The organism is Stenotrophomonas sp. ZAC14D1_NAIMI4_1 (assembly GCF_003086775.1).
GTDB lineage: Bacteria > Pseudomonadota > Gammaproteobacteria > Xanthomonadales > Xanthomonadaceae > Stenotrophomonas.
This window is the reverse complement of record NZ_CP026001.1, coordinates 4,523,699-4,579,124: the sequence shown is the minus strand read 5'-3', so window position 1 is coordinate 4,579,124 and position 55,426 is coordinate 4,523,699. Positions and strand designations below refer to the sequence as shown.

Annotated in this window: 55 protein-coding genes (2 of these 55 cut by a window edge); 42 read left to right on the top strand and 13 right to left on the bottom strand. The window is 68.6% G+C overall.

Features of this window, described 5'->3' with window-relative positions; genetic code table 11:
* Positions 1 to 241: the 5' end (the start) of a hypothetical protein gene (locus tag C1927_RS20770; protein WP_152027148.1), read on the bottom strand. The gene continues 608 nt to the left of window position 1, outside the view; the window shows 241 of its 849 coding nt (coding positions 1-241); it begins with the start codon at positions 239 to 241; its stop codon lies beyond the left edge, outside the window.
* A gap of 166 nt (positions 242 to 407) precedes the next feature.
* Entirely contained in the window at positions 408 to 1,646 is a 1,239-nt protein-coding gene (locus tag C1927_RS20765; RefSeq protein ID WP_079224292.1) for a glycosyltransferase, read from the bottom strand.
* A gap of 115 nt (positions 1,647 to 1,761) precedes the next feature.
* Here C1927_RS20765 and C1927_RS20760 point away from each other — a divergent pair, with 115 nt between their 5' ends.
* Both C1927_RS20760 and C1927_RS20755 read left to right on the top strand, forming a co-directional pair.
* Complete coding sequence (locus C1927_RS20760; protein ID WP_108747691.1) at positions 1,762 to 2,481, top strand: helix-turn-helix domain-containing protein; 720 nt, start codon at positions 1,762 to 1,764, stop codon at positions 2,479 to 2,481.
* 107 nt (positions 2,482 to 2,588) lie between these two features.
* Positions 2,589 to 3,878 carry an MFS transporter gene (locus C1927_RS20755; RefSeq protein ID WP_108747898.1) on the top strand — a complete coding sequence of 430 codons (1,290 nt, stop codon included), beginning with the start codon at positions 2,589 to 2,591 and terminating at the stop codon, positions 3,876 to 3,878.
* A 54-nt stretch (positions 3,879 to 3,932) separates the two neighbouring features.
* On the opposite strand, the gene C1927_RS20750 is transcribed toward C1927_RS20755, so the two are convergent.
* Positions 3,933 to 5,102, bottom strand: coding sequence for a mandelate racemase/muconate lactonizing enzyme family protein (locus C1927_RS20750; RefSeq protein WP_079224286.1), 1,170 nt, complete (start codon positions 5,100 to 5,102; stop codon positions 3,933 to 3,935).
* Positions 5,099 to 6,031, bottom strand: coding sequence for a dihydrodipicolinate synthase family protein (locus tag C1927_RS20745; RefSeq protein ID WP_079224284.1), 933 nt, complete (start codon positions 6,029 to 6,031; stop codon positions 5,099 to 5,101). Before C1927_RS20745 ends, C1927_RS20750 begins: the two co-directional genes overlap by 4 nt.
* 295 nt (positions 6,032 to 6,326) lie before the next feature.
* Between C1927_RS20745 and C1927_RS20740 the strand changes: the two genes are divergently transcribed.
* The 12 genes from C1927_RS20740 to C1927_RS20685 all read left to right on the top strand — a co-directional run bounded on the left by C1927_RS20740 (position 6,327) and on the right by C1927_RS20685 (position 19,677).
* On the top strand, positions 6,327 to 8,999 hold the full coding sequence (locus tag C1927_RS20740) for a TonB-dependent receptor (RefSeq protein WP_108747690.1): 2,673 nt from the start codon (positions 6,327 to 6,329) through the stop codon (positions 8,997 to 8,999).
* A 2-nt stretch (positions 9,000 to 9,001) separates the two neighbouring features.
* Positions 9,002 to 9,748, top strand: a complete 747-nt coding sequence (locus C1927_RS20735) for an SDR family oxidoreductase (protein ID WP_108747689.1) — start codon at positions 9,002 to 9,004, stop codon at positions 9,746 to 9,748.
* Positions 9,745 to 10,674 (top strand): 2-dehydro-3-deoxygalactonokinase, encoded by a 930-nt coding sequence (locus C1927_RS20730; RefSeq protein ID WP_079224278.1) that lies wholly within the window; start codon positions 9,745 to 9,747, stop codon positions 10,672 to 10,674. Before C1927_RS20735 ends, C1927_RS20730 begins: the two co-directional genes overlap by 4 nt.
* Positions 10,671 to 12,122, top strand: a complete 1,452-nt coding sequence (locus tag C1927_RS20725; protein WP_079224276.1) for a 2-dehydro-3-deoxy-6-phosphogalactonate aldolase — start codon at positions 10,671 to 10,673, stop codon at positions 12,120 to 12,122. The genes C1927_RS20730 and C1927_RS20725 overlap by 4 nt, the downstream gene beginning before the upstream one ends.
* Before the next feature lie 214 nt (positions 12,123 to 12,336).
* Positions 12,337 to 12,573, top strand: coding sequence for a 50S ribosomal protein L28 (gene rpmB / locus C1927_RS20720; RefSeq protein ID WP_005411638.1), 237 nt, complete (start codon positions 12,337 to 12,339; stop codon positions 12,571 to 12,573).
* 10 nt (positions 12,574 to 12,583) lie between these two features.
* The gene (gene rpmG, locus C1927_RS20715) at positions 12,584 to 12,751 is read left to right on the top strand and encodes a 50S ribosomal protein L33 (protein WP_170272460.1); all 168 of its coding nucleotides are present in this window, start codon (positions 12,584 to 12,586) and stop codon (positions 12,749 to 12,751) included.
* 200 nt (positions 12,752 to 12,951) lie between these two features.
* Positions 12,952 to 14,370 (top strand): cardiolipin synthase, encoded by a 1,419-nt coding sequence (cls, locus tag C1927_RS20710; protein WP_079224274.1) that lies wholly within the window; start codon positions 12,952 to 12,954, stop codon positions 14,368 to 14,370.
* Between the two features lie 45 nt (positions 14,371 to 14,415).
* Positions 14,416 to 15,837 carry an FAD/NAD(P)-binding protein gene (locus C1927_RS20705; RefSeq protein WP_108747688.1) on the top strand — a complete coding sequence of 474 codons (1,422 nt, stop codon included), beginning with the start codon at positions 14,416 to 14,418 and terminating at the stop codon, positions 15,835 to 15,837.
* A gap of 9 nt (positions 15,838 to 15,846) precedes the next feature.
* Positions 15,847 to 18,039 carry a DNA helicase II gene (uvrD, locus tag C1927_RS20700; protein WP_079224270.1) on the top strand — a complete coding sequence of 731 codons (2,193 nt, stop codon included), beginning with the start codon at positions 15,847 to 15,849 and terminating at the stop codon, positions 18,037 to 18,039.
* Positions 18,040 to 18,125: 86 nt separating this feature from the next.
* The gene (locus tag C1927_RS20695) at positions 18,126 to 18,452 is read left to right on the top strand and encodes a low molecular weight protein tyrosine phosphatase family protein (RefSeq protein ID WP_108747687.1); all 327 of its coding nucleotides are present in this window, start codon (positions 18,126 to 18,128) and stop codon (positions 18,450 to 18,452) included.
* Positions 18,453 to 18,564: 112 nt separating this feature from the next.
* Positions 18,565 to 19,119 carry a hypothetical protein gene (locus C1927_RS20690; RefSeq protein ID WP_079224267.1) on the top strand — a complete coding sequence of 185 codons (555 nt, stop codon included), beginning with the start codon at positions 18,565 to 18,567 and terminating at the stop codon, positions 19,117 to 19,119.
* A 12-nt stretch (positions 19,120 to 19,131) separates the two neighbouring features.
* Positions 19,132 to 19,677, top strand: coding sequence for an SUKH-4 family immunity protein (locus tag C1927_RS20685; RefSeq protein WP_108747686.1), 546 nt, complete (start codon positions 19,132 to 19,134; stop codon positions 19,675 to 19,677).
* A 60-nt stretch (positions 19,678 to 19,737) separates the two neighbouring features.
* Here C1927_RS20685 and C1927_RS21560 read toward each other — a convergent pair whose 3' ends face one another.
* Positions 19,738 to 19,884 (bottom strand): hypothetical protein, encoded by a 147-nt coding sequence (locus C1927_RS21560; RefSeq protein ID WP_174208708.1) that lies wholly within the window; start codon positions 19,882 to 19,884, stop codon positions 19,738 to 19,740.
* A gap of 75 nt (positions 19,885 to 19,959) precedes the next feature.
* Entirely contained in the window at positions 19,960 to 21,555 is a 1,596-nt protein-coding gene (rtcR, locus tag C1927_RS20680) for an RNA repair transcriptional activator RtcR (protein ID WP_108747897.1), read from the bottom strand.
* A 187-nt stretch (positions 21,556 to 21,742) separates the two neighbouring features.
* Between rtcR and C1927_RS20675 the strand changes: the two genes are divergently transcribed.
* From C1927_RS20675 to C1927_RS20660, 4 genes are all read left to right on the top strand, one after another.
* Entirely contained in the window at positions 21,743 to 23,290 is a 1,548-nt protein-coding gene (locus tag C1927_RS20675) for a VWA domain-containing protein (RefSeq protein WP_108747685.1), read from the top strand.
* A 488-nt stretch (positions 23,291 to 23,778) separates the two neighbouring features.
* Complete coding sequence (locus tag C1927_RS20670; protein ID WP_108747684.1) at positions 23,779 to 25,005, top strand: RtcB family protein; 1,227 nt, start codon at positions 23,779 to 23,781, stop codon at positions 25,003 to 25,005.
* A gap of 83 nt (positions 25,006 to 25,088) precedes the next feature.
* Positions 25,089 to 26,105 carry an RNA 3'-terminal phosphate cyclase gene (gene rtcA, locus C1927_RS20665; protein WP_108747683.1) on the top strand — a complete coding sequence of 339 codons (1,017 nt, stop codon included), beginning with the start codon at positions 25,089 to 25,091 and terminating at the stop codon, positions 26,103 to 26,105.
* Between the two features lie 143 nt (positions 26,106 to 26,248).
* On the top strand, positions 26,249 to 26,695 hold the full coding sequence (locus tag C1927_RS20660; protein ID WP_079224261.1) for a universal stress protein: 447 nt from the start codon (positions 26,249 to 26,251) through the stop codon (positions 26,693 to 26,695).
* A gap of 102 nt (positions 26,696 to 26,797) precedes the next feature.
* Here C1927_RS20660 and C1927_RS20655 read toward each other — a convergent pair whose 3' ends face one another.
* Together C1927_RS20655 and C1927_RS20650 are read right to left on the bottom strand one after the other, a co-directional pair.
* Positions 26,798 to 27,241, bottom strand: a complete 444-nt coding sequence (locus C1927_RS20655) for an AraC family transcriptional regulator (protein ID WP_079224260.1) — start codon at positions 27,239 to 27,241, stop codon at positions 26,798 to 26,800.
* Positions 27,242 to 27,350: 109 nt separating this feature from the next.
* Positions 27,351 to 27,635, bottom strand: a complete 285-nt coding sequence (locus C1927_RS20650) for a DUF2782 domain-containing protein (protein ID WP_108747682.1) — start codon at positions 27,633 to 27,635, stop codon at positions 27,351 to 27,353.
* A 97-nt stretch (positions 27,636 to 27,732) separates the two neighbouring features.
* Here C1927_RS20650 and polA point away from each other — a divergent pair, with 97 nt between their 5' ends.
* Together polA and C1927_RS20640 are read left to right on the top strand one after the other, a co-directional pair.
* Positions 27,733 to 30,507 carry a DNA polymerase I gene (gene polA / locus C1927_RS20645; protein ID WP_108747681.1) on the top strand — a complete coding sequence of 925 codons (2,775 nt, stop codon included), beginning with the start codon at positions 27,733 to 27,735 and terminating at the stop codon, positions 30,505 to 30,507.
* 314 nt (positions 30,508 to 30,821) lie between these two features.
* Entirely contained in the window at positions 30,822 to 31,295 is a 474-nt protein-coding gene (locus C1927_RS20640; protein ID WP_079224257.1) for a YetF domain-containing protein, read from the top strand.
* Here C1927_RS20640 and C1927_RS20635 read toward each other — a convergent pair.
* Genes C1927_RS20635 through C1927_RS20615 form a run of 5 tightly spaced genes read right to left on the bottom strand, consistent with a single transcriptional unit; the run spans position 31,279 to position 36,569 of the window.
* Positions 31,279 to 32,151, bottom strand: a complete 873-nt coding sequence (locus C1927_RS20635; RefSeq protein ID WP_108747680.1) for a hypothetical protein — start codon at positions 32,149 to 32,151, stop codon at positions 31,279 to 31,281. The genes C1927_RS20640 and C1927_RS20635 overlap by 17 nt on opposite strands.
* Before the next feature lie 53 nt (positions 32,152 to 32,204).
* Positions 32,205 to 33,119, bottom strand: coding sequence for an oxygen-dependent coproporphyrinogen oxidase (hemF, locus tag C1927_RS20630; protein ID WP_108747679.1), 915 nt, complete (start codon positions 33,117 to 33,119; stop codon positions 32,205 to 32,207).
* 59 nt (positions 33,120 to 33,178) lie between these two features.
* Positions 33,179 to 33,742 carry a hypothetical protein gene (locus C1927_RS20625; RefSeq protein WP_108747678.1) on the bottom strand — a complete coding sequence of 188 codons (564 nt, stop codon included), beginning with the start codon at positions 33,740 to 33,742 and terminating at the stop codon, positions 33,179 to 33,181.
* 30 nt (positions 33,743 to 33,772) lie between these two features.
* Positions 33,773 to 34,192: an NUDIX domain-containing protein gene (locus C1927_RS20620; RefSeq protein WP_079224252.1), complete on the bottom strand. Its 420-nt coding sequence runs from the start codon at positions 34,190 to 34,192 to the stop codon at positions 33,773 to 33,775.
* A 10-nt stretch (positions 34,193 to 34,202) separates the two neighbouring features.
* Positions 34,203 to 36,569 carry a S9 family peptidase gene (locus C1927_RS20615; protein ID WP_079224250.1) on the bottom strand — a complete coding sequence of 789 codons (2,367 nt, stop codon included), beginning with the start codon at positions 36,567 to 36,569 and terminating at the stop codon, positions 34,203 to 34,205.
* A 150-nt stretch (positions 36,570 to 36,719) separates the two neighbouring features.
* Between C1927_RS20615 and C1927_RS20610 the strand changes: the two genes are divergently transcribed.
* The 22 genes from C1927_RS20610 to C1927_RS20505 form a co-directional block, all read left to right on the top strand.
* Positions 36,720 to 37,160 (top strand): hypothetical protein, encoded by a 441-nt coding sequence (locus C1927_RS20610; protein ID WP_108747677.1) that lies wholly within the window; start codon positions 36,720 to 36,722, stop codon positions 37,158 to 37,160.
* Positions 37,161 to 37,239: 79 nt separating this feature from the next.
* Positions 37,240 to 37,569 (top strand): hypothetical protein, encoded by a 330-nt coding sequence (locus C1927_RS20605; RefSeq protein ID WP_108747676.1) that lies wholly within the window; start codon positions 37,240 to 37,242, stop codon positions 37,567 to 37,569.
* A gap of 36 nt (positions 37,570 to 37,605) precedes the next feature.
* Positions 37,606 to 38,250 (top strand): sigma-70 family RNA polymerase sigma factor, encoded by a 645-nt coding sequence (locus tag C1927_RS20600; RefSeq protein WP_108747675.1) that lies wholly within the window; start codon positions 37,606 to 37,608, stop codon positions 38,248 to 38,250.
* The gene (locus tag C1927_RS20595) at positions 38,247 to 38,462 is read left to right on the top strand and encodes a hypothetical protein (protein WP_108747674.1); all 216 of its coding nucleotides are present in this window, start codon (positions 38,247 to 38,249) and stop codon (positions 38,460 to 38,462) included. The genes C1927_RS20600 and C1927_RS20595 overlap by 4 nt, the downstream gene beginning before the upstream one ends.
* Before the next feature lie 183 nt (positions 38,463 to 38,645).
* A complete protein-coding gene (locus tag C1927_RS20590; protein WP_108747673.1) occupies positions 38,646 to 40,043 on the top strand; it encodes a cytochrome ubiquinol oxidase subunit I in 1,398 nt (465 codons plus the stop codon).
* A 1-nt stretch (position 40,044) separates the two neighbouring features.
* Complete coding sequence (gene cydB / locus C1927_RS20585; protein ID WP_108747672.1) at positions 40,045 to 41,058, top strand: cytochrome d ubiquinol oxidase subunit II; 1,014 nt, start codon at positions 40,045 to 40,047, stop codon at positions 41,056 to 41,058.
* A gap of 218 nt (positions 41,059 to 41,276) precedes the next feature.
* Positions 41,277 to 42,020, top strand: coding sequence for a beta-ketoacyl synthase chain length factor (locus C1927_RS20580; RefSeq protein ID WP_079224237.1), 744 nt, complete (start codon positions 41,277 to 41,279; stop codon positions 42,018 to 42,020).
* Positions 42,013 to 42,810 carry a lysophospholipid acyltransferase family protein gene (locus C1927_RS20575; protein ID WP_079224235.1) on the top strand — a complete coding sequence of 266 codons (798 nt, stop codon included), beginning with the start codon at positions 42,013 to 42,015 and terminating at the stop codon, positions 42,808 to 42,810. The genes C1927_RS20580 and C1927_RS20575 overlap by 8 nt, the downstream gene beginning before the upstream one ends.
* Positions 42,797 to 43,054: a phosphopantetheine-binding protein gene (locus tag C1927_RS20570; RefSeq protein ID WP_005411610.1), complete on the top strand. Its 258-nt coding sequence runs from the start codon at positions 42,797 to 42,799 to the stop codon at positions 43,052 to 43,054. The genes C1927_RS20575 and C1927_RS20570 overlap by 14 nt, the downstream gene beginning before the upstream one ends.
* A gap of 16 nt (positions 43,055 to 43,070) precedes the next feature.
* A complete protein-coding gene (locus tag C1927_RS20565) occupies positions 43,071 to 43,328 on the top strand; it encodes an acyl carrier protein (RefSeq protein WP_025878014.1) in 258 nt (85 codons plus the stop codon).
* A 22-nt stretch (positions 43,329 to 43,350) separates the two neighbouring features.
* Entirely contained in the window at positions 43,351 to 43,902 is a 552-nt protein-coding gene (locus tag C1927_RS20560; protein ID WP_079224233.1) for a hypothetical protein, read from the top strand.
* On the top strand, positions 43,895 to 45,580 hold the full coding sequence (locus C1927_RS20555) for an AMP-binding protein (RefSeq protein ID WP_108747671.1): 1,686 nt from the start codon (positions 43,895 to 43,897) through the stop codon (positions 45,578 to 45,580). Before C1927_RS20560 ends, C1927_RS20555 begins: the two co-directional genes overlap by 8 nt.
* Positions 45,570 to 46,340, top strand: coding sequence for a glycosyltransferase family 2 protein (locus C1927_RS20550; protein WP_108747670.1), 771 nt, complete (start codon positions 45,570 to 45,572; stop codon positions 46,338 to 46,340). Before C1927_RS20555 ends, C1927_RS20550 begins: the two co-directional genes overlap by 11 nt.
* A 1-nt stretch (position 46,341) precedes the next feature.
* Positions 46,342 to 47,283 (top strand): acyltransferase, encoded by a 942-nt coding sequence (locus C1927_RS20545; RefSeq protein ID WP_108747669.1) that lies wholly within the window; start codon positions 46,342 to 46,344, stop codon positions 47,281 to 47,283.
* A complete protein-coding gene (locus tag C1927_RS20540; protein ID WP_079224225.1) occupies positions 47,273 to 48,823 on the top strand; it encodes an aromatic amino acid ammonia-lyase in 1,551 nt (516 codons plus the stop codon). The genes C1927_RS20545 and C1927_RS20540 overlap by 11 nt, the downstream gene beginning before the upstream one ends.
* The gene (locus tag C1927_RS20535) at positions 48,810 to 49,241 is read left to right on the top strand and encodes an acyl-CoA thioesterase (protein WP_108747668.1); all 432 of its coding nucleotides are present in this window, start codon (positions 48,810 to 48,812) and stop codon (positions 49,239 to 49,241) included. The genes C1927_RS20540 and C1927_RS20535 overlap by 14 nt, the downstream gene beginning before the upstream one ends.
* Positions 49,238 to 49,867, top strand: coding sequence for an outer membrane lipoprotein carrier protein LolA (locus C1927_RS20530; protein ID WP_079224222.1), 630 nt, complete (start codon positions 49,238 to 49,240; stop codon positions 49,865 to 49,867). The genes C1927_RS20535 and C1927_RS20530 overlap by 4 nt, the downstream gene beginning before the upstream one ends.
* Positions 49,860 to 52,223: a hypothetical protein gene (locus C1927_RS20525; protein ID WP_254051514.1), complete on the top strand. Its 2,364-nt coding sequence runs from the start codon at positions 49,860 to 49,862 to the stop codon at positions 52,221 to 52,223. Before C1927_RS20530 ends, C1927_RS20525 begins: the two co-directional genes overlap by 8 nt.
* Before the next feature lie 56 nt (positions 52,224 to 52,279).
* Positions 52,280 to 53,548, top strand: a complete 1,269-nt coding sequence (locus tag C1927_RS20520) for an NAD(P)/FAD-dependent oxidoreductase (RefSeq protein WP_108747666.1) — start codon at positions 52,280 to 52,282, stop codon at positions 53,546 to 53,548.
* Positions 53,536 to 54,093, top strand: a complete 558-nt coding sequence (locus C1927_RS20515) for a DUF3261 domain-containing protein (protein ID WP_108747665.1) — start codon at positions 53,536 to 53,538, stop codon at positions 54,091 to 54,093. Before C1927_RS20520 ends, C1927_RS20515 begins: the two co-directional genes overlap by 13 nt.
* On the top strand, positions 54,090 to 55,280 hold the full coding sequence (locus C1927_RS20510; protein ID WP_108747664.1) for a beta-ketoacyl-[acyl-carrier-protein] synthase family protein: 1,191 nt from the start codon (positions 54,090 to 54,092) through the stop codon (positions 55,278 to 55,280). The genes C1927_RS20515 and C1927_RS20510 overlap by 4 nt, the downstream gene beginning before the upstream one ends.
* Positions 55,277 to 55,426 carry the beginning of a hotdog family protein gene (locus C1927_RS20505; RefSeq protein WP_079224217.1) on the top strand. It continues 309 nt past the right edge of the window, so 150 of the gene's 459 nt are visible here — the first part of the coding sequence; its start codon is at positions 55,277 to 55,279; its stop codon lies beyond the right edge, outside the window. Before C1927_RS20510 ends, C1927_RS20505 begins: the two co-directional genes overlap by 4 nt.

Genomic DNA, 55,426 nt, shown 5'->3' with positions numbered 1-55,426 from the left:
CTTCGGGTGCCGCCCCTTGAGACTGGGCGGCGGTGGCAGATGCCTGCCGGGCGTTCAAGGCCTCGGCCAGCGCGGATCCCAGCGCACCCGCGGGTGCTTGATTGACGGGATTGACCACAACGGCGACGGCGGATGCAGGTGGCAAGCCGTAAGATGCCAACCTGACCGATGACACTGCCGCCACCACCCCGTCAGCGGCCTTCACATCAATGAGCGATGCCCAATAGGGACTCTTGAACATGATGTGATCTTCCCCTAGCATCGCCAGCGCGTACCCCGGCTAACTCCTCTCCTCACATGCTTCTCGTGAGTGATGGGTCCGGGGTTTTTTATTGTTGGCCAAACGTCCGTGTGTTGTGCTCACCCTGGAATTTCATGGGCTGGGCAAGGGGTCTGGCAAAGCCTGTTCAACGTTCTACAGCAACGTCAGTCGGGCGGTAAGGTTGAATTCCGTCAATCGCGGCGACTGCAGTGCCCACTCCATCCTCGCTGGCCATCGCCGCGCCCAGTGCCGCCGCACGTGCACGCGTAGTGCCGTCCTCGGCGAACGCAATCGCCGCCGCAAGCGAGGCCGCATCCAACCGTTTCGGTGACAGCGGCGCCGGCGCCACACCCAGCGTCTGCAGGCGCCGCGCCCAGAAGAACTGATCGGCCGCGAACGGCATCACCAGCGAAGGAATACCGGCGCGGCACGCCGAATGGGTGGTGCCGCTGCCGCCATGGTGGATGGCCAGCGCGCAGCGTGGGAACAGTGCTTCATGCGGCGTCGGGCCGAGCACGAACACGTCCGCTGGCAATGCACTTGAGGGCAGTCCGGCCCAGCCCGGGAACAGCAGCACGCGGCGCCGCGCCAGCGCCTGCAGCAGGGCTGGCAGCACGCGTTCGCGGTCGAAGCCGGTCATGCTGCCGAAGCCGAGATAGACCGGCGCGGGCCCGGCATCGAGGAAGGCCTGCAGGTCGGCGGGCGGCGACCACGGTTGTTCCGGCATCCGCCACTGCCCGCACACCACATGGTCGGCCGGCCAGTCGGCAGGCGGCGGCAGCAGCTGCGGGGAGATGCCGTACAGCATCGGCAGCCCGGACCAGAGCGTGCGGCGGGGCGGTTGCCCCAGGCCGGCGCGCGCGGCGTTGATCGGCCTGCGGAAGGTGCGCCATACCGCCTGGTTGACCAGCCCGTAGCTGGCCCGGCGCAGCACGCCCGGCAGCGGCATCGGTGGCAGGAAGGGGGAGGCGAAGGCGCGCGTCGGGGTGAGCGGGATCATCCCGGTGCCGATGGCCGGCAGGCCGTGCCGCTCGGCCACGCTCAGGCCCACCAGCGCGGCCAGCCCACCGGTCAGCACGGCATCGCAGCCGGCGGCAACCGCATCGGCCTGCGCCATCCAGGCCGGCACGTGGCGGCCGGCCATCCGCGCCAGGCCGCGCGAGGCGGCGGCCAGGTTGTTGCCGCGCGCTACCAGCGCGACCACTTCGTCGTGGATGTCGCCTTCCAGCGCCGCGTGCGGCACGCCCAGTTCGCGCGCGCTGCCCAGCGTGCCCTGCTCGGCCAGCAGCAGCACCTCGTGGCCGGCCTGGCGCAGCCCATGGCACAGCATCACCAGGGGGCGCGTGTCGCCTTCGGTTCCATAGGTCAGGGCCAGCAGTCGCATCGGGGGCTTCGAGGGTGGGGCTGTCAGTATCGCCGCAGGTCGCAGAAGGCCGCGCGAATGCACCCGCGTGTTGCTATTGGTGGCATTGCACGGGCCCGGCCAGTACGCTTCCAGCATGCGAACCAAGCCCAATGCCCAGCCCAACCAGAGCCTGATCGACGGCATCGCCACCCTTCAGGCACTGGCGTCGTCGCCCGAGCCGGTAGGCTGCCGTGAACTGGCCCGCCAGCTCGACGCCAACCCGACGCGGGTCAACCGCCTGCTCAAGACCCTGGCCTATCTGGGCATCGCACGGCAGACCGCCGACCGCAAGTACACCGCCGGCCCGGGCATGCACGTGCTGGCCGCGCAGAGCCTGTTCGCTTCCGGTCTGATCCGTCGCGCGCTGCCGGTGCTGGAAAGCCTGCGCCGCTTCGGCCACACCGTGGCACTGGGCGTGCTGTGGAACGACAGCGTCAGCTACCTGTTCCATGCGCCGCCGGGCATCGAGGCGGCACGGGGCCTGGGCCGCATCGGCCTGCTGCCGGCCACCACCAGCGGCATCGGCATCGTGCTGCTGGCGCAGCTGAGCGATGACGAAGTGCGCGAGATCTACCAGGACAAGCCGATCCCGATGTTTCCCGAGGGCATCGAGCAGCTGCTGGCGACGCTGGCAGTGACCCGTGCGCAGGGCCATGCCCGGGTGCACGTCGCTGACGAACGTGACCACCACATCGTCGCCATCGCCATGGGCGACCCGGTCCACGCCGGCATCGCCACGTCCGGCTGGATTCCCGAATCGGCCACTGCGGAACTGGTGGCGGCCCTGCGCACGGCGGCGGCGGAGATCGGCTGAGGCACCGCGACAGGGCTGCCGCAGTGCGACTTGACCTGTTGCTACAATAGCAATACGTTGCAGCCTTCCGATGGGGAGGTGTCGTCGATGGCCAAGCGGTGGAGCGCGTGAGCGGGTCGGGCAAGACGAGGTGGGTCCTGCTGGGACTGCTGTTCTTTTCCACCGTCATCAACTACCTGGACCGGCAGGCGCTGTCGATCCTGGCCACGACCATCCAGGCCGACCTGGACATGTCCGACATCGAGTACGCACGGGTGGTGCAGGTGTTCCTGTTCGCCTATGCCGCCGCCTACGTCATGGCCGGGCGCATCACCGACTGGCTGGGCGCGCGGGTGGCGCTGCTGCTGTTCGTGGGCTGGTGGTCGCTGGCCAACATCGCTACCGGCTTCGTACGCAGTGCGGTGGAACTGGGCGCGGCGCGATTCGCGCTGGGCCTGGGCGAGCCGGGCAACTACACGGTCGGCACCAAGGTGGTGTCTGAACAGTTCCCGCCGCGCCAGCGCGGCCTTGCCCTGGGCCTGTACACCGCCGGCGCGATGATCGGCGCCACCCTGGCACCGCCGCTGATCGGCGGCATCGCTATCGCCTACGGCTGGCGCGCGGCATTCTGGATCACCGGCCTGGCCGGGCTGGTGTGGATGATCGGTTGGTGGTGGGCCTACCCGCGCGGCGCCGGCAAGCAGTCGACCGCAGTGGCCGCCAGCGCTTCGGATGCGTCTCCATCCGACGAGGCCGTGGCCGCACCGACGCCGCCGAGCATGAAAGGGGTCTGGGGCCGGTTGGCGCGCGACCGCACGGTATGGGCGTTGGTCGCCTCGCGCGCCGTGGCCGACCCGGTCTGGTACTTCTACCTGTTCTGGTTCCCCAAATACCTGGGCGATGCGCGCGGCATGAGCCTGATGGCGGTCGCGTCGCTGGCTTGGATCGTCTACGTGGCCGCCGACATCGGCAGCGTCGGCGGTGGCCTGATTTCCGGCGGCCTGGTGAAGCGTGGCATGGACCCGGTGCAGGCCCGCCTGCGCACGATGATCGGCGCGGCGTGCCTGGCACCGGTCGGCATCTTCGTGGCCCTGCATCCGCCGATCCCCGTGCTGCTGGGGCTGGCCTGCCTGGTCACGTTTGCCCACCTCACCTATCAGATCAACCTGACCACGATGACGGTGGACCTGTTCCCGTCGCGCTACATCGCTTCGGTGGCGGGGCTGGTGGGCTGCGGCAGTGCGCTGGGCGGCATGGTGTCGGCGCAGGTGGTGGGGCACCTGGTGGCCGGTGGCAACTTCGACCGCGCGTTCGTGCTGATGGCGGTGCTGCACCCGATCGCGGTGGTGCTGGCCTGGATCGCACTGCGCCAGGCACGTCGCTCGCCGATGACCCTGGTAGGGCAGCAGGCGGCATAACCACGTGTCTTTGTAGCGTCGAGCATGGCTCGACGCTACAAAGGCCAAGCCGGGTCAGGCCACGGCTTCGGCGTGATGCCAGAACGTCGCGTTGGGCGTAGCGCCGAGGCCTGGGCCGCTGGGCAGCCGATAGCCGTCCTGCGTGTAGGCCATGTCGGTGTCCAGCATCTGCACCGAGCGAGAGAAGATCGAGTGCTGCCACTCGTGCCGCCACAGCCCTTCGACCACCGCCGATGCATGCAGGCTGGCCGCCATGAAGATGCCGCCGCCGATGGTGGCGTGCGGTGCGACCTGCACGCCGTGGGCGGCGGCCAGGCGGGCGATGCGCAGGAACTGGGTGATGCCGGTGTGGCCCATCTCCGGCTGCACGTAGGCCAGGCTTCCACCTTCCACGCGCGGCCTCGCCACGTATTCTGTCGGCCACTCTTCGCCTGCAGCCACCGGAATCGGGCTCTGCTGGCCCAGCGCGACCAGTCCAGGCACGTCTTCCGGCTTCAGTGGCGCCTCGATGAAGGTCAGCCCCACCGGCTGCAGCTGGTGGGCCAGCTGCAGCGCACCCTCAAGGTCGAACTTCCAGTGCAGGTCGACCATCAGCTGGGCGTCCGCGCCCAGTGCCTGGCGAAGCGCCGCCATCTCTTCGGCAATGCCGTCGTGGCTGACCACCGCGTGCACCTTGAAGGCGGTATGGCCCTGCTGCTGGAACGTGCGCGCCATGGCCACCTTTTCCTCCAGCGTGGCCGCGGGCAGGCCGGACACGTAGCCGGCGATGCGCTCGTGGCGCCGCTCTCCCAGCAGCGACCACAGCGGCTGGTCCGCGGCGCGTGCGCGCAGGTCCCACAGCGCGATGTCCAGCGCGGCGATGGCATCGGTGTGGAAGCCGCTGCCGCAGCCGCGCACGCGCATCAGGCCGTACAGGTCGTCCCAGATCGCCTCGACATCTTCCGGGTCGCGGCCCAGCAGCTCCGGTGCCAGCAGGTCATTGATGATTTCGCAGGTCGCGCGCGGTGCGCAGATGCCGTACGTCTCACCCCAGCCAACGGCGCCGTCGGCGGTGGTCACCCGTACCAGCACCGAGCGGTCCACGGTCGGGTACAGCGTGCCGTTGCCCCGGCGCACCAGGTAGCCACGTGTGTTCACCCGCTCGCCCGCGCCCAACGGGCCCAGGTAGGGCGTGCTGCGTGGCACGGTGAGGATGAAGGTCTCGACGCGGGTGACGGCGCTCATGCAGGGGTCCGTTGTGGGCGGCCGGGTACAACGTCCAGCGGCAGCAGGTCGGCGATGCGGGACAACAGGGTATCCAGTTCGCGGCGGTCCCAGGCATCCAGCGCCGGGCCCGGAGCGCGTACATGTTCGCAGTCGATGATGCTCCGGCGCAGCAGCACGGCCTTGGTCAGTCGCCAGCGGAACACCGCCTGCATGCTCAGCAGCGGCAGCGTGCGTTCGAACAGTACGCGCGCGCGCTCGTGGTCACCGGCGGCATGCGCGGCCAGCATCGCCACGTGCACTTCGGTGATCTCGCAGGCCGGCATGGTGCCCACCGCACCGCGAGCCAGCTCGTCCAGCACGTAGCGCGCGCCCGCACCACCGAACACCGCCTGCACGGCATCGCCAGCACGTTCGGACAGCGCGGTGATGCGATGCCCGGACGGCATCGTTTCTTCCTTGACGTAGGCGATCGCCGGCACCTGGGTGGCCAGCGCCAGCAGCGCATCCACGCCCAGCCCCACGCCCATCGGCGGCGGTGCGTTCTGCAGCATGATCGGCACGCCGGATTCGGCGCCCAGGCGCGCGAAGAACGCCGCCATGCCTTCGTTGTCACCGGCCAGCGCGTGCGGGGTCAGCACCATCGCCGCCGCTGCGCCTGCTTCGCCGCCGGCACGGGTCAGGCGCACGGCATCGTCCAGCGTCTTCGCACTGCCACCGACGATGAACGGCACGCGGCCGTTGTTCCAGCGGCCGATGCAGGCGGTCAGGTGCAGGCGTTCCTCCAGGTCCAGCATGTCGTACTCGCTGGCCAGGCCGGGGAACACCACGCCGGCGGCACCAGCGGCCAGCAGGTATTCGAACACCCTCTGGGTCGCGGTCTCGTCCACGGCGCCCTGGGCATCGAAGATCGTGGGAAGAATCGGGAAGACACCTTGCAGAGCGGCCATTGCGCCGGATCCTTGTGGAAAGGGTGTGCCATGTGTAGCAACACCATGAAGGGGAGGTTCCCGCTGGGGCCGCGAAGGAACCGTCATTCTTCGCTGCATTGCAGCGTGCGCGGCCAAAACATATTGCTATATTAGCTACATCACTGCCAAGTCGCAGTGCAGCAGCAACGACCGGAAAAGCGCTGGATCCAGGTGGCAGTTCGGCAAGCGGGGTGGGGCGGGGCAGCGGACGGAGGGTCCGCGCCGGCCCCGGTCGGTGCCGCCTGGGTCCCAACCTTGGGAGAGGGCCCGATCCATGCATCGTTTTCCACGTTCGACCTTGTTCACCGCTCTGGGGGCCTGCCTGCTGATGCCCGTGCTGGCATCGGCGCAGGACACGGCCCCGGCCACCACCACAGGCGACGGCCAGCAGCAGGCGCAGACCCTGGATGCCGTCAGCGTCGTTGGCATCCGCGGCAGTCTGGAAGCCTCGCGTGACCTGAAACGCGACTCGGCGCAGATCGTCGATGCGATCGTCGCCGACGACATCGGCAAGCTGCCCGACACCAACGTCGCCGAGTCGTTGGGCCGCGTGGCCGGCGTGCAGCTCGAGCGCGGCATGGGCGAGGGCAGTGACATCCTGGTGCGCGGCCTGAAGGAAAATGTCCTGCTCTACAACGGGCGGCAGATCGTCGATGCCACCGGCCGCGGCGGCAACGGCCTGGACCAGCTGGCCACCTCCACCTACGGCCTGCTCTCGCTGGTGCCGTCGGAGCTGATCTCGCGGCTGGAGGTGACCAAGCTGGCCGGTGCCGACCAGCTCAGCGGTGGCCTCGGTGGCATCGTCGACATCCATACCCGACAGCCGTTGTCCGGTGATGCCGAGCAGAACGTGGTGAGCGTGGCCGGCACCTATGACGAGATGGCCGATTCCTGGGGCCACAATGCCTTCGGCCTGGTGTCGCGGCGCAGCGATGACCGCCGCTTCGGCGCGCTGGTCTCGGCCACCTACGGCCGCCGCAACGTGGTGCAGCAGGGCCTGGATACGTTCTCCGGCTATGCCCGCTACACCGACCCGGCGAGCCCGGGTACCACCCGCTTCGGCAGCACCGACATGCGCGCGCAGAACATCGACGACGACCGCACCAAGGTGGGCGTCAGCACCGTGCTGCAGTGGCGCCCCAGCGATGGCGTGGAGCTGACCTGGGACACGTTCTATTCGCGGCAGAAGGCCGAGCGTGACCGCTACTGGATTGCCTTCAACCCATCCGCAGGCCTGAGCAACGCGGTCTACTCCGAGCACGACATCCTGCTGGCTGGCCGCTCCACCGGCACCGTGCTGCTCAACTCCGAAGCGGCCGACATCAATTCGGACACGATCTCCAGCGCGCTGCGCGCCAGCTTCCGCGTCGGCGAACGGCTGGATGGTTCGGTGGAACTGGACTGGGGCCGTTCCACTGCCAAGTACGACCAGCGCTACATGCGCCTGGCGCCGATGGCCGGTCTGACCTCGGTGACCGACTTCGACCTCCGCAGCGGCAATTTCGGCAGCTTCAACGTCAGCGGCGTGGACGTGACCGATCCTGCGCAGTGGCGCATGACCATCATGTTCGACAACTACTGGCGGGCCAGGACCGACTCGCGCGCGCTGCGCAGCGACTGGAGCCTGGCCTTTGATGACGGCCCGCTGCGCTCGCTGGATTTCGGCGCCCGCTTCAGCCGCCTGGAGAGCCTGCAGGATCCGCTGCGTGCGGACATCCGCCCGGCCGGTGGCATCCCGGTCACGCTGATGGCGCCGTACATCCGCGTCTACAGCAACAACGATTTCCTGCCCGGTGAATTCAACGGCCTGCCGCGCGACTACCTCGGCGCGTTCCGCAGCACCTTCGGTGGCTGTGAAAGCTTCACCACCGTGCCGCAGATCTCGCAGAACGCGCAGTGCCTGGACCCGCGCAACAACGCACTGGCCTACGCGGCAACCTTCCGCGTGGACGAGGATTTCCTCGAGGCCTACGCCAAGCTCAACTGGGATACCGACGTGGCCGGCATGGCGCTGGGCGGCAATGTCGGCGTGCGCTTCGTCGGTCGTGACATGACCTCGCGCGGCAACCTGATCAGCGGCAACGGCACGCTCACCCCGTCCACCTTCGACCGTGACGACCGCGAAGTCCTGCCCTCGGCGGTGGCCAAGCTGCAGATCACCGACAGCCTGGTGCTGCGTGGTGGCGCGGCCAAGGTGGTAGCGTTCCCCAACACCGAAGACCTCAACAACGGCGTGACGCTCAACAACAACGCCGTGTTCGATGGCAACGGCGTGCAGACCTCGCCGGGCACCGGCACCGGCGGTGCACCGGACCTGGATCCGTTCAAGGCCACCCAGTACGACCTGTCGCTGGAGTGGTACTACGGCGGCCAGGGCCTGCTCTCGGCCGGCCTGTTCTACAAGGATGTGTCGACCTTCATCGTGCAGCGGCAGAGCGCGGAAACCTACAACAACATCAACTACCTGGTGCTGCGCAAGATCAACGGCGACAAGGCCAAGGTGAAGGGCGTCGAGCTGCTGGCGCAGGTACCGTTCAGCGGCATGCTCGATGGCTTCGGCGTGGTCGCCACCTACACCTGGATCGACTCGGAAACCCCGATCACCGACGTCAACGGCAATGCGATGACCTTCCCGGGGCTGTCGAAGAACAATGCCAACCTGATCGGTTATTACGAGAACGGCCCGTTCGGCATCCGCGTGGCCTACAACTGGCGCGATGAATACCTGGTCGGCCTGTCCAGCGCGGCTACCGGCATCTTCAACGACACCTACAAGGATCTGTCGGCGTCGATGAGCTACGATTTCAGCGACCGCCTGTCGCTGAAGGTGGAAGCCAACAACCTGCTGGACAGCGAGCAGCGCACCTTCGACGGCTACGACGAGGGCCTGCGCACCAACGTGGTGTTCGGTCGCTCGTACAAGGCCAGCCTTACCTACCGGTTCTGAGCATGGGCAACGACGCAATGCAGGGTGAGTGGCAGGGCAGGCATGTCTGGGTAAGCGGGGCGGCCAGTGGCATCGGCGCGGCGGTACTGGCGCAGCTGCAGGCGCAGAGCGCCAACGTGCTGGCATTGGATCGCGAGCCGGTGCCGGCAGCGACCACGCAGGTACGGGCCGACCTGGCCGACGCCGACGCGGTCGATGCCGCGCTGGCGCCACATCTGGGCCAGCCGCTGGATGCGCTGATCCACTGCGCGGGCTGGTGCCCGCCTGCCGATACCTGGGCTGACGACGACGCGCTCTGGCAGCAGGTGCATGCGGTGAACGTACTGGGTGCGCGCCGGCTGATGCGCCATGCGTTGGCTGGCCTGCGTGCGAATGGGGGCGGCAGCATCGTGCTGCTGTCCTCCATCAACGCGCGCTACGCCACGCCTGGGCTGGCAGCCTACGCGGCCTCCAAGGCGGCGCTGGAATCGCTGGCACGTACCGCAGCGCTGGAACTGGCCGAAGCGAACATCCGGGTCAACGCGATCGCGCCGGCATCGGTGGATACGCCGATGCTGCAGGGCTCGTTCGCACGCAGCGATGATCCCGCCGCGGCCCGTGCACGCAACGTGCAGCGGCATCCGCTGCAGCGCCTGGGCAGCGCAGCCGATGCGGCGGAACTCGCGTTGTTCCTCGCCTCACCGCGCAGCGGCTGGATGACCGGCGCGGTAGTGCCGCTGGATGGTGGCGCCGGAGTGACGCGCCGATGAGCATGCACGACAACGATGCACCGATCATCGGCATCAACTGGGGCAGCAGCAACTTCCGTGCCTTCCTCATCGCCGATGGGCGGGTGCTGGACAGCGTGGAACAGCCACGCGGCATCGCCGGGCTGGACCGCGCGCAGATGCAGGCCCTGCTGGAACAGACCGTGGCCGCCTGGCCCGGCGCGGCGGCGGTATATGCCTGTGGCATGGTCGGCTCGAACATCGGCTGGAGCGATGCCGGCTACGCTGATTGCCCGGCCACGCCGCAGCGGCTGGCCGCGCAGCTGCACCGCACCCGCATCGGCCAGGTGCCGGTGGCCATCGTGCCCGGGCTGGCTTGCCAGCGTGCGCAGGACGACGCGCCGGACATCATGCGTGGCGAGGAAACCGAGCTGCTCGGCCTGCTGGCCGGGGGCGCACTGCCGCTGGATGGGCTGGTGGCGCTGCCTGGCACGCACAGCAAGTGGGTGCAGCTGCAGGGCGGGGCGGTGGTGTCCTTCCTCACCGCGATGTCGGGTGAAATCTTCGACCGCCTTACCGCTGCCGGGCTGCTGGCGTCGGTGGTGGATGGCCCTGCCGTGGAAGGCGCGGCCTTCTTCGATGGCCTGCAGCACGGCCATGCGGGCGGGCTGGGATTGGGCAGTCTGCTGTTCGGCGCGCGCGCGCGGGTGATCCGTGGCCAGCTGCCGCGTGCAGACGGTGCCTCGTGGCTGCGCGGTGTGCTGATCGGCGCCGAGCTGGCCGACGTGCGCCGGCTGTGGCCCGCCGCGCTGCAGGTGCCGTTGCCGATGGTCGGTGCTGCGCCGGTGTGCGCGCTGTACGCCGCCGCCGTGCATGCTCTGGGCGGCAGTGCACGCACGCTGCTGTCCCACGATGCCGTGACCCGCGGCTTCCTCGCCCTGCACAGGGCCGCACAGGCGACGCCATGAACACCGCACACGCCGCCGCCTTCGATGCGGCCATCGAACACACACCGCTGGTGGCCATCCTGCGCGGACTGACCGGTACCGAGGCGCTGGCCGTCGGCCAGGCCCTGGTGGACGCCGGCGTGCGCCTGGCCGAAGTCCCGCTCAATTCGCCGGACCCGCTGGCCACCATCGCCCTGTTGGCGGCGCATTTCGGCGACCGCCTGTGGGTCGGTGCAGGCACCGTGCTGGAGGTGGCCCAGGTCGAAGCCCTGGCTGCCGCCGGCTGTCGCTTCTGCGTATCGCCCAACACCAACCCGGAGGTGATCGTCGCGACACGCGCGCACGGCATGGAACCGATGCCCGGCTTCAGCACCGCCACCGAGGCGTTTGCCGCGCTGGCCGCAGGCGCGCGCTACCTGAAAGCATTTCCGGCGCACGATTCCGCACCGCGGCTTGCGGCACTGTCGGCGGTGCTGCCGGCGCAGGCGCGGCTGGTAGCCGTGGGCGGGTTCACCACCGATGCGCTGCCTGCGCTGTGGCAGGCAGGCGTGCGTGCGGTGGGCATCGGTACCGACCTGTATCGCCCCGGTCGCGCCGCGGACGAGGTGGGTCGACGCGCGCGGCACTGGTTGCAGGCGCTGCGGGCGGTACCCGCCAGCGGCGTGCGCCTGGCCTGCGATGCCGGAACGCTGGTGGGGGAGTCGCCGGTGGTGCTGGACGATGGCCGCGTGGTCTGGGTCGAGCCGACCGCACCGGCCCTGTTGCATTGGGATGGCCAGGCCTGCTCGCGCACGCCACTGTCCGAGCCGGTCTGGTCGCTGGCAGTGACGCCGCAGGGCCTGGTCGGCAACGGTGAAACGCACTTCGTGCGGATTGCCGATGACGGTGGCCTGCAGCCCGGGCCGACCATCGATGTGGGCGCCGGTTGCCGCCTGAATGACATGACCGTGGATGCGCGCGGCGGCCTGTGGGCCGGGTCGATGCACCGCGGCCTGCTGGGCGGCCGTGGCGCGCTGTTCCATGCAGCAGCGGTGGATGCGCCGGTGCGGCGTGTGGCCGATGGCCTGGGGGTGGCCAACGGCATGGTGTTCAGCCCGGAGGGCGATACCCTGTACGTGATCGATACCCTGGCCCGCACCCTGCTGGCCTACCCGGCCGATGTGGCCGCAGGCACGCTGGGCGAACCCAGGGTGGTCACCGATTTCCTCGGCGAAGCGGGCAAGCCCGACGGGTTGGCGTTGTCGCCGCAGGGCAGCTTGTGGGTGGCGATGTGGGGCGGGGCCTGCGTGCTGGAACTGGCGGCCAACGGCGCGGTACAGCGGCGGCTGGCGGTACCGGCGCCGCACGTGGGCGCACTGTGTTTCGCCCCGGATGGGCGCCTGTTCATCACCACGGCACGGGCGCGGCTGGGCCCCGACGCATTGCAGCGGGCGCCCGGCTCGGGCGGCTTGTTCATCGCCACGCCCTGACCCGCGCCTGTGGGTAACTTGCGCAAGTGCTTGAACCCGTGCATAATGCGCGGCTCGCTGTGTCCGGTTTTCTACCGGGCGGCGCCCCCGGGAGCACGTCCCCGGCCGCCCAACGCCAGCGTAACCCTTTGATTCTCTTGACGTGTGGTGGGCAACCACCGAGGCCGCCGTCTCCCGGGCTACGGGCTGACACAACTTACTATCGAGGTGCGCAATGTCCCGCGTATGCCAGGTTTCCGGCAAGCGAGTGCAGACGGGTAACAACGTCTCGCACGCCAACAACAAGACCCGTCGTCGTTTCCTGCCGAATCTGCACGAGCGCCGCTTCTGGGTTGCCAGCGAGAACCGCTGGGTGAAGCTTCGTGTTTCCGCGCATGCACTGCGCACCATCGACAAGAACGGTATCGATTCCGTTCTGGCTGAGCTGCGTGCGCGCGGCGAAAAGGTCTGAGGAGTAGACGATCATGGCAGGCAAGCGCGATAAGGTCCGTATGATTTCGACCGCTGGTACCGGTCACTTCTACACGACCGACAAGAACAAGAAGAACACCCCGGGGAAGATGGAATTCTCCAAGTACGATCCGGTCGTGCGCAAGCACGTCCCGTACAAGGAAGGCAAGATCAAGTAATCCGCAAGGATTGCTGGTCGCTTCCGAAAGAACCCGCCCTTGTGGCGGGTTTTTTTGTGCCCGGTAGTCCTGTGGCGGGTGCCGGTAGGTGCCGACCGTTGGTCGGCACGCTCTCCCAACCCGGTGGGTGCCAACCGTTGGTTGGCACGTCGCCGGAAGGCTGGGCAGAATGGCCCCCACACCTCCCGACGGGCGACGCGATGCTGTTCGAGTGGCTGCTGGGTTCGTACCTGCTGTTGATCGACTGGCTGATCCGGCTGGTCGCGCTGTGCTGGATTCCCACCCGCACCACGCCAGGGGCCGCGCGCAGCTGGCTGCTGCTGGTCGGCTTCGTGCCGCTGCTTGGCCTGCCGCTGTACCTGCTGTTCGGCCACCCGTGGCTGTCGCGCGAGCGCATCCGCCGGCAGGCCGAGGCGTCGCAGGTCATCCGCGAGGAACAGGCGCTGCAGCGCCGCCTGCGCTGGACGCCGAACGCCGACACCGCCTGCGCCGAGATCGTGCCGCTGGTGCAGCGCCAGGGCGATTTCATGCCGGTGCATGGCAACGCGGTCGATCTGCTCACCGATTACGACGAATCGCTGCACACCCTCATCGCCGACATCGACCAGGCCGAGGACCGCGTCCACCTGCTGTACTACCTGATGTTCGACGACGCCGTGGGCGAGGCCATCGTCGAAGCGCTGCAGCGCGCCGCCGCGCGTGGCGTGCAGTGCCGCGTGCTGCTGGATGCGGTGGGCGCCAAGCGTGGCCTGCGTGCCTATCGCAAGCGCCTGCAGGCGCGTGACATCGAAGTGCGGGCGATGCTGCCCGGCGGCCTGCGCTGGCGCCGCAGCGGGCGCATGGACCTGCGCAACCACCGCAAGATCGCGGTCATCGACAACGAAGTGGCCTACATCGGCTCGCAGAACCTGGCCGGCCCCCGCTTCGTGCCCGGCCACCCCAACCGCGAACTGGTCGCGCGCGTGCGCGGCCCGGCGGTGGCCCACCTGGAGGCGGTGTTTGCCAGCGACTGGTACATGGAAACCGGGCAGCGCCTGGACGTCATCGCCGATGTGCCAGTGTGTGGCGATGACATCGCCACCCAGCTGCTGCCGAGCGGCCCGGCCTACCCGTACAGCAACGCGCGCGATGCGGTGGCGGCGCTGATCCACCTGGCGCGGCGGCGGCTGGTGATGGTCACCCCGTATTTCGTGCCCGACGAAGCGACGCTGAGCGCACTGCGCATCGCCGCGCTGTCCGGCGTGCAGGTGCAGCTGATCCTGTCGGCCAGCAACAACCAGCGGCTGACCTCGTGGGCGCAGGAGGCGTACTACGACGAGCTGTTGCGCTGTGGCGTGCAGATCGCCCTGTACGAGCCGCAGTTCCTGCACGCCAAGCACATGAGCGTGGACGAGGACATCGCCGTGCTCGGCTCGATCAACATGGATATCCGTTCCTTTGCGCTGAATGCCGAGATCGGCCTGATCTGCTACGACCGCGCGCTGGTGCAGCAGCTGTGCGCCATCGAAGACGACTACCTGCGCCAGTCGCGCCTGCTGGACCTGGAGCAGTGGCGCAGGCGCCCGGCCTGGCGCCGCAGCCGTGAGGGCATCGCGCGGCTGGCCGATGCGTTGATGTGATGCCGCTGTAACCGCCCGCTCCGGCAACCCGGGGCGTCACCCGCCATGGCCTACAATCGGCGCATGACTGATTCACCGCGAAATGGCGAACTGGACCTGGCGATCATCGGCGGTGGCGCGGCCGGTGTGCTGGTGGCGATCCAGGTGTTGCGACAGGCCCACGCGCCGCTGGCACTGGCCCTCTTCGAACCCGCTTCGCAGCTGGCCCAGGGCATTGCCTACGCCACGCCGTGGCCGGAGCACCTGCTGAACGTGCCGGCGGCGAAGATGAGTGCGTTCCCTGACCAGCCCGGCGACTTCCTTGATTACCTGCAGGCCGTGGATGCCTACCCGGGCGAGGCGCGCGAGCTGCTGGGCGAACGCTACGCAAGCCGCCACCATTTCGCCGCCTACCTGCAGCAGCGCCTGCAGGACGCGGCCGCCGCCAGCCCTGCGCAGCTGCAGGTGATGGCGCAGCCGGTGCTGGGCCTGCAGCCGGACGACCACGGTTACCGCCTGCAGCTGGGCGATGGCAGCACGCTGCACGCGGCACAGGCGGTCATCGCCACCGGCAACAGCATGCGCCCGCTGCCGGTGGCCGGCGCCGATGCGCTGCCCGCCGACGACGTGGTCGAGGCTTGGGACTATGACGGTGTGCGCACCCTGGCCGGTGCCCAGGCGCTGGCCATCGTCGGTTCCGGCCTGAGCATGGCCGACACCGTGCTGGCGCTGGTGGCTGCCGGCCATACCGGTCCGCTGCACGTGATCTCGCGCCACGGCCTGCTGCCGCTGCCGCATGCGCATGGCGTGCTGCCCGAATTCGACCCGGCCGCGCTGCTGCCGATGACCCTGCGCCAGCGCGTGCACGCCCTGCGCGGCTTCGCCCGGCAGGCGCAGGCCGATGGCCAGCCGTGGCAGGGCGTGATGGATCGCATCCGCCCGCATGGCCAGGCGCTGTGGTGCAGCCTGGACGAGGCCGACCAGCGGCGCTTCCTGCGCCATGTGGTGCGCTATTGGGATGTGCACCGCCACCGCATTGCCGAGGACGTTGATGCGCAGCTGCAGGCACTGCAGGCCAGTGGCCAGCTGCGCCTGCACCGTGCCCGCCTGCAGCGCGTCTGGCGCGAGGGCGACGTGCTGCGCTTGTCCGGTCGCGATTCCGCCGGTGCCGAGCAGCAGTGGACGATCGCCGCGGTGGTCAATGCCACCGGCGTGGAAACCCGGGCGCGTGCGCTGCGCAACCCGCTGCTGCAGCAGTTGCTGGCCGATGGCCTGGCCCGCCCCGGGCCGCATGGGCTGGGCCTGGACAGCAGCGTGCCGGGCGACCGCCTGTGCAGCGCCCGTGGTGCAGCGCAGGCGCGGCTGGGCGTGCTCGGCAGCCTGCGCATCGGCAATCTGTGGGAAAGCCTGGCCGTGCCTGAACTGCGTCAGCAGGCGCAGGCGCTGGCTGCCCAGGTGGTCGCAGGAGCCGCGACGGCGATGCCGTAAAATGGGGGCATGGATGTCTCCCACCTGCTCGATGGCCTGAACCCGGCCCAGCGCGAAGCCGTCTCCGCTCCCCCCGGCCACCACCTGGTGCTGGCCGGTGCCGGTTCCGGCAAGACCCGCGTACTCACCCACCGCATCGCCTGGCTGCATGAAGTCGAAGGCGTGCCGACCCACGGCATTTTTGCGGTGACCTTCACCAACAAGGCCGCTGGCGAGATGCGCCACCGCATCGACGCGCAGCTGCCCAATGGCAGCCGCGGCATGTGGATCGGCACCTTCCACGGCCTGGCCAACCGCCTGCTGCGCCTGCACTGGCAGGACGCCAAGCTGCCCGAAGGCTTCCAGGTCATGGATTCGGACGACCAGCTGCGGCTGGTCAAGCGCGTGGTGCAGGCGCTGGAAATCGACGACAGCAAGCATCCGCCCAAGCAGATCGCCTGGTGGATCAACGAACAGAAGGATGAAGGCCGCCGCCCGCAGCACATCCAGCCCGAGCCGCATGATGCGTGGCTGGAAACCATGCGCCAGGCCTACATCGAGTACCAGGCGCGCTGCGACCGTGCCGGCCTGGTCGACTTCGCCGAGCTGCTGCTGCGCGCGCATGAACTGCTGCGCGACAACCCGGCACTGCTGGCGCACTACCGTGCACGCTTCCGCGAAATCCTGGTGGACGAATTCCAGGATACCAACGCCATCCAGTACGCCTTCGTGCGCGTGCTGGCTGGGCACGAGGGCCATGTGTTCGTGGTCGGTGATGACGACCAGGCCATCTACGGCTGGCGCGGCGCCAAGGTCGAGAACGTGCAGGGCTTCCTGCGTGACTTCCCCGGTGCACAGACCATCCGCCTGGAACAGAACTACCGTTCCACCGCCAACATCCTTGGCGCAGCCAACGCAGTCATCGCGCACAACCCGGACCGCATCGGCAAGGAGCTGTGGACCGACAGCGGCGACGGCGAGCCGATCGACCTGTATGCGGCCTACAACGAGATGGACGAGGCGCGCTACATCGTCGAGCGCGCGCGCCAGTGGGTGCGCGACGGTGGCAGCTACACCGAAGTGGCCGTGCTCTACCGCAGCAACGCACAGTCGCGCGCGCTGGAAGAAGCGCTGCTGAGCGAACAGGTGCCGTACCGCGTGTATGGCGGCATGCGCTTCTTCGAGCGTGCTGAAATCAAGGATGCGCTGGCCTACCTGCGCCTGCTGTCCAACCGCAACGACGATGCCGCCTTCGAGCGCGCGGTGAACACGCCCACCCGCGGCATCGGCGAGCGCACCCTGGACGAGGTGCGCCGCGAAGCGCGCGCGCAGGGCATCTCGCTGTGGGAGGCCACCATGCTGGTCACCCAGGGCACGGCGCTGGCCGCGCGCGCACGCAATGCGCTGGCCGGCTTCCTGGTGCTGGTGAATGAACTGCAGGCGCAGACCCTGCACATGACCCTCGCCGAGCGCGTGGACCATGTGCTGTCGCGCTCGCAGCTGCGCGAGCACTGGAGCAAGGAGAGCCGCAATTCGCTGGATTCGGAATCGCGCACCGACAACCTCGACGAACTGGTCTCGGTGGCCTCGCGCTTCCTGCGCCGCGCCGACGACATCGAGGAAGTGGGTGAGGACATGGACGAGCTGGTCGCGTTCCTGGCCTATGCCGCGCTGGAGGCCGGTGAAGGCCAGGCGCAGGCGGGCGAGGAGGGCGTGCAGCTGATGACCCTGCACTCGGCCAAGGGCCTGGAATTCCCGCTGGTGTTCCTGGCCGGCATGGAAGACGGCCTGTTCCCGAGCGCACGTTCGCTGGAAGAAAGCGGCCGCCTGGAAGAAGAGCGCCGGCTGGCTTACGTGGGCATCACCCGCGCCCGGCAGAAGCTGGTGCTGTGCTACGCCGAATCGCGCCGCATCCATGGCCAGGACAACTACAGCCTGCCGTCGCGCTTCCTGCGCGAGATCCCGCGCGAACTGCTGCACGAAGTGCGCCCGAAGGTGCAGGTCTCGCGGCCGGCATCGCTGGGCAGCAGCCGGGTGATGGGCCACGCCTCGATCGAGGCCCCGCCGCTGAAGCTGGGCGCGCTGGTCACCCATCCCAAGTTCGGCGAAGGCATGGTGACCGACTACGAAGGCAGCGGCGCCCACGCCCGCGTGCAGGTCGAGTTCGCCGATGCCGGCAGCAAGTGGCTGGTGATGGCGTATGCCAATCTGACGGTGATCTGATCACCTGTAGAGCCGAGCCAACGCTCGGCAGCTTGCGCTGGGAAAATCAGCCGAGCATGGGCTCGGCTCTACAAGGACGAGTGGTCATGACCCGCAACGTGCTTTTCCTCTGCAGCCAGAACCGCCTGCGCAGCCCGACAGCCGAGCAGGTCTTCGCCGATTGGCCGGGGATTGAAACCGCCTCGGCCGGGCTGCTGGCCGACGCCGAGGAAGTGCTCAGCCCGGAGCTGCTGCAGTGGGCGGACCTGGTGTTCGTGATGGAGAAGGCGCACCGCAACCGCCTGTCCAGCCGCTACAAGGCGTGGATGAACGGCAAGCGGGTGATCTGCCTGGATATCCCCGATGACTACGACTACATGGACCCGGTGCTGGTCGAGCTGCTGAAGCGCAAGGTGGCGCTGTTCCTGCGTTGATCACCTCGAACCCCCGTAGAGTCGAGCTTGCTCGACTGCCTTGTGCCGCGCTGGAAGCAGTCGAGCAAGCTCGACTCTACAATGGGGCCTGACATCTTCCAGGAACGCCCCCATGACCGAACCCACCCTGCACGTCACCGTGAAGTTGAATGCGAAGCTGCAGCCCGAGCATCGCCACGAGCTGTTCGAGGATCCGCTCGATGCGCTGCTGCAGGCGGCGAACCTGGGCGAACTGACCGGGGGTGGCACCGCAATCTCCGACCTGGGCGAAGTCGAGTACGGCGATATCGAAGTGGCACTGGTCGATGCGGATGGCGTGCCGAAGCTGATCGACCTGCTGGAGCAGCTGGGCGCACCGAAGGGTTCGCAGGTGCAGCGTGTGGGCGAGGATGATCGCGCCTTCGGCGTCACCGAGGGGCTGGGCATCTACCTGGATGGCCTGAACCTGCCGGACGAAGTCTACGAACAGTGCGACTCCAACCACGTGTTCGAGCAGCTGTCCGACAACATCGATGGACTGGGTGAGATCTGCAGCTGGTGGCAGGGGCCGACCGAGACCGCGCTGTACATGTACGGCGAATCGTTCGAGAAGATGCGTGATGCGATCGCGGAGTTCGTGGCCAGCTACCCGCTGTGCCAGAACGCGCGCATCGTGCAGATCGCCTGAGGGCTGGGCCCCATGACCTCCAAGGACGCGCACCCGGCCGGTGATGGTGTACGCGCCGTCTTGACCCATTTCGAGGAGATGTTGACGGCACGGCTGCCGGCGGTGCCGGCAGAGCTGCTGGAGGAAGCGCCGGATCTGTCCGATCTCTTCGCGTTCCAGCGCTACTCGCTGGAGACCTTGCCGGCGTGGCTGGGCCCGCATGCACGGCGGCTGCTCAGCGAGCAGGGCCTGCCGCGCCAGGCGGCACCGTATCTCTCGTTCTTCGATGCCGAGCGTGCGGTCGAGGTCTCCGCCCTGCTGCCGGAGCCCGGCAGGGCGCTCGGCCATGATGGCGGCGGCAACGTGCTGGCCATCGACGCGGCCAGTGGCGAAGTGGTGTTGTGGGACCACGACAACGGTGACGCGCGCATGTTCGTCAACCGGGATCTGCTCCGCTTTGCCGAATGCCTGTGTGAATTTCCCTACGGTGCGCAAAGCAGGCAGGCATTTCTACAGGCGGTTGCGCAGATCGATCCGGGCGCCGTGGCGGAGGGCGCTTTCTGGGCGTCCGAGCATTGAGTCTGCTCAGCGCCTCTGGCGGGTGCGGGTAGCATCGAGAACAGTCGAGCACGCTCGACGCTACCGGCTTGCGGCCTGCTCTGCGTTCTCGCGCAGGGCCAGCTGCTTGCCCACCTGGTAGCCGCCATAGAACATCACCAATGCGGCGGCGACAGCCAGCACGATGGCCCGTGGGGTGACCTTTGATGGCGGCTTGCGGTCCTGCATGCGCGTGCTCCCCGATGGCGGCGGCGTGCCGCGCGGCCATCATGCGCCGCGGCCGGCGGCCGGGCAAGCGCGGCGCTACGGCCCCGCCGGGCGCCGCACCTGCTCCCAGTCCAGGCCGAATTTCGCCAGGTACTTGCGCAGGCGGTCGGCGTCGTTGGTGCTGGCGCGCTGGGTGCGCGACACCGCAAACAGCTCGCGGCCGGCCGCTGACAGCGACTTTGAGTGCGCGCAGACCCGCACCACCTCTTCCAGCTGCACGCGGTCGAAGCGGTCCAGCTCATCCACGGCCGGGCCCAGCAGCGCCTCCAGCGCTGACGGCGCCTGGCCGCCGCGCCATTGCTGGCGCAGGCGCGCGATCTCATCATCGACGCCTTCGATCTGGATGCGCCCGGCGTTGGCCAACGTCGCCAGTCGCATGATCGATGCCCCCAGATCGCGGAAATTGCCGCGCCAGGCCGCCTCGGCACTGGTGGCGAACGCCAGGTAGCGCGTGCGTGCCTCCACGTTGAAGCGCACCTGCGCATGCTGCTGCTGCGACCAGCGCTGCAGCTCGAACTCGATGTTGGGCTCGATGTCCTCCCGGCGCTGGGCCAGGCCGGGCAGGTGGTAGGTCCACAGGTTCAGGCGCGCCAGCAGGTCTTCGCGGAAGCTGCCCTCCAGCACCGAGTGCTGCAGATCGCGGTTGGTGCCCGCAATCAGCTGGAACTCGCTTTCCACCTCGCGGTCGCTGCCCACGGGCAGGAAGCGCTTCTCCTCCAGCGCACGCAGCAGCATGGCCTGTTCGTCCAGGCCCAGCTCGCCGATCTCATCCAGGAACAGCAGGCCCTGGTGGGCAGAGCGCAGCAGCCCGGCGCGGTCGGACGAGGCGCCGGTGTACGCGCCCTTGGTATGTCCGAACAGCGTGCTCATTGCGCCGTCGCCGCGCAGGGTGGCGCAGTTCACCTCGACAAAACGGCCGGGCAGCTGGTGCTTGAGCTTCTTCAGCTCGAACACGCGCTTGGCCAGCTGGCTCTTGCCTGCGCCGGTGGGGCCCATCAGCAGCATCGGCGCGCGCGAGCGCGTGGCCACGGTTTCAATCTGCGCGATCATCGCGTTGAACGCCGCATTGCGCGTGGCGATGCCACTCTTCAGCAGGTCGCGGTCCTGCAGTTGCTGCTGGGCGAATCGCTGCGCGATGTGGTCGTAGCGCGACAGGTCCAGGTCGATGACCGCGTAGCTGCCGGCCGCGCCGTCCTGCTTGCGCGGCGGCGAGGTCTGCAGCAGGCGGCCGGGGAAATGCCGGCTCTCGGTGAGCAGGAACCAGCAGATCTGCGCCACGTGCGTGCCGGTGGTGATGTGGACGTAGTAGTCCTCCTCCTCCGGCTGGAACGGATAGCTGGCCAGGAAGTCGTGCAGGGTCGAGTAGACCCCTTCGAACTCCCAGGGATCTGCCAGGTAGGTGTCGTGACGCCGCACCTCCAGCCCGGGCGCCATCTGCTGCAGGTCCTCGCAGACCACGCGGGCAAGCTTGGCGTAGCGGCGCTCGTCCAGCAGCAGCTCGATGCGGTCGGGCAGGAAGTCCTCATGCATGCCCAGCGACACCGTGGGACGCCATTTCTGCCAACGACCCGGACCCTCGCCCGCGTCGAGCTGGGTGCCGAGCATGCCGAAGACTACCTGTCGACGTGACATATCCATTCCTATAAAAGACGCGCGCTGAATATATACATTCAGTGCGGTCAATGGGTGGGTGTTACGTCAGAGATCGGGCGAAATCCAGAAAAAACAATGAGTTGATGCGTCATGGAAAAAGTTGGCACGGCCATTGCTCAATCCATCCCAAGACACGAAGCGGGCCGTTCCCGCCGAGGACACCACGATGGCCAACCTGACGCTCTTCTCCACCCCGCGTGCCCCGGCACTGCCGCCGGCCACCACCGTCAATGAAGCCGGTGGCCTGGCCTACCGCCGTGACCCGCGCGCTGCCCTGGCCCTGTATGCGGCCACCGGCTGCCTCAACAACACGTTCTACAGCGCTGCCGACACACAGCTGCAGCAGGTGCTGGCGCTGACCGCGCAGGTCGAGCCGCGCTTCATTGCCCGCACGGCGGTCTATGCCCGCCAGGTGGCGCACATGAAGGACATGCCGGCGCTGCTGCTGGCCGTGCTCAGCCTGCGAGACCCGGAGGCTTTCGTCCGGGTGTTCCCGCGGGTGGTCGACAACGGCCGCCAGCTGCGCACCTTCGTGCAGATCATGCGCAGCGGCCAGGTCGGCCGCCGGTCGCTGGGGTCGCTGCCGAAGCGCCTGGTACGCGAGTGGATCCAGCAGGCATCGGCGGAAACCCTGGTGCGTGCGGCCATCGGCCAGCAGCCGTCGCTGGCCGACCTGATCCGCATGGTGCACCCGAAGCCGGCCGATGCCGAGCGCAAGGCGCTGTATGCGTGGATTGTCGGTCGCCCGTACGAAGAGGCGCAGCTGCCGGCGCTGGTGCAGGCCTACGAGGCGTTCAAGCGTGACCCGCGTGGACTGCCGCCGGACCTGCCGTTCCAGTACTTCAGCACGCTGCCGCTGGATGCGGCGCAGTGGTCGGCGCTGGCGCGCAGTGCGTCGTGGCAGTCGATGCGGATGAACCTCAACACGTTCGCCCGCAACGGCGTGTTCGATGACCCGGCGATGGTGTCGGTGATCGCAGCGCGGCTGCGTGATCCGGCCCAGGTGCGCCGCGCCCGGGTGATGCCGTACCAGCTGCTGATGGCCTACCAGGCCAGCGCCCGCCTGCCGCAGCAGATTCCGGAAGCGTTGCAGGACGCGATGGAAACGGCCACGGCGCAGGTGCCGGTGCTGCCAGGCCGGGTGGTGGTGGCGGTGGACGTGTCCGGTTCCATGCAGTGGCCGGTGACCGGCTACCGCAAGGGCGCCAGCTCGGCGGTGCGCTGCGTGGACGTGGCGGCGCTGATCGCGGCCTGCGTGCTGCGCGGCCAGCCGCTGGCCACGGTGCTGCCGTTCGACACCGAGGTGCGCCCGGTGCGGTTGAACCCGCGCGACAGCGTGATGACGTTGGCGGCGCAGCTGGCGATCAATGGCGGTGGTACCTCGGTCAGTGCGCCGCTGGAACACCTCAACCATCGTCGCGAGCAGGTCGACCTGGTGGTGCTGGTGTCGGACAACGAAAGCTGGCGTGACACCCGCAGGGGCGGCGCGACGGCCACGATGCAGGCCTGGGATGCGCTGAAGCAGCGTTGCCCGCAGGCACGGCTGGTGTGCATCGACCTGCAGCCGGTAGCCAGCAGCCAGACCGTGCAGCGCGAGGACGTGCTGCATATCGGCGGCTTCAGCGATGCGGTGTTCGACCTGCTGGCGCAGTTCGCGCAGGCGCCGGGCGATGGCAGCGGCTGGGTCGAGCGCATCGAGGACATGCCGCTGTAAACACGATGTTGGACGGCGGCAAGGATGTCGCCAGGGACCGCCCGGCTGGCAATGGGGCCAGCCGGGCAGGACCGGGAATTCACGTTTTTCGCGGTGAATGCTGGTGGAACTACATGGGTTGTCCCTTCGGGGTCGGGTTCGAATCCCGCGTGTCCTGCCGGTTGTGGGGAGACGATGTTCCACCCCTCTTTGTCACCGCACCTGTTTCAACGCCGGCACTGCGAATGCCGGAGGAACTACAGCCTTCTAAGCTCCGGGTCGCGGGTTCGAGCCCCGCCCGCTGTGGCAACACAGCGGTAGCTCAGTGGTAGAGCAGGATGTTCCTCCACCCCTCGTCGTGCTGCCGGCACCTTCGCTTTCGTTGCGCGGGGAATGCAGGCCGAACTACATCGGTAGCCCTTCAGGGTCGGGTTCAAGTCCCGGAATGTTCGGCCATCTTTGTCACCGCACCTTCTTTGTTTTTGTATTGGATGAAAGGAAACATCACCATGACCACCTTGAACCGTGACGTGATCCAGCAGCCGGGCGCTGCACCCATCAAGCTGTGGACGCGCGGCGTGCCGCTGGAAGACCAGGCACGCGAGCAGCTGCAGAACATCGCCAGGCTGCCGTTCATCCATAAGTGGATCGCGGTGATGCCCGACGTGCACCTGGGCAAGGGGGCAACCGTGGGCTCGGTGGTGCCGACCGTCGGCGCCATCATTCCGGCTGCGGTGGGCGTGGACATCGGCTGCGGCATGATGGCCGTGCGCACCACGCTGGATGCCAGCGACCTGCCGGACAACCTGTCGACGGTGCGCAGCGCGATCGAGCGGGCCGTGCCGCATGGCCGCAGCGTGACCCGTGGCGGCCGTGACAAGGGCAGCTGGGACACGCCGCCGGAGCTGGCCATCGAAGGCTGGAAGCAGCTGGTCGATGACTTCGCGCTGATCTGCGAGCGCCACCCGCGCCTGAAGAACACCAACAACCTCAAGCACCTGGGCACCCTCGGCACCGGCAACCACTTCGTCGAAGTGTGCCTGGACCAGGACCAGCGCGTGTGGTTCATGCTGCACTCCGGTTCGCGTGGCGTGGGCAATGCCATCGGCACCTACTTCATCGAACTGGCCAAGCAGGAAATGCGCCGCTGGATGATCAACCTGCCCGACCAGGACCTGGCGTACCTGCCCGAGGGCAGCCAGCACTACGGTGACTATGTGTTCGCGGTGGAATGGGCGCAGCGCTTCGCACGCATGAACCGCGAGGTGATGATGCGCAACGTGGTGGCGGCCGTGCGTACGGTCATCAGCAAGCCGTTCGAGGCCCAGGCCGAGGCGGTGAACTGCCACCACAACTACGTCAACCGCGAAGTGCACTTCGGCAAGGAAGTGATGCTGACCCGCAAGGGCGCGGTGAGTGCGCGCAAGGGCGAGCTGGGCATCATCCCGGGCAGCATGGGTGCCAAGAGCTTCATCGTGCGCGGGCTGGGCAACGAGGACAGCTTCCACAGCTGCAGCCACGGTGCCGGGCGCGTGATGAGCCGCACCCAGGCGCGCAAGCTGATCACCGTGGATGAGCACGCCAAGGCCACCGCGCACGTGGAATGCCGCAAGGATGCGGAGGTGGTGGATGAATCGCCGGCGGCCTACAAGCCGATCGAGGCGGTGATGGAGGCCCAGCGCGATCTGGTCGAGATCGTGCACACGCTGCGCCAGGTGGTGTGCGTGAAGGGATGAAGCGGGCCGCGCGCGGCGTACACTGCGCCGCGCGCGGCAGGACGGCCTGCAGACGAAACCGCAGGCATGGAGGAACAGAACAGATGGACATGATCGAACTTGATGGCGGGCACGGCGGCGGACAGCTGCTGCGCTCGGCCCTGACCCTGAGCCTGTGCACCGGCATCGGCTTCACCCTGCAGAACATCCGCGCGATCCGCCGCAAGCCCGGGCTGATGCGCCAGCACCTGACCGCGGTGAATGCCGCCGCGCGGGTCGGCAACGCCTGCACGCACGGTGCCACGCTGGGCGCGACCTCGCTGCGCTTCGAGCCGGGCGTGGTGAGCGCTGGCGAGTATCACTTCGCCACCGGCAGTGCCGGCTCGGCCACCCTGGTCCTTCAGACCGTGCTGCCGGCGCTGTGGCGCGCGCAGGGGCCGTCGCGGCTGCGCCTGGAAGGCGGCACCCACAATCCGCTGGCGCCCAGCGCAGATTTCATCGCCGACAGCTACCTGCCGTCACTGGCGCGGATGGGCGTGCAGGCCTCGATGCAGCTGCTGCAGCACGGCTTCCACCCGGCCGGCGGCGGCGTGATCGAGCTGCAGGTGCAGCCGTGCGGGACGTTGCAGGTGCCGTGCATGGAGCAGCGCCCGGCACTGGATTCGATGCAGGCGCAGGTGGTGATGTCCGGCCTGTCCAGCAGCATCGGCCTGCGCGAACTGCAGGTGCTGGCCGATGAGCTCGGCGTCGACGCGCACCCGCGCCACGTGCAGTCGGTGCGGCCGGCACTGGGCCCGGGCAACGTGGCGATGGTGCGCGTGCGCCACGGCGACCACGTGGAAGTGTTCGATGGCCACGGCGAGCGCGGTGTGTCGGCCGAGCAGGTGGGCGCACGCCTGGCTGGCCAGGTACGCACCTACCTCAGCGGTGGCGCATGGGTCGGCGAGTACCTGTCCGACCAGCTGCTGTTGCCGATGGCCCTGGCCGGGGGCGGCAGCTTCACCACCCACGTCATCAGCGACCACCTGGCCAGCAACGCGCGCCTGATCGAGAAATTCCTGCCGGTGGAATTCGACTGGCAGCCGCATGCAGGGGGCTGGCGGGTCACCGTCGAGGCCTGAACACGCCGCCGGGCATGGCCCGGCGCTGCCGATGGGCACGGGCATCAATCCCGCGCCAGGATTGATCCTGCTCAAGGCGCGGCGTGCACATCCGGTGTGCAATGGTGATGTTCCCAACTGGCACCCCGCCAAGGAGGCCCACCATGTACACCCGCATCCTGATCGCCACCGACGGCTCCGAGCTGTCCGACAAGGGCCTGGCCAAGGGCCTGGAACTGGCGAAGGATCTCAACGCCGAGGTCGATATCGTGACGGTCTCCGAGCCGTGGGCGGTGGGCATGTACGACGCCATGGGCTGGAGCGTGGGCTACATGAACAGCCCCGAATACAAGGCCGACCGCGAGGAAGGTGCGCAGAAGGTGCTGCAGCCGGCGCTGGCCAAGGCCGCCGAGCAGGGCATCCGCGCCAACCCCATCCATGTGCTGGACCGCTACGCCGCCGACGGCATCATCGAGACGGCCGGCGAGCGCAACAGCGACCTGATCGTGATGACCTCGCATGGTCGCCGCGGGGTGACCCGCGTGCTGCTGGGCAGCCAGACGGCCGAAGTGCTGGCACGCAGCACCCTGCCGGTACTGGTCATCCGCTGATCAACATCCACTGATCCGCGCGTTCCCGGGGAGGGGACCTGGTGCCGGTACGCAGGATGCGTGCCGGCACCCACTTCCTCCAGGCCGTCCCAGCGGGTCCGCTCAGGACAGCAGCGAGCCCCGTGCGCGCTGCCGGCAGGCCTGCCGCCAGTCGGCCGGCGACATGCCGAACTGCGCCAGGAACGCGCGCTGGAACTGGCGCTCGGACGCGAAGCCGACTTCATAGAGCAGCCAGGTCAGGCGGCAGCCCGGCTCCCGGGCCAGGTGGCGGTGCGCCAGCCAGGCCCGGCATTCACGGATGTAGCGCGCCACCCCGCCGTGGGCCTGGAACAGCCGGTAGACCGTGGAGCGGGACATCGCGAACGCGTCGCAGATCATCTGCTCGCCCAGCTCGCAGTCGCCCAGGTGGGCATCGATGTAATCGACGATGCGCAGCAGGCGCGGGTCGGCCGTGCCGCCGCAGGTGACGCGCTGGCGTGCGCTGCTGCGGCGCAGGTCGGCGGCAAGTGATGCAACCACCGAAGGGGTGGCCTGTTGCAGGTTCATGGCAGCGTGATCCCGGCCCACCTCCGGGGCCTGTCATGGGATCAACCGGCAGATGCGTCGGGAACCTATCAATCGACCGGCTGCGGTGCCGGAGCCGGCCGCGGATGCATCACCAGCTGTACAGCTTCCAGTACACCGGCGAGACGCCGTCCTTGTCGTTGTCCATGCGGCCATCGCCGTTCTTGTCGTACATGTAGAACGGTGCGCCGCGCGACGGGGTGACCTTGACCATGCGCAGCTGGCCGGACACGCGGTACTCCTCGATGACATCGCCGTTGCCCATGGTGCGGCTGGATACATCGGCGCCCTTCACGTCCACCGGGGGAGCGCCTGCACCGCCCATGCTGGCGCAGCCAGCAAGCAGCAGCAGGGAAGCCAGCATCAGGGTCTTCATCGGCAGGGCCTTCGCATCGATCGGACCTTGATTATGCCCCATCGACGCGTCGCGGCCGTGTCGCCGCGGTGCAGGCACGGGCGCGTAGAATCGTCGCATGAGCAGATTAGTCCTGATCGACGGGTCCAGTTACCTGTACCGCGCGTTCCACGCGCTGCCGCCCCTGTCCAATGCACAGGGCGAGCCCACCGGCGCGCTGTTCGGCGTGGTCAACATGCTGCGCTCGACGCTGAAGGAGCGCCCGGCCTACGTCGCCTTCGTGGTCGATGCCCCGGGCAAGACCTTCCGCGACGACCTGTACGACCAGTACAAGGCCAACCGCCCGCCCATGCCCGATGAACTGCGCAGCCAGGTCGAGCCGATGTGCCGCATCGTCGAAGCGCTGGGCATCAGCATCCTGCGCATCCCCGGCGTGGAAGCCGACGATGTGATCGGCACGCTGGCCCTGCAGGGCGTGGCGCAGGACCTGAAGGTGACCATTTCCACCGGTGACAAGGACTTTGCCCAGCTGGTGCGGCCGGGCATCGAACTGGTCAACACCATGACCGGCAGCCGCATGGATTCGGACGCGGCGGTGATGGACAAGTTCGGCGTGCGCGCCGACCAGATCATCGACCTGCTGGCGCTGATGGGCGACACCGTGGACAACGTGCCCGGCGTGGAGAAGTGCGGCCCGAAGACCGCCGCCAAGTGGCTGGCCGAGTACCAGCACCTGGACGGCGTCATCGCTGCCGCGCCGACCATGAAGGGCAAGATCGGCGAGAACCTGCGCGCCGCGCTGGAGCGCCTGCCGCTGAACCGCGAGCTGGTGACCATCCGCACCGACGTCGAGCTGGACGCTTCGCCGGCCACCCTGGCCCTGCGCGAGCAGGACGTTCCGGTGCTGACCGAGCTGTATGCCCGCTATGGCTTCACCCAGGCGCTGAAGGAGCTGGGCGGCCCGCTGCCGGCACCGGCCGCCGCCAGTGAAGCCACCCCGAGCCTGCGCGGCACCGCCGCCGGCTTCGCCCGGGGCAGCGCCGAAGCGCCGCCGGCCGCCGGGATCGACCCGGCGCTGTCCGCGCCCGGTGAGTACGAAACGGTACTGACGGCCGAACAGCTGCAGGCCTGGGTGGAGCGCGTGCAGCAGGCCACGCTGATCAGCTTCGACACCGAAACCGATGCGCTGGATGCCATGCGCGCGCGCCTGGTCGGCATCAGCCTGGCGGTCGAGCCGGGCAAGGCCGCCTACATTCCGGTCGGCCACGACTATCCGGGTGCGCCGGCCCAGCTGCCGTTGCAGCAGGTGCTGGATGCGCTGCGCCCGGTGCTGCAGGACCCGGCGAAGCAGAAGCTGGGCCAGCACGGCAAGTACGACCTGCACGTGCTGCGCCGCCACGGCGTGGACGTGCAGGGCTACCACGACGACACCATGCTCGAGAGCTTCGTGCTCAATTCCACGGCCACCCGCCACGACATGGATTCGCTGGCCCTGCGTTACCTGGGCTACAACACCATCAAGTTCGAGGACGTGGCCGGCAAGGGCGCCAAGCAGATCCCGTTCTCGCAGGTGGGCATCGACGAAGCCAGCCGCTATGCGGCCGAGGACGCCGACATCACCCTGCGCCTGCACCATGCGCTGCAGCCGCAGCTGCTGGCCGAACCGGCGCTGGACAGCGTGTACCGCGACATCGAGATGCCGCTGGTGCCGGTGCTGGCCAGCATCGAAGCCAACGGCGTGCGCATCGATACCGATGAGCTGCGCCGGCAGAGCCACGACCTGTCCTCGCGCATGCTGGCCGCGCAGCAGAAGGCCACCGAGCTGGCCGGGCGCAGCTTCAACCTGGATTCGCCCAAGCAGCTGCAGGCGGTGCTGTTCGACGAGCTGAAGCTGCCGGCGGTGGTGAAGACCCCGAAGGGCCAGCCCAGCACCAACGAGGAAGCGCTGGAGGCGATTGCCGACCAGCACGAGCTGCCGCGGGTGATCCTGGAATACCGCGGCCTGGCCAAGCTGCGCAGTACCTACACCGACAAGCTGCCGGAGATGGTCAACCCGGACACCGGCCGGGTGCACACCAGCTATCACCAGTCCGGCGCCGCCACCGGCCGCCTGTCCTCGTCGGACCCGAACCTGCAGAACATTCCGATCCGCACCGAGGATGGCCGCCGCATCCGCCGTGCCTTCGTCGCGCCGGAGGGCTTCCAGCTGCTGGCAGCCGACTATTCGCAGATCGAGCTGCGGATCATGGCCCACCTGTCCGAGGACCCGGGCCTGGTGCGTGCCTTCGAGCAGGGCGCCGACGTCCACCGTGCCACCGCCGCCGAGGTGTTCGGGCGCACGCTGGAAGAGGTGACACCCAACGAGCGCCGCGCCGCCAAGGCCATCAACTTCGGCCTGATGTACGGCATGAGCGCCTTTGGCCTGGCCCGCAACCTGGGCATCGACCGTGGCCAGGCGCAGGATTATGTGGCGCTGTACTTCAGCCGCTATCCGGGCGTGCGTGACTTCATGGAGCGGATGCGCCAGCAGGCGCGTGACCAGGGGTATGTGGAAACCCTGTTCGGCCGCCGCCTGTACCTGAATGACATTCATGCCCGCAACCAGGGCCTGCGTGCCGGCGCCGAACGCGCGGCGATCAACGCGCCGATGCAGGGCACCGCCGCGGACATCATCAAGCGGGCGATGGTGTCGGTGGACCAGTGGCTGCACGACAGTGGCGCCCCGGCGCGGATGATCCTGCAGGTGCACGATGAACTGGTATTCGAAAGCGAGGCCGGTTTCACCGAGGAACTGCGTAAAAACGTGATCGAGCGCATGTCGCAAGCGGCGCAATTGCGGGTGCCGCTGGTCGTCGATACCGGTGTTGGGGTTAACTGGGACGAGGCGCACTGATTCGCATTCAGGCTAAAAACGCCATGAATGGTTCATTTGTACGATTTATCTGACTCGAAGATGAATGTTTTGGGTAGGGGCCTACAATAAATTGGGCCCCTTCACGAACCGTTAGTGTTCGGGGTGTTTCTATAACTCTCGACAGGCGCAACGCCTGTCGTGGATCTCTCCCATCCCCTGGAGCAGATCTCGGAACGGGGGCTCCTCCCCAAGCGCCCGTTCCCCGGCCCCGTTGACCTCCCCCTGGTCAGCGGGGCTTTTTATTTGTGCGCCGCTGGGCCACGCTGGGCCATCGCTCCGCAGGGGAAGCCGCAATGCCCGATCTGTTCGCACTGGCGATGCCGTGGTGGGAATTCGTCCTGCGCGCGGTGGTGGTCTATGCCGTCGTGCTGGGCATGGTCCGGCTCAGCGGCAAGCGCGCGCTGGGGCAGATCACCCCGTTCGATGTGCTGCTGATCGTGCTGCTGGGCAATGCCGTGCAGAACGCGCTGCTGGGCACCGACACGTCGCTGGGCGGCGGCCTGCTGCTGGCGGCCACGCTGATCCTGCTGAACTATGGCGTGGGTTGGCTGACCACGCGCAACCGGCGCATGGAACGGCTGATCGAAGGCGAGCCGGTGGTGATCGCGCGCGACGGGCGCCTGCTGGAGGCCGTGCTGCGGCGCGAGCTGGTCAGCACGGCCGATTTCGAAGCCGCACTGCGCCAGCAGGGCTGCCTGCGCGTGGAGGATGTCGAGCTGGCGCTGCTGGAAACCACCGGCCACATCACCATCATTCCGAAGAAGTAGCCTTCGCGCAGGCCTGCGGCGCGTTGCCGGATCTGCAGGCCAGCAGCAGCACACGCTGCGCCAGCTCGGCCTGGCCTGCGGTCTGCAGCGCATCGGCCACCGCCATGCAGAAGCGTTCGCTGGGATGGGCCGCGCACATCTCTGCCAGTTCCTGCAGCTGCTCATCCGGCAACGGCAGGTTGTCCGGTATCTGGCTGGCCAGCGAAAATGCCGTGCCCACCGCCGCCACGCGCTCCTGGTCGTCATTGCGCCGGCAGGCTTCGGCGTCGAACGCCGGATCATCCTCCTGGCACACCGCCGCGACGCTGGAAGGTACCGAAGGATCGGCCATGACCCGGTCGATCACCCAGTTGTTGCGGGCATCGGTGCGGTAATCCTCGATCAGGCGGTTGCAGGCCGCTTCGATGCCTTCGCGGCACCACAGGTGCCAGCTGTCCGCGCCTGCCCACACCATCCTGCCCATGCAGCCGGCGATATCCGCGCGACAGCTGTTGGGTGCGAAGGGCGGCACCACCCGGCAGGCGGCCTCGCTGTCACGCACATAGTGGTCATCGCCATCATCCAGCGTGTGGCCGTCCGCGCTGAGCGTCCATGTCGAGGATCCGGTGCTCGCCAGGCTGATGGCGGTGATGTCCGCGCCGGCCTGGTCCAGGTGGAACGGCTCGGGCGCATGCCCGGCGCGCTGGCGCTGCGCATCAACGGCACTGTCGATGCGCAGCACGGTATCGCCGCTGGCGTCCTTGAAGGTGCCGCACTGCATCGACTGCGCGGCAGCGGGCATCGCAGCGGCCGCCAGCAGGAACAGCAGTACCGTGCGCGCGCCCCGCAGGCGGCGCGTTGGGAGGGTCAGGAACATCGGATCATCCTTGAATGGGGAACTGCGCAGCACCGCACGGTGCCGCGCGGAGATCAGCGATCAGGCGCGGGCTGGACCCAGTCGCGCGGCACCAGGTAATCGGCCAGGCGCGCTTCGGCGCTGCCGGCTTCCGGAGTGAAGCCATATTCCCAGCGTACCCGCGGCGGCAGGCTCATCAGGATGCTCTCGCTGCGGCCGCCACTCTGCAGGCCGAACAGCGTGCCGCGGTCGTAGACCAGGTTGAACTCCACGTAGCGGCCACGACGGTACAACTGGAATTCGCGCTCGCGCTCGCCGTGCGCGGTGTCCTTGCGCTGCTGCACGATCGGCAGGTAGGCATCGAGGAAGCCGTCACCGACCGCGCGCAGGTAGGCGAAGTCACGCTCGAAATCGCCGTGCAGGTCATCGAAGAACAGGCCGCCCACGCCACGCGTTTCGTTGCGATGGCGCAGGAAGAAGTACTCGTCGCACCAGCGCTTGTGCGCGGCGTAGCGCTCCTCGCCATACGGCGCGCACAGGTCGTGGGCCACCTGGTGCCAGTGCTGCACGTCCTCATCGAAGGGATAGAACGGGGTCAGGTCGAAGCCACCGCCGAACCAGCTGGCCACCACCTCACCATCGCGCTGGGCCTGGAAAAAGCGCACGTTGGCGTGGGTGGTCGGCACGTAGGGGTTGAGCGGGTGGAACACCAGCGACACGCCGGTGGCGCGCCAGGAGGCGCCCGCCAGTTCCGGCCGGTTGGCCGAGGCCGACGGCGGCAGGCGGCTGCCGGACACATCGGAGAAGCCGATGCCGGCCTGTTCGAACACCGCACCGTCGCGCAGCACGCGGGTACGCCCACCGCCGCCCTCGGCCCGCTGCCACAGGTCTTCCTGGAAGCGGGCCTGGCCATCGGCGGCCTCGATGGCCGCACAGATGCGGTCCTGCAGGTCGGTGAGGTAGGCGCGTACGCGCTCGAAATCGTTCATGGCGCGTACTTTACCGCAGCGCCCGGGCTGTTCCGCAGCAGGCCGCGCCGACCAGCGCTTCAGCGGAAGCGTGCGCGCATGTCCGGCCGCAGCAGGCGCCAGGCCAGCCAGCCCTGCAGGCCGGCAAACAGCACGGAACTTCCCAGCAGGGTCACGGTGAACATCAGGCGCTGCATGTCCAGTTCACGGGCCATCGACGGGTCGTCGGCGATCAGCGCGAATACCTGGCGCAGGACGCGGTCGAACCACCAGGTGATGACGAAGTTGGCCAGCGCGCTCAACAGCAACGCCCAGACATAGGCCCACAGTCCCCAGCGCCGCTCGTGCCACAGCCCCCAGCTGGCCAGGGTGGACGCCAGGCAGACCAGGGCGGCCAGCAGCGATGCGGACACCGGGTGGACCAGCATCCACCACAGGGTGCGGTCCAGGCCGTGTTCCCAGGCCAGGCTGGCCAGGTGCTGCCACAGCGGCAGTGCGGCCAGGGGAATCGCCACCAGTGCCTGCAGCAGGCAGTAGACGGTCAGTACCAGGCACAGCCAGAACGAACCCTGCGCCAACGGCTTCAACCAGTGGGTGCGGGCGGCGGTGGGCGCGGCGGGGATGGGGGGAATGGGCACTGACATCCGTTGTCCTTGCAGGCAGGGCCCGCGTCTTCAGTGGGGCGTCGCCAGGGCGGCGACCGCCGGCAGGATATGGTGTTCGCTCAGGGGTGCCAAGCGCAGGCCGTGCGGCGGCCGCAGCGGAACCCAGGCCAGTTCGGCGATTTCCGCGCGTGCGGCTGGCGTGCCCAGCACCTGCACCCACCAGGCCTGGGCCTGTACGCGGTGGCCGGGCTCGTTCACCGCCCAGTCCTCGAACGTGCCCAGTGCGATGGCGGTCCCGGCGCGCAGCTGCACGCCGAGTTCTTCGTCCAGCTCGCGGGCCAATGCCTGCAGCGGCGCTTCACCCGCTTCGGGCTTGCCGCCAGGCTGGATGAAACGGTCGGCGCCGTGCTTGCGCACCACCAGCGCGCGTCCGCGGTCATCCACGATGACCGCGGCCACGATGTGGATCGTGGCCGCGTCGCGGCTCATGCCAGCCGGCTCACTTCAGGTTCTGCTCGAACAGCTTGAGGATGCGCTTGTACTGGTCCAGCCAGGAATCGGCACGGATGTAGCCGTGGCGTTCCAGCGGGTACGGGGCGATCGACCAGTTGTCCTTGTGCAGTTCGATCAGGCGCTGGGTCAGGTGCACCGAGTCCTGGAAGAACACGTTGTCATCCATCATGCCGTGGGCGATCAGCAGGTTGTCCTGCAGGTTCTGCGCGTACTCGATGGGCGAGGACGTGCGGTACGCCTCCGGGTCGATGTCCGGGGTGTTGAGGATGTTGCTGGTGTAGGCGTGGTTGTAGTTCTGCCAATCCAGCACCGGGCGAAGCGCGGCGCCGGCCTTGAACGTGCCCGGCGAGCGGAACAGCGCCATGAAGGTCATGAAGCCGCCGTAGGAACCGCCGTAGATGCCGGCGTGGTCGCGGTCACCCTGCTGGGTGTCGACCAGCCAGTCCAGGCCGTCCTTGTAGTCTTCCAGTTCCGGGTGGCCCATGTTGCGGTAGATCGCCGTGCGCCAGTCGCGGCCGTAGCCCTCGCTGCCGCGGTAATCCATGTCCAGCACGATGTAGCCCTTCTCCACCAGCAGGTTGTGGAACATCTGCTCGCGGAAGTAGGCCGGGTAGCGCTGGTGCACGTTCTGCAGGTAGCCGGCACCGTGCACGAACATCACGATCGGGTACTTCCTGCCCGGTTCCTTGTGCTCGGGCTCGTAGTACTTGGCCCAGACCACGCCGGCGCCATGCTTGGACGGCACCGCCACCAGCTTCGGCTGGACCCACTCGCGGGCCTTGTACTCGGCGGTGCGGGTGTCGGTCAGCACGCGCGCCTGGCCACCGGCGCTCGGCACCACGGCCAGCTGGGTCGGCAGGTAGGCGGCCGAATAGCGCACCAGCAGCTGCTGGCCATCGGGCGACAGCGAGAAATCTTCCACGCCGTTGAGGCTGGTCAGCTCGCGCACCTGGCGGTTGCCGGTGTCGACCGCGCAGACTTCATAGTCGTGCGGCGCCTGCTGGTTGCACAGGAAGTAGAAGCCCTTGCCGTCGGCCGACAGCACCGGCGCGGAGGTTTCCCACTTGCCGCTGGTCAGCGCCTGCGGCTTGGCCGTGCCGGCCTGGGTGTAGAGGTGCGAGAAGCCCGATTCCTCGGACAGCAGCCACAGGGTGCGGCCATCGGCCATCCAGCCGAAATCGTTGAAGCCCCAGTTGATCCAGGCGTTGTCGGTCAAGCGGTGGCGGTTCTGCACGCGGCCATCGTTGCCGATGCTGACGATCCAGCGGTCCTTGTTGTCGTTGGCGCGCAGCATCACCGCGGCCTGCTGGCCATCGGCGCTCCAGCGCATGCCGCCGCCCATGAAGTCGCTCATCACCTGCACGCTGCGGTCGCCCTTCAGCGGGTCCTTGCCGGCCTTGCGGCGCAGCTCGGCCAGCGGGTCGGTGCCGATGCCCGGCAGGCCCGACAGCGAGAGCTTCTCGGCCTTGCCGGTGCGCACATCGACGTACCACAGGGTGTGCGGCTCGAAGCCGTTGCGGCCGACGCGGGTGCGGGTGTCCTCGGTTTCCTCGTAGCCCGATTCGGTCACGTACAGCGGCATCTTGCTGGTGCGGCCGTCATCGAAATCCTTCGGCTTGGTCACCACGATCAGGTGGCCCAGGTCCGGCGACAGCAGGCTGTCGGCGATCTCCACGTCGGCGCCCAGGTAGATCGGGGCTGCGGCACGGGTCGGGTCGGCCTGGCGCCAGCGCTGGTCCTGGTCCTTCAGCGCTTCACGCTGGTCGCGGTCGCGGCGCAGGGTTTCCAGGGTGCGCAGCTGCTGGTCGCGAAGCAGGTCGTCCTTGGGCTTGCTGGCCGGGTCCTTGTCGGCCTTCAGGCTGGCCACCTGCTGCACGCCAGCGGCGGCGGTCCAGTGGAACCATTCCTGGCCCACGCGCCAGATCACGCCATTGTCGGCGGCGAAGTTGACCCCGGCCGCGCGCTCGTTGCTGCGGGTCAGCTGGGTCAGCGCGCCGCTGCGCAGGTCGCGCACGAACACATCGCCATTGCGGACGAAGGCGCTGCGGCTGCGGCTGCGGTCGTAGACCGGCTCGGCCACGTCCAGGGTGCCGCGCTGGTCATCGGCCACCTGTGCGGCGGCGCCACCGGCCAGCGGCTGGCGGAAGGTGTCGCGCACCGGGCTGCCGTTGCGCTTGAGCTGGTACTCCACCTGCTGGCTGTTCCAGGACCACCAGGCCTTCTCGACCGGCGGACCGATCCAGTCCGGGTCGGCCATGGCCTGTTCGATGGTGATCGGCGTCGGCGCGGCATGCGCGGCCGGTGCGGCCAGCACGGCCGACAGCAGGAGGGACAGGGGCAGCACTCGGGACATGGGCGGACAGCACCAGATGAGGAAACCGGGCAAGGGTAGCAGCCGCCCGGGCCGGGGGAGGGGGCCACAGGTCATGCAGACCGCTTGGGCAAAGGCCCGGCGGGGCCTTGCGTGGCGCATGATGGGCGACTGAGCCGGAAGGAGCCGACCATGTACCCCTACGACTACCGCATTTCCCTGGGGGTGCAGCACCCTGCGGTCTCCAGCGCCGACATCTCCGCCCGGCTGGGGCTGGAACGGAGGTTCTTCCGTGATGCAGGCACCGACCTGCGTGGCGGTGATGGCCGCTTGATCCGGGTACATGGCTTCACCCGGGTGAGCTTTGAACTGGCCGCTGGGAAGGATGGCTGGCTGATGGACGCCTGGCCGCAGGTGGTCGAAATCCTGCAGGCACGGGTGGAGGTGATCCAGGCATTGAACCAGGAGGGCGCCGACGTCGGCCTGCGTATCGCCGTTTTTGGCAAGCGGGCATGGGCGGGTTTTGAACTGGATTCTGCACTGGTGCGGCTGATGGCCGACCTGCGGCTGGGCTTCCATCTGGAAACCTGTTTTCCGGATGCACCGGTCGAGACCGACGACGACGAAGCCTGAAACATCCACTGCAACCGGTCGCCGGGCCTGCGCATCCAATCTCCTGAACCCGCATCATTCACCGGACAGGAGCACGACCATGCAGGAACTCATCCCGATCACCCTCTTCCTCTGCATCGCCTACGCGATCCATGCCATTGCCGATGCGCGGGCGCGCAGCAAGCTGGTCGCCCCGCACGTGCCGGAGGAAGTGATCCGCTCGCTGGCGGTGCTGGAAGAAGAGCGCCGCCGCCAGGGCGCGCTGCGCTGGGGCATCAGCCTGGTCAGCCTGGCCGTGGCCCTGGCCCTGCTGGAAGCCATGGGTGCGCGCGAGCTGACCTTCGGCGCCGCCGCTGCGCTGGCCGGCAGTGCCGGCGTGGGCCAGCTGGTGGCGTGGTTCATCACCCGCCCCGCCGTGCGCAAGGGCTGACCGGCGCATGCCACGGGCACAGCGAGCGGCCAACGCATGAGCCTGCTGGGCGGCGCTTTGGCTGCATTGCGCGGGCGGCGTCGCGACGCCGCCGCCGAGGAACCGGCTGCGTGGGAAGACGACCGCGCGCTGGTGGTCGCCATCATCGACGGTTCGCAGGCAGCGTTCGCGCAGCTGGTGCAGGCCCATCAACGTACCTGTGCACACGTGATCGGGCGCATGGTTGGCGATCGCGACCAGGTGGCTGACCTGCTGCAGGAAACCTTCCTGGCGGTGTTCCGCCAGCTGCACCGGTTCCGTTTTGAATCCTCGCTGCGGACCTGGGTTTCACGGGTGGCCTACACGACGGCGCTGCAGCACCTGCGCCGCCGCCGGCTGGAGATGCAGTGGATGATGGCGGTGGAGGTGCCCGAGGAGCTGGGGATCGGCGACGAGGGCCCTGGCCCGGCGGAGCTGAGCGAGGCGCTGCAGGCCGGCCGGCAGCTGGGCGCGGCGCTGGAGCGGCTGACCCCGCCGCAGCGGCTGATCGTGGGCCTGCATTACCTGGAGGATTTCGACCTGGCCGAGATTGAACAGGTGACCGGGATGGCGCGCGGTACCATCAAGAGCCACCTGTACCGCGCGCGGCAGACCCTGAAGCAGGAGTTGACGCGACGCGCCACCGCCGGAGAACTGCTGTGAGCGAAGCCAACGACCCCCGCGATGCCGATGCGCGCGCGCTGTCGCAGGCGCTGCGCGAGCAGGAACAACGGCACGCCGTGCCCGATGTGAACGAGGCGCTGCAGCAGCGGCTGCAGGCGGAAACGCGCGACAGCGGTGTGCTGTACGTGGCGGTGCAGGTGCTGTTGTTCGGGGCGCTGCTGGCTGCAGCGGCCTGGTATTTCTGGCACTGACAGCCCCCGCCGGGCATGGCCCGGCGCTACCGGTGGAGATCCAGGTAGCGCCGGGCCATGCCCGGCGGCGCTTCACCGCCCCTGCGACATAGTGAAGCAGCGCGTCACCCGGTCGCATCCCGGCTTAACCAAATCCTCCTAAAGTGGTCCGGTATCCCACCCGTACCCGGCAGGAGGCGTCCCTTGGACGCGTTGTTGTTGTCGCGGATCCAGTTCGGATTCGTCATCAGTTTCCACGTGCTGTTCCCCGCCTTCACCATCGGTACGGCCAGCTGGCTGGCCTTCATCGAATGGCGCTGGCTGCGCACGAAATTGCCCGTCTGGCGCGACCTGTATTTCTTCTGGCAGAAGATCTTCGCCGTGTCCTTCGGCATGGGCGTGGTCAGCGGCATCGTCATGGCCTTCCAGTTCGGTACCAACTGGCCGCGGCTGAGCGAAGTGGCCGGCACGGTCATCGGCCCGCTGCTGACCTATGAAGTGCTGACCGCGTTCTTCCTGGAAGCCAGCTTCCTCGGCGTGATGATGTTCGGCTGGGGCCGCGTATCGCCGCGCCTGCATTTCCTGTCCACCTGCATGGTGGCGCTGGGCACGCTGTTCTCCACGTTCTGGATCCTGTCGTCCAACAGCTGGCTGCACACGCCGGCCGGCTACGAAATGATCAACGGCATCGTGCACCCGGTGGACTGGTGGCAGGTGGTGTTCAACCCGTCCTTCCCGTACCGCCTGGCGCACATGGCGCTGGGCTCGTTCATCACCACCTGTTTCGTGATCGGTGGCGTGGGCGCGTGGTACCTGCGCAAGGGCACGCACGTCGAAGCAGGCCGCCGCATGTTGGTCGCGGCGGTGGCGTTTGCTGCGCTGACCGTGCCGGTGCAGATCTTCGTCGGCGACATGCATGGCCTGAACACGCTCAAGCACCAGCCGATGAAGATCGCGGCGATGGAAGCGCACTGGCACGAAAGCAAGGCAGGCGAGGGCGTGCCGCTGGTGGTGTTCGCGCTGCCCAACGAGAAGGAGCAGCGCAACGATTTCGAAGTGGCCATTCCGAAGCTGGGCAGCGTGATCCTGACCCATTCGCTGGACGGGACGTTCGATCCGCTGACCTCGGTGCCGGCCAGCGAACGGCCGCCGGTGACGCCGGTGTTCTTCGCCTTCCGCATCATGGTCGGGCTGGGCACGCTGATGCTGCTGCTGGCCTGGGTCTCGGCGTTCCAGCTGTGGCGGAAGAAGCTGCTCGATTCGCCGTGGCTGCTGCGTGGCTGGAACTGGATGCTGCCCAGCGGGTTCATCGCGCTGGTGTCCGGCTGGTTCGTCACCGAGATGGGGCGCCAGCCGTGGGTGGTCTACGGCGTGCTGCGCACCGCCGATGCGGTGGGCCCGCAGAGTGCGTGGATGACCGCGCTGTCGCTGGCGGTGTACGTGGTCGGCTACGCCTTCGTGTTCGGCTGGGGCATCTGGTACCTGGTGAAGATCCTGCGGCACGGCCCGCAGCCGTATGTGGACGGCCCCTCGCTGGACCACGGCAGCCACACGCCGGCGCGCCCGCTGTCGGCCGCCGACGAACCGCTGGAGGAGCGCTGACATGGACCTGATGACCTGGCTGCCGGTGGCATGGTTCGCGGTGATCGGCTTCGGCGTGCTGATGTACGTGGTGCTGGACGGCTTCGTGCTCGGCATCGGCATCCTCGCCCCGTTCGCCGAGGATGAGGAACAGCTGGACCTGATGATGAACACCGCCGCGCCGATCTGGGACGGCAACGAGACCTGGCTGGTGCTGGGCGGTGCCGGCCTGCTGGCGGCCTTCCCCAAGGCCTACGCGGTGCTGCTGTCGGCGCTGTACCTGCCGGTGCTGCTGCTGGTGGTGGCGCTGGTGTTCCGTGGCGTGGCCTTCGAGTTCCGCTTCAAGGCGCACCGTTCGCGGCGGCTGTGGAGCGTGGCCTTCGGCCTGGGTTCGCTGCTGGCGACCTTCGCCCAGGGCGTGATCCTGGGCACCCTGGTGCAGGGCATTCCGCTGGTGGACGGGGTCTACCAGGGCGGCGCGTTCACCTGGTTCAGCCCGTTCGCGATGCTGACCGGTGCCGCGCTGGTGGCCGGCTACGCGCTGCTGGGCAGCACCTGGCTCATCCTGAAGACCGAGGGCCGCGTACAGGCACTGGCGCGGCAGATGACCCGGCCGCTGGTGGTGGCGGTGATCGCGGCGATGGGCCTGGTCAGCAGCTGGCTGCCGTTCCTCGATTCGCGGTTGATGGATCGCTGGTTCAGTGATGGCAATTTCTGGTGGCTGTCGCCGGTGCCGTTGCTGACCCTGGCGGTGGCCGCCGCGCTGTGGCGCAGCGCCACCCATCCGCGCCGCGACCTGCCGCCGTTCCTGCTCAGCCTGGCCCTGTTCGTGCTCGGTTTCGCCGGGCTGGTGCTGGGCATGTGGCCCTACCTGCTGCCGCCGTCGATGACGCTGTGGCAGGCCGCCGCGCCGGCCTCCTCGCTGGGCTTCACCCTGGTCGGGCTGGTGGTGCTGCTGCCGGTCATCCTGGGCTACACGGCCTGGTCCTACCGGGTGTTCCGCGGCAAGGTACGCGCCGACGCCGGTTACCACTGAAGGATGTGAACGGGGAGCGGCCGGTGACCGCTCCCCGTTTCGGTTTGTGAAACATGTATTCCCTGCGCGGGACGTGCTAGCGTTCGCACCTTTCCGGCCGCCAGGGGGGCTGCCGGCGACGTCCTGGACGGACGCACGGCTGCAGGAATGGGGGGCCGCCGCGCGTCGCCATGCTGTTGGCCCGTGCCTGTCTTCCGCCCATCCAAACATCACCGGTAATGATCGAATTTTCCGTTGTCGACTGGGCCGCCTGGGCGCCTGGACTGACAGAACGTAGCCAATGGATGGGCTGGGCCGACGCGCCGTTCCTGCCGCAGGGCGAGGGCACGCCGTCGTTGGCGGAAGTGCCGGCCATGCAGCGCCGCCGCATCGAGCGCCTGGGCCGCATGGCCATCCAGGCTGCGTGCTGGTGCGAAGACGCGCAGGGCGCCGACAGTGAAGTGCCGCTGGTGTTTGCCAGCCGCCATGGTGACGTGGCCCGTTCGATGGACCTGCTGGGCTCGCTGGCCGCCGCCGAGCCGCTGTCGCCCACCGGCTTCGGCCTGTCGGTGCACAACGCGATCGCCGCCCTGTATTCCATCGCCCGTGGCCACCGGGGCAACTACCTGGCGCTGGCCGCTGGCCAGTCCACCGTGGAAACCGCCTGCCTGGAAGCCGCCGGCCTGCTGGCCGACGGTGCGCGGGAGGTGCGGGTGGTGGTCTATGAATCGTCGTTGCCCGACGTTTACGCCGAATTCGCCGACGAACCCGACCCGTTCTTCGCCTGGTGCTGGCGCCTCGCGCCGTCCGGCACGGCCGGCACCGGCCTGCGCCTGGCCTGGGAACCGGCCGCCGATGCGGCCGATACCGCGCCCGGCCTGCTGCCGCACGCGCTGGACCTGCACCGGTTCCTGCTCTCGGCTGCACCCACCCTCGACCATGTGACCCAGGGCCAGCGCTGGCGCTGGAGCCGCCATGGCTGAAGCCCTTCGCCGTCTCGACCACGCCTGGCGGGTTGTTGGCACCGGCCTGAGCTTCGCCGCGTTCGGCGTGGGCGGGCTGCTGCTGGGCGTGTTCGTGATGCCGCTGCTGCTGTTGATGCGCGACCCGGTCGCGCGCCAGCGGCGGGCGCGGCGGCTGGTGCAGGGGGCGTTTGCCAGCCATGTGTGGCTGATGTGCCGGCTGGGCCTGATGACGCTGCAGGTGGAGGGCCGCGAGCGCCTGCATCGCGATGGCCTGCTGGTGCTGGCCAACCACCCGACCCTGATCGACGTGGTGTGCCTGATCGCGCTGCTGCCCAACGCTGACTGCGTGGTCAAGCGCGCAGTGGCCTGCAACCCGTTCATGCGCGGCCCGGTCCGCGCCGCCGGCTACATCGCCAATGACGATGGCGCCGGCCTGGTCGATGACTGCGTGGCCGCCGTGCATGCCGGCGGCACCCTGGTCATTTTCCCGGAAGGAACCCGCACCGTGCCGGGGCAGCCGCCGCGCCTGCAGCGGGGCGCTGCCAACATCGCCGTGCGCGGGCGGCTGGACATCACGCCGGTGCGTATCAGCTGCACGCCCGCCACGTTGACGAAGGGCCAGAAGTGGTATCGTGTGCCCTCACGTCGTTTTCACGTTCGGCTGCAGATCGGCGAAGATATCGCCATCGCACCCTTCCTGGCCGAAGATGACGCGTCAAGGGGGGATGCCTTGGCGGCCCGTCGCGTCACCGACCACCTCACTCGTTATTTCGACCTGTCTGGAGACCCGACCCGTGCAAGCACTTGAGCACGAGATCAAGGAATTGATCATTTCCTCGCTTTCACTGGAGGACATCACGCCGGAGGACATCGATCCGACCGCGCCGCTGTTCGTGGAAGGCCTTGGCCTCGATTCGATCGACGCCCTGGAGCTGGGCCTTGCCCTGCAGAAGAAGTACGGTGTCAGCCTCTCGGCCGACTCGGAAGAAACCCGTCGCCATTTTTCCAGCGTGCGCGCGCTCGGCGAGTTCGTCGCCGCCCGCCAGTCGTAAGGCGCCAGGAACTGCCATGACCAAGAATGAACTGTTCGAGCGCATCGTCCGCATCCTGACCGACAGCTTCGAGATCGAACCTGCCCGGATCAGCCCGGAATCGCGCCTGTATGACGACCTGGACATCGACAGCATCGATGCGGTCGACCTGATCGTGCAGCTCAAGCCGCTGCTCGGCCGCAACCTGCAGCCGGAAGCCTTCAAGGCCGTGCGCACCGTGCAGGACATCGTTGATGTCGTGCACGGTCTGCTGCCGGGCCAGGCTGCCGCCTGACCGCAGGCCGGGCACCGCGACCATGGCACGGGCACGCATGGTCGTGGTGGCAGCGCTTTCGCTCGCCTATCCGGTGCTGGTCTACGTGGCCATGGGCCGCTTCGAGCCGCGCTGGCTGTCGCTGCTGCTGTTCGGCCTGGCCCTGCTGCGTGCGCTGAGCACCCGGCAGCCGCTGTGGTGGGCCGCCGCGGCCGGTGCCGGCCTGCTGGCCGGCCTGGCCACCGTGCTCAACCAGGCCTTGCCGCTGAAGCTGTACCCGGCGCTGGTGAACGTGGTGATGCTGTCGGTGTTCGCCACCAGCCTGCGCTTCGGCCCGCCGCTGGTGGAGCGCCTGGCGCGCCTGCAGGAGCCGGACCTGCCCGCCTTCGCGGTGGCCTATACCCGTCGCGTCACCCAGGTGTGGTGCGGCTTTTTTGTTCTCAACGGTGGCCTGGCCCTGTTCACCGCGCTGTACGCGTCGGACCGGGTCTGGATGCTCTACAACGGATTGTTGGCGTACGTGATGATGGGAGTGTTGTTCGCAGGCGAGTGGCTGGTGCGGCGTCGGGTGAAGGCGGCCCATGCCCATGGCTGACTGGATCGCCCTGGACCGGTTGCTGGTCACTGCGCGGCCTGGCCGCGACATCGGTATCTGTGAAGGTGTCGCCCTGGACCACAGCGCACTGCGCCTGCGCGCGCTGGCCTGGCGCGATGCGTTCGCCGCTGCCGAAGGCCGCGACTGGGCGCTGTATTTCGACGATGCCATCGCCTTTGCCGCGGCCCTGTTCGGCGCCTGGCATGCCGGCAAGCGCGTGTTCCTGGCCGCCGACAACCTGCCGGCCACGCTGCAGGCGCTGCAGCCGCAGGTCAGTGGCTTCGCTGGCGATGTGTCGGCCGACTATCGCCCGTTGCTGCCCGCCGCCGTGGCGTCCGACCGCGCGCTGCAGGCGCTGGACGAACGTGCCTGCGAACTGTGCGTGTTCACCTCCGGCAGCACCGGCCAGCCCAGCGCGATCAGCAAGCGCATGGACCAGCTGGCACGCGAAGTCGATGCGCTGCAGGCCGCCTTCGGCGCCCAGCTCGACGGCGTGCAGGTGCACGGCACGGTGTCCCACCAGCACATCTATGGCCTGCTGTTCCGCGTGCTGTGGCCGTTGGCCGCGGGCCGCCAGATCCAGCCGCGGCGTTTCTTCCATGAAGACCTGGTCGGCACCCTGGCCGCCGCCGACAGCGTGCTGGTGGCAACCCCGGCGCACCTCAAGCGCCTGCCTGAACAACTGGACTGGGCCAGCCTGCACGGCCGCCTGCGTGCGGTCTTTTCCTCCGGCGGCCCGCTGCCGGAAGAAGCGGCGCGGCAGGTGCGGCAGTGGCTGGGCGTGGCGCCCACCGAGGTGTACGGCAGCAGCGAGACCGGCGGCATCGCCTGGCGCCGCTGGGACACCGACATGCCGCCGTGGCAGCCGCTGCCGGGCGTGCAGTGGCGCATCGAGGAGGGTTGCCTGGCCGTGGCGTCGGCGCACCTGGACAGCGCCGAGTGGTGGCGTACCCAGGACCGCGTGGAAGCGCTGGCCGACGGTCGCTTCCGCCTGCTTGGCCGCGCCGACCGCATCGTCAAGATCGAAGAACGCCGGGTCTCGCTGGATGCGCTGGAACGCGCGCTGCGTGACGACCCGGAAGTAGAGGATGTGCGCGTGCTGGTGCTGTCCGGCCAGCGCGAGCAGCTGGCCGCGGTGGTGGTGCCGGCGGATCCAGCGCTGGTGACAGCCGGCGACGCCGCGCGCCGTGCCTTCGGCCTGCGCCTTGGCGCGCGCCTGGCGCAGGGCCACGACGCGGTCACCCGCCCGCGCCGCTGGCGGCTGGTCGATGCGCTGCCGATCAATGCGCAGGGCAAGGTCACCCAGGCCGCGCTGGCCGCACTGTTCCAGCCGCTGATGCCGGTGCCGCAGTGGGACCACCGCGCGGCCACGTCGGCGACCCTGCGGATGACGCTGGATGCATCGCTGCGCGCCTTCCAGGGTCACTTCCCGCAGGCAGCGATCCTGCCCGGCGTGGCCCAGCTGGACTGGGCGGTGCGTTTCGCACGCCAGGCCTTCGACCTTCCGTGCGGCTTCGTGCGGATGGAGGCAGTGAAGTTCCAGCACGTGGCCCGCCCCGGCGACGAGTTGACCCTGCAGCTGGACTGGGATGCCGGGCGTGGCGTACTGACGTTCCGCTACACCTCCCTGCATGGCACGCACGCCAGCGGCAAGGTGGTCCTGACCGATGCGCACTGACGCTGTGGTGGCCGGTGGCGCCTTCGCGCCGCTGGTGGTCATTCCCGTGTACGACCACGAGCATGCCATCGGCGCCGTGGTCGATGGCGTGCAGGCCGCCGGCCTGCCGTGCCTGCTGGTGGACGATGGCTCACGCGCATCGTGCGCCGAGGTGCTGCAGGCGCTGGCTCAGCAGGACGGCGTCGACCTTCTGCGGCTGGACGTGAACCAGGGCAAGGGTGGGGCGATGCTGGCCGGTTTTGCCGAGGCCGCGCGCCGCGGCTACAGCCACGTGCTGCAGATCGATGCCGACGGCCAGCACGACACCGGCGACCTGCCGCGCTTCATCGCCGCCGCGCAGGCGCGGCCGGACGCGGTCATCTGCGGCATTCCCGCCTACGATGCCAGTGTGCCCAAGGCTCGGCTGTACGGCCGCTACGCCACCCACATCTGGGTGTGGATCAACACGCTGTCGCTGCATCTGCGCGACACGATGTGCGGCTTCCGGGTCTACCCGCTGCCACCGGTGCTGCGCCTGATGGGCGAGGAAACCATCGGCCGGCGCATGGATTTCGATACCGAAGTGATGGTGCGCCTGTACTGGCGGCAGGTACCGGTGGACCACCTGTCCACCCGCGTGACCTATCCGGCCGATGGCGTTTCGCACTTCGACGTATGGCGTGACAACGTGCGCATCAGCCGCATGCACACCCGCCTGTTCTTCGGCATGCTGCCGCGCGCCCCGCGCCTGCTGTGGCGCCGCCTGCAGGGGCAGGGCTGAGATGAGCCGCGCGCACGACGCACCGCACTGGGCCGACATCGGCGAATCCACGTCCGTGGCCGGCGTGCTGTTCCTGTGCTGGGTGCACCGCTGGTTCGGGCGCTGGCCGTTCCGCCTGTGCGTGTGGCCGGTGGTGCTGTGCCACTGGCTGGGCAACCGGGTGGGCCGCCGCGCCTCGCTGCAGTACCTGCAGCGGCTGCAGGCGCACACCGGCGCGCTCGGCCATGCGCCGGGCTGGCGCGACAGCCTGCGCCATTTCTTCAGCTTTGCCGACACGATGCTGGACAAGATCCTCGGGCTCGGCGGCCGCTATCCCCCCGAGCGCATCCACCTGCAGCGCGACCTGGTGCTGGACAAGATCGCGCGCCGCGAAGGCGGGCTGATCCTCACCGCGCACATCGGCTGCCTCGAGCTGTGCCAGGTGCTGGCCGAGCAGGTGCCGGGCTTCCGCATCACCGTGCTGGTGCACACCGCGCATGCGCAGCGCTTCAATCGACTGCTGCAGCGGCTGGATCCGCTGGCCGCAGTGGAGCTGGTGCAGGTGACCGAAATGGGCCCGGCAACGGCAGTGATGCTGGCCGAAAAAGTGGCCTCCGGTGGCTTCGTGGCCATCGTCGGCGACCGCGTGCCGGTACAGGGCGGGCGCAGCGTGATGGCCGATTTCCTCGGCCACCGTGCACCGTTCCCGATCGGTGCCTATGTGCTGGCTTCCGCGCTGGCGTGCCCGGTCTACACGATGTCCTGCCTGCACGAAGGCGATGGCTATCGCGTGGCCTTCGAACACTTTGCCGACCGCGTGGTGCTGCCGCGCGGGTCGCGTGATGCCGCACTGGCCGAACAGGTGCAGCGCTTCGCGCGCTGGCTGGAACTCCAGGTCATCCAGTCCCCGCTGGACTGGTTCAATTTCTTCCCCTTCTGGGATCAGGCTCCTCATGACGATTGACGCCGTACCCGTGTGCCGTTTCGGCGATGCACCGCTGACCATCGAAGACGTGGTTGCCCTGGCCCAGCGCCAGTGCGATGCCGCCCTGAGCGAGGCGCCGGCCTTCCGCGCGCATATCCAGCGCGGCGCCGATTTCCTTGACCGCCTGCTGCGCGAGGACGGGGTGATCTATGGCGTGACCACCGGCTACGGCGATTCGTGCACGGTGAACATTCCGCCGGCGCTGGTGGCCGAACTGCCGCACCACCTGTACACCTACCATGGCTGCGGCCTGGGCCGTTACCTGGACCCGGCCGAAACCCGCGCGGTGCTGGCCGCGCGCCTGGCCTCGCTGGTGCGCGGCATGTCCGGCGTCAGCGTGCCGCTGCTGGAAGGCCTGGCCACCCTGCTGCAGCACGACGTGCTGCCGTTGATCCCGGCCGAAGGCTCGGTCGGTGCCAGCGGTGACCTCACCCCGCTGTCCTACGTCGCCGCCGTGCTGTGTGGCGAGCGCGAGGTGCTGTTCGAAGGCCAGGTGCAGCCGGCCGGCCCGGTGCTGGCGAAGATCGGCATGGTCCCGTTGAAGCTGCGGCCGAAGGAAGGCCTGGCGATCATGAACGGCACGGCGGTGATGACCGGCCTGGCCTGCCTGGCCTGGCAGCGCGCCGATTACCTGGCGCGCATGGCCACCCGCCTGACCGCGTTCAACGTGCTGTCCAGCGATGGCAACGCGCACCACTTCGACGAAACCCTGTTCGCCGCCAAGCCGCACCCGGGCCAGGGCCGCATCGCCGCGCGCCTGCGCAGCGACCTGCACAGCGAACGCCCGCCGCGCAACGAACAGCGCCTGCAGGATCGTTACTCGCTGCGCTGCGCGCCGCACGTCATCGGCGTGCTGGAAGACAGCCTGCCGTTCCTGCGCCAGCTGATCGAAACCGAGCTGAACAGCGCCAACGACAACCCGCTGATTGATGCCGACGGCGAGCGCATCCTGCACGGCGGCCACTTCTACGGCGGCCACATCGCGCTGGCGATGGACACGCTGAAGAACACTGTGGCCAACGTCGCCGACCTGCTCGACCGGCAGCTGGCGCTGGTGGTCGATGCCCGCTACAACCACGGCCTGCCGGCCAACCTGTCGGCGGCCACCGGCCCGCGCGCGGCCATCAACCACGGCCTGAAGGCGCTGCAGATCAGCGTCTCGGCATGGACCGCCGAAGCGCTGAAGCAGACCATGCCGGCCAGCGTGTTCTCGCGTTCGACCGAATGCCACAACCAGGACAAGGTCAGCATGGGCACCATCGCCGCGCGCGACTGCCTGCGCGTGATCGAACTGACGGAACAGGTGGTGGCCGCGATGCTGATCGCCGCGCGCCAGGGCCTGGCCCTGCGCGAGCGGGTTGGCCTGAACGCGCAGCTGCATGGCAGTCTGGCCGACATGTACGCCGACCTGGGGCAGCGCATCGCCCTGGTCGAAGAAGACCGCGCGCTGGATCGCGAACTGCGGGAACTGCTGGTGGAGATCCGCGCGCAACGCTGGGAGCTGTATGTCGGTGAATGAGGCAATCGAACTGGTCGGCGAGATTTCGCTGTCCCCGGCCTTCCATGACTGCGACCCGATGAACGTGGTCTGGCATGGCAACTACTTCAAGTACTTCGAGATCGCACGCTGCGCGCTGCTCAGCCACTACGACTACGACTACCCGCAGATGCTCGAATCGGGCTACCTGTGGCCGGTGGTCGATGCGCGGGTGAAGTACGTGCGGCCGCTGCTGTTCAACCAGGCCCTGCGCGTGGTGTCGCGCATCGTCGAATGGGAGAACCGGCTGAAGATCGAGTACGAGATCCTCGATGCGGAAAGCGGCCAGGTGCTGACCCGTGCGATGACCATCCAGGTTGCGGTGGACGCGACCAGCAAGGAAATGCTGTACCAGTGCCCGCCGGTGCTGTGGCAGCGTCTTGGAGTGCCTGCCCCGTGAATCCCTTTACCCGCTTCCCGCGCGTGCTGCTGTGCGCGCTGCTGCTGTCCGCCGCGCCGCTGGTGCAGGCCGCCGATGCCAACGTCGATGCGATCACCCAGGCGGTGGCGCGGCCGGACGTGCTGCGTGGCCAGTTCACCCAGGAAAAGCAGGTCAGCGGCTTCAAGAACCCGCTGCGTTCGCAGGGCCAGTTCGTGGTCGCGCGCCAGCACGGCGTCATCTGGACCACGCTCAAGCCGTTCCCCTCCGAGGTGGTGGTGACCGCTGACCGCATCCTCAGCCGCCAGCGTGATGGCAGCACCCGCGTCGAACTGGACGCGCGGCAGCAGCCGGCAATGCGCTCGGTCAACGCGATCATGTTCGCGCTGATGAGCGGTGACGTGCAGGCACTGTCCAGCCAGTTCAACGTGCAGGCCAGCCGCGAGGGGCAGGGTTGGCGCCTGAAGCTGACGCCGAAGTCGGCGATGCTGGCCAAGGCCTTCGAATCGCTGACCCTGCAGGGCGACCGCTACGTGCGCCAGGTGGAGATCGTGGAGGCCAACAAGGACCGCACGCAGATCCAGTTCAGCGCGCTGAGCGAAGCGCCGGCCAGCCTGTCCGCCGACGAGGCGCGCCGCTTTGACTGAGGTACCTGACGTGGCTGCAGGCAAGGGCTCGGAGCGCCTGCGCCGCTGGTGGCACTGGCTGGGCGTTGCCTGGCTGCTGGTGCTGCTGGTGCTGGGCGCGCAGCAATGGCGCCTGTGGAGCCAGGAATCGCGGATCGACACCGACATCCTCGCCCTGCTGCCGCAGGATGCGCACGACCGCCTGCTGAGTGATGTCACCCGGCGCATCGCCGATGGCAGCTCGCGGCAGGTGGTGGTGCTGCTGGGCAGTGCCGATGGCGCCGCCGCCAAGCGCGCGCAGGCCGCCTTCGCCAAGGCGATGGCCAGCGATGCCGACAGCGGCCTGCTGGTGCCCAGTGGCTCGATCGAAGGCTGGTTCGATGAAGCGCGCGCGTTCTACGCGCCGTATCGCGATCGCCTGTTGACCCCGGCGCAGCGCGAACAGCTGCAGCAGGCCGAACCGGGTGCGCTGGCCGAACAGGCGCTGGGCGCGCTGTACGGCCCGATGGGCGCACCGCGGCTGACCGACTGGCGGCAGGATCCGCTGTCGCTGTGGCCGCAATGGTGGCAGCAGCAGGCACAGGGCTCCGGCCTGCGCCTGGGCGATGATGGCCTGCTCGAAGCCGAGGGCAAGCACTGGGCCGCGCTGCAGTTCGATACCCCGGGCTCGGCCTTCCAGCTTGATGGCGAGCGCCATATCGACGGCCTGCTTGAGCGCGCCGGCCTGGCCGCCAAGGCCGCCGCAGCGGATCTGGAGATCCTGCATGCCGGCGTGCCGCTGCATGCCGAAGCGGCCGCCGTGCAGGCCAACCAGGAAATCAACACGATCGGCTGGGGCTCGCTGGCCGCGGTGCTGCTGCTGGTGTGGCTGGCCTTCCGTTCGCTGCGGCCGATCCTGCTGGTGGCCGCCTCGCTGCTGATCGGCTGCGGCGTGGCACTGGCGGTGACCGTGCTGGTGTTCGGCAAGGTGCACGTGCTGACCCTGGTGTTCGGCGCGTCGCTGGTGGGCGTGGCCGAGGATTACGGCATCCACTGGTTCGCCTCGCGCCAGGCCGAGCCGGCTGACCGCCGCTGGAAACTGCTCAAGCACCTGCTGCCCGGCCTGTGGCTGGCGCTGGTGACCAGTGCGCTGGCCTACCTGGCACTGGGCCTGGCCCCGTTCCCCGGCCTGCGGCAGATGGCGCTGTTCTCGGTGGTCGGCCTGGCCGGCGCCTTCCTGACGGTGATCTTCTGGTTCCCGTGGCTGGACGGTGGCGAGATCCGCCAGACCCGTTTCTCGCAGTGGCTGGGCAACACCCTCGAGCGCTTCCCGCGCCTGCACGGCACGCGCCCGGTCATGGTGTTCATCGTGGCCGCGCTTGCGCTGTCGGCCATCGGCATCGTGCGCCTGCAGAGCAACGACGACCTGCGCAGCCTGCAGTCCTCGCCGCCGGCACTGATGGCCGAGCAGATCCGCCTGAGCCAGCTGCTGGGCATGCCCAGCCCGGCACAGTTCTACCTGGTGCAGGGCGCCGACGCGGCGCAGCTGCTGGAGCGCGAAGAAGCGCTGACCGGGCGCCTGCGCGCACTGGCCAGCGACAAGCGCATCGGCGGCTACCGCGCGATCAGTGACTGGCTGCCATCGCCGGCGCGCCAGCAGGCCGATGCCGCGCTGACCGCCAGGGTGGAACCGGGCGTGTTGGCGGCGGTGTCCGAAGCCGTGGGCGAGCCGCTGCCGCGGCCGGCCTTCGCCGCTTCGCCGCTGACTGCCGAGGCCTTCCTGGCCTCGCCGGCCTCGCAGCCGTTCCGCCACCTGTGGGTGGGCGCGGTGGGCGGGCAGATGGTCAGCGTGGTGATGGTCGATGACCTGTCGCGCGCCGATGCACTGGCCACCCTGCAGGGCGCGGCCGAGGGCCTGCCCGGCGTGCGCTGGGTCGACCGCACGGCCGACTTCTCCACGCTGCTGGGCCACTACCGCAAGCTGATGGGCGGGCTGCTGCTGGTCGGCATCGCGCTGGTGTTCGGCGCGCTGTGGCTGCGCTACCGCCGCCAGGCCTGGCGCGTGTTCGCGCCCACCCTCATCGCCGGTGCGCTCACCCTGGGCCTGCTGGGCCTGTTCGGCCAGCCGCTGCAGCTGTTCAACGTGCTGGCGCTGATGCTGCTGCTGGGCATGGGCATCGACTACGGCATCTTCCTGATCGAGCACCGCGGCGATGCCAGCGCGTGGCTGGCGGTCTGCGTGGGTGCGGCCAGCACCTGGCTGTCGTTCGGCCTGCTGGGCCTGTCACAGACCCCGGCGCTGCGTGCGTTCGGCCTCACCCTGCTGTTCGGCATCGGCCTGGTCTGGCTGATCTCGCCGCTGTTCCGCCCGCCGCCGCACGACCTGCCGCCGGCCTGACCACGCTTCACCGCGCACCCTTCCTTTCCACCTGATCGAGCAACAAGGACGCACCGATGACTACTGCCGTGGATGTTCCTGCAGATCCGACCGATGTCGAACGTACTGAAATCCTGATCATCGGCGCGGGCCCGGCCGGTTCGGTTGCCGCGGCCATGCTGCGCCAGCAGGGCCGCCAGGTGCTGATGCTGGAGCGCCAGCAGTTCCCGCGCTTCTCGATCGGCGAGAGCCTGCTGCCGCAGAGCATGGAATACATCGAGGCCGCCGGCCTGCTGCAGGACGTCGTGGAAGCGGGCTTCCAGCACAAGAACGGCGCGGCCTTCGTGCATGGCGAGGCGCGTACCGCGTTCGACTTCCGCAGGAAGTTCTCGCCGGGCTGGGGCACCACCTACCAGGTGCAGCGCGCCGACTTCGACAACGTGCTGGCGCGCGGTGCCGAGCGCATGGGCACCACCCTGCGTTTCGGCGACGAAGTGCTGGCGGTGGAAGCCGGCGAGCACCCGGCGGTGAACGTGCGCCGTCCCGACGGCAGCGAGTACCGCATCGAAGCCGACTTCATCCTCGATGCCTCCGGTTTCGCGCGCCTGCTGCCGCGCCTGCTGAACCTGGAATCGCCGTCCAACTTCCCGGTGCGCGGCGCGATCTTCTGCCACGTGCGCGACAACATTCCGGCCGAAGCGGATTTCGACCGCAACAAGATCCTCATCACCACCCACCCCGAGCACATCGACGTCTGGTACTGGACCATCCCGTTCTCCAACGGCTGCTGCTCGCTGGGCGTGGTCGCCGAACCGTCGTTCTTCGAGCGCTACGAGGGCGACGACCTGCAGAAGCTGCAGGCCATCGTCGGCGAGGATCCGAACCTGACCGGCCTGCTGGCCAACGCCGAATGGGCGGTGCTGCCGGTGCGCCGCATCACCGGTTACTCGGCCAACGTCAGCTCGCTGTGGGGCCCGGGCTATGCGCTGCTGGGCAATGCCGGCGAGTTCCTCGACCCGGTGTTCTCCTCCGGCGTGACCATCGCCTTCAAGTCCGCGCAGCTGGCCAGCGAATGCCTGAAGCGCCGCTACGCCGGTGAAACCGTCGACTGGGAAAACGAGTTCTCGATTCCGCTGCGCGCCGGTGTGAAGACCTTCCGCCGCTTCGTGGAAAGCTGGTACGAAGGCGGCTTCCAGAAGATCATCTACCACCCCGACCAGCAGCCGGAAGTGCGCGACATGATCAGCTCCATCCTGGCCGGCTACGCCTGGGACACCAACAACCCCTACGTGGCCGACCCCAACGGCCGCCGCATGCGCGTGCTGGAGGAACTGTGCAGCGCCTGATCGTCCGCGTCAGCGCGGTGCTGCTGTGCATGCTGCTGGCCGCCTGTGCCAGCCGCATGCCGCGCCCGTTGGTTGAACTGCCGCCGCTGCGCCTGTCGCCGGCCAGCCTGCCGGCGCCGCTGGCACTGCAGCAGCAGCTGCATTTCCGCTTCGGCAGCCACGAACGTGACCTGGATGCGCTGCTGGAAGCGGACGCGCAGCAGGTGCAGCTGGCCGTGCAGGCGATGGGCCAGACCGGCGTGCGCCTGCAGTGGGACGGCAAGCAGCTGACCCAGCAGCGTGCGCCGTGGCTGCCGCCGCAGGTGCGTGCCGAGCGCGTGCTGGACGACCTGCAGTTCGCGCTGTGGCCGACCGCCGCGATTGCCGCGGCGCTGCCGGCGGGCTGGCAGGTGGCCGACGATGGCCAGCAGCGCAGCCTTTCGCGCGATGGCCAGGTATGGCTGCAGCTGCAGCGCCTGGACGATGGCAGCGTGCAGCTGGACAACCGCGCCGAGGGCTATGCCCTGCGCATCGAATCGATCGACATGGCCGGGCAGGATAAATGACCGCAGCGATTTACCTGAACGACCTGGGCGTGGTCTGTGCGCTGGGCGAGGGCCGTGCGGCCGTGGCGTCGGCGTTGTTCGCCGATGCACCGGGCGGGCTCAGCGACAACGACACCCTGCTGCCGGGCCAGACCCTGGCGCTGGGCGAAGTGCGCACGCCGCTGCCCGCGCTGGACGACCTGCCGGTGGCCCTGCGTGGCCGCAACAACGCGCTGCTGGACGCGGCGCTGGCGCAGATCGCGCCGTCGGTGCAGGCCGCCATCGCCCGTTATGGCGCATCGCGCGTGGCGGTGGTGCTGGGCACCAGCACCTCGGGCATCGGTGAATCCGAGCAGGCCCTGCGTACCCGCGCCGAAACGGGCGAGTGGCCGCCGGGCTTCGATTACGCGCAGCAGGAAATGGGCACGGCCGCGCAGTTCGTGCGCCAGCGCAGCGGTGCGCTGGGCCCGGCCTGGACCCTGTCCACCGCCTGTTCCTCCAGTGCCAAGGCGCTGATGTCGGCCGCACGCATGCTGCGCGCCGGCATCGTCGATGCGGTCATCGCCGGTGGCGCCGATTCGCTGTGCCGCTTCACCGTGGCCGGTTTCAGCGCGCTGGAGTCGGTGTCGGCGCTGCGCTGCAATCCGTTCTCGCAGCACCGCTGCGGCATCAACATCGGTGAAGGTGCTGCCCTGTTCCTGCTGACCCGCGATGCCGGTCCGGTGCAGCTGGCCGGCTGGGGCGAATCGGCCGACGCCCACCACATGTCCGCGCCCGACCCGAAGGGCCTGGGTGCGATCGACGCCCTGCAGCAGGCGCTGCAGCGTGCCGGCTGGGACGCGCAGGACGTGGATTACGTGAACCTGCACGGCACCGCCACCGGCCACAACGATGCGATGGAGAGCGTGGCCGTGGCCCAGGTGCTGGGCACCACGGTGCCGGCCAGTTCGACCAAGCCGCTGACCGGCCATACGCTCGGCGCCTCGGGGGCCATCGAGGCCGCCGTGTGCTGGATCCTGCTGGCTGAAAACCCGGGCCACCGGCTGCCGCCGCACTGGTGGGACGGCAGCGCGGACCCGGCGCTGCCGCCGCTGCCGCTGGTCGCCCCCGGCACCCGCCTGGCGCGGGCACCGCAGCGGGTGCTGAGCAATTCCTTCGCTTTCGGCGGCAGCAATGCCGTGCTGGCGCTGCAGGGGGTGGCCGCATGAGCCTGCCCCTGTTCGCGATCGAAGACGTGGTGCCGCACCGCCAGGACATGTGCCTGCTCGAGCGCATCGTGCGCTGGGACCAGGACAGCATCGAAGCGGAACTGGTGGTGCCCGCCGCGGGGCTGTTCATCGAGGACGGCGGCGTA

Bases quoted from the DNA above. Each gene is read 5' to 3' on its own strand.
- C1927_RS20765 (WP_079224292.1), bottom strand. From the start codon at position 1,646: ATGCGACTGCTGGCCCTGACCTATGGAACCGAAGGCGACACGCGCCCC.
- C1927_RS20760 (WP_108747691.1), top strand. From the start codon at position 1,762: ATGCGAACCAAGCCCAATGCCCAGCCCAACCAGAGCCTGATCGACGGC.
- C1927_RS20750 (WP_079224286.1), bottom strand. From the start codon at position 5,102: ATGAGCGCCGTCACCCGCGTCGAGACCTTCATCCTCACCGTGCCACGC.
- C1927_RS20745 (WP_079224284.1), bottom strand. From the start codon at position 6,031: ATGGCCGCTCTGCAAGGTGTCTTCCCGATTCTTCCCACGATCTTCGAT.
- C1927_RS20740 (WP_108747690.1), top strand. From the start codon at position 6,327: ATGCATCGTTTTCCACGTTCGACCTTGTTCACCGCTCTGGGGGCCTGC.
- C1927_RS20735 (WP_108747689.1), top strand. From the start codon at position 9,002: ATGGGCAACGACGCAATGCAGGGTGAGTGGCAGGGCAGGCATGTCTGG.
- C1927_RS20730 (WP_079224278.1), top strand. From the start codon at position 9,745: ATGAGCATGCACGACAACGATGCACCGATCATCGGCATCAACTGGGGC.
- C1927_RS20725 (WP_079224276.1), top strand. From the start codon at position 10,671: ATGAACACCGCACACGCCGCCGCCTTCGATGCGGCCATCGAACACACA.
- rpmB (WP_005411638.1), top strand. From the start codon at position 12,337: ATGTCCCGCGTATGCCAGGTTTCCGGCAAGCGAGTGCAGACGGGTAAC.
- cls (WP_079224274.1), top strand. From the start codon at position 12,952: ATGCTGTTCGAGTGGCTGCTGGGTTCGTACCTGCTGTTGATCGACTGG.
- C1927_RS20705 (WP_108747688.1), top strand. From the start codon at position 14,416: ATGGCCTACAATCGGCGCATGACTGATTCACCGCGAAATGGCGAACTG.
- uvrD (WP_079224270.1), top strand. From the start codon at position 15,847: ATGGATGTCTCCCACCTGCTCGATGGCCTGAACCCGGCCCAGCGCGAA.
- C1927_RS20695 (WP_108747687.1), top strand. From the start codon at position 18,126: ATGACCCGCAACGTGCTTTTCCTCTGCAGCCAGAACCGCCTGCGCAGC.
- C1927_RS20690 (WP_079224267.1), top strand. From the start codon at position 18,565: ATGACCGAACCCACCCTGCACGTCACCGTGAAGTTGAATGCGAAGCTG.
- C1927_RS20685 (WP_108747686.1), top strand. From the start codon at position 19,132: ATGACCTCCAAGGACGCGCACCCGGCCGGTGATGGTGTACGCGCCGTC.
- C1927_RS21560 (WP_174208708.1), bottom strand. From the start codon at position 19,884: ATGCAGGACCGCAAGCCGCCATCAAAGGTCACCCCACGGGCCATCGTG.
- rtcR (WP_108747897.1), bottom strand. From the start codon at position 21,555: ATGTCACGTCGACAGGTAGTCTTCGGCATGCTCGGCACCCAGCTCGAC.
- C1927_RS20675 (WP_108747685.1), top strand. From the start codon at position 21,743: ATGGCCAACCTGACGCTCTTCTCCACCCCGCGTGCCCCGGCACTGCCG.
- C1927_RS20670 (WP_108747684.1), top strand. From the start codon at position 23,779: ATGACCACCTTGAACCGTGACGTGATCCAGCAGCCGGGCGCTGCACCC.
- rtcA (WP_108747683.1), top strand. From the start codon at position 25,089: ATGGACATGATCGAACTTGATGGCGGGCACGGCGGCGGACAGCTGCTG.
- C1927_RS20660 (WP_079224261.1), top strand. From the start codon at position 26,249: ATGTACACCCGCATCCTGATCGCCACCGACGGCTCCGAGCTGTCCGAC.
- C1927_RS20655 (WP_079224260.1), bottom strand. From the start codon at position 27,241: ATGAACCTGCAACAGGCCACCCCTTCGGTGGTTGCATCACTTGCCGCC.
- C1927_RS20650 (WP_108747682.1), bottom strand. From the start codon at position 27,635: ATGAAGACCCTGATGCTGGCTTCCCTGCTGCTGCTTGCTGGCTGCGCC.
- polA (WP_108747681.1), top strand. From the start codon at position 27,733: ATGAGCAGATTAGTCCTGATCGACGGGTCCAGTTACCTGTACCGCGCG.
- C1927_RS20640 (WP_079224257.1), top strand. From the start codon at position 30,822: ATGCCCGATCTGTTCGCACTGGCGATGCCGTGGTGGGAATTCGTCCTG.
- C1927_RS20635 (WP_108747680.1), bottom strand. From the start codon at position 32,151: ATGTTCCTGACCCTCCCAACGCGCCGCCTGCGGGGCGCGCGCACGGTA.
- hemF (WP_108747679.1), bottom strand. From the start codon at position 33,119: ATGAACGATTTCGAGCGCGTACGCGCCTACCTCACCGACCTGCAGGAC.
- C1927_RS20625 (WP_108747678.1), bottom strand. From the start codon at position 33,742: ATGTCAGTGCCCATTCCCCCCATCCCCGCCGCGCCCACCGCCGCCCGC.
- C1927_RS20620 (WP_079224252.1), bottom strand. From the start codon at position 34,192: ATGAGCCGCGACGCGGCCACGATCCACATCGTGGCCGCGGTCATCGTG.
- C1927_RS20615 (WP_079224250.1), bottom strand. From the start codon at position 36,569: ATGTCCCGAGTGCTGCCCCTGTCCCTCCTGCTGTCGGCCGTGCTGGCC.
- C1927_RS20610 (WP_108747677.1), top strand. From the start codon at position 36,720: ATGTACCCCTACGACTACCGCATTTCCCTGGGGGTGCAGCACCCTGCG.
- C1927_RS20605 (WP_108747676.1), top strand. From the start codon at position 37,240: ATGCAGGAACTCATCCCGATCACCCTCTTCCTCTGCATCGCCTACGCG.
- C1927_RS20600 (WP_108747675.1), top strand. From the start codon at position 37,606: ATGAGCCTGCTGGGCGGCGCTTTGGCTGCATTGCGCGGGCGGCGTCGC.
- cydB (WP_108747672.1), top strand. From the start codon at position 40,045: ATGGACCTGATGACCTGGCTGCCGGTGGCATGGTTCGCGGTGATCGGC.
- C1927_RS20580 (WP_079224237.1), top strand. From the start codon at position 41,277: ATGATCGAATTTTCCGTTGTCGACTGGGCCGCCTGGGCGCCTGGACTG.
- C1927_RS20575 (WP_079224235.1), top strand. From the start codon at position 42,013: ATGGCTGAAGCCCTTCGCCGTCTCGACCACGCCTGGCGGGTTGTTGGC.
- C1927_RS20565 (WP_025878014.1), top strand. From the start codon at position 43,071: ATGACCAAGAATGAACTGTTCGAGCGCATCGTCCGCATCCTGACCGAC.
- C1927_RS20560 (WP_079224233.1), top strand. From the start codon at position 43,351: ATGGCACGGGCACGCATGGTCGTGGTGGCAGCGCTTTCGCTCGCCTAT.
- C1927_RS20555 (WP_108747671.1), top strand. From the start codon at position 43,895: ATGGCTGACTGGATCGCCCTGGACCGGTTGCTGGTCACTGCGCGGCCT.
- C1927_RS20550 (WP_108747670.1), top strand. From the start codon at position 45,570: ATGCGCACTGACGCTGTGGTGGCCGGTGGCGCCTTCGCGCCGCTGGTG.
- C1927_RS20545 (WP_108747669.1), top strand. From the start codon at position 46,342: ATGAGCCGCGCGCACGACGCACCGCACTGGGCCGACATCGGCGAATCC.
- C1927_RS20540 (WP_079224225.1), top strand. From the start codon at position 47,273: ATGACGATTGACGCCGTACCCGTGTGCCGTTTCGGCGATGCACCGCTG.
- C1927_RS20535 (WP_108747668.1), top strand. From the start codon at position 48,810: ATGTCGGTGAATGAGGCAATCGAACTGGTCGGCGAGATTTCGCTGTCC.
- C1927_RS20520 (WP_108747666.1), top strand. From the start codon at position 52,280: ATGACTACTGCCGTGGATGTTCCTGCAGATCCGACCGATGTCGAACGT.
- C1927_RS20510 (WP_108747664.1), top strand. From the start codon at position 54,090: ATGACCGCAGCGATTTACCTGAACGACCTGGGCGTGGTCTGTGCGCTG.